The following is a 57671-nucleotide window of genomic DNA, read 5'->3' as shown; positions in this document are numbered from 1 at the left end:
TAGCGGTAGGAGCCAGTCTCGATGCGGTTGTTGCCGGCATGTAGGCATGTATCTGTTCGTTTTCCAATGTGGCGCCGATATAAGATTTTAACTTTAAACCCGGTATAGGTGTATATTCAACATAAGTATTACTTAACGTTCTAAAAGCCCTGGAGCGATTAACAACCTGCTCTAAAACATTTAAAGGGTTAAAAAAATTACTGGGAAAATACACTGCCGTTGGCGATAAAGTAAAAGGCAAGGACCGGTCATAAGGCTCTGCATAATCACCATTGGGCATCCGTACCGGCGATACCGGAGGCATAACAAGGGCCAGATTAAGAACACCCGGATTCCGAAAATCCGCTACCAGTCCGGGTACGCCTGGAAGATAATCGGCAGCGGCTGCAACATCGCTAAATTGCCCAGACGCGGGTTGCCTGAATTGTTCAGCATAAGATGGTGAAATAGAGAAACTGAATTTTACATTCTTTACAATATCTGCGTCCAGGTTCACCCTCGTTGTATAGCGGCTGTAAGCAGTACCTACCAATACTCCTTGCTGTTTAAAATAGCCGGCAGAAGCATTAAATCTTATTTTTTCACTTCCTCCGGAGGCGTTGAATTCAAAGTCGGTAACCGGTGCTGTCCGGAAAATTTGGTCCTGCCAGTCGATATCCGGTAAAGATTGAGGGTCAGTATCAAAAATGGCTGGATATGCGGTATTACGTATACGGGCAATATTTTTTGCGTTGGCAATATACTCATCCCGGTTTAAAACATGATAACGCCTGTTTACGTCCTGAATACCCCTATATGCTGACACTGAAAATACGATTTTGCCGCTTTTTCCTCTCTTCGTGGTAACCAGCACCACACCATTAGCTGCACGAGAACCATAAATAGAGGCGGATGCAGCGTCTTTTAATATCTGAATTGACTCGATATCGTTTGGGTTAAGAAGTGTAAACTGCGAGGAGGTTTCCAGGGGATATCCATCTACTACATAAAGTGGTTCATTAGATGTACTTAAAGAACTAACGCCACGTACCCGTATAGTTGGCGCCACGCCTGGTTTAGCTCCTTGGTCCGACTGTACCTGAACGCCCGCTGCCAAACCGGCTAACGCTTCGCCTGGAGTGCCGACTGGTTGGTTTCCAATGTTTTTTCCATCTACACGTACAATTGCAGCAGTGACAGTTGCTCTTGCCTGTGTTCCATAGCCTACCACCACTACATCACTTAAAACACTTCGCGATTCGTTTATAACAATTGTAAAATTGGTTTCACTGCCGATGCTCACCTCTTTCGTTTCAAAGCCAATAAATTTTACAACCAGAATCTCACCTTTGTCAGCTGTGATCGTAAAGGTTCCGTCAGCAGCGGTTACTACAGCTCTGTTTGTACCTTTAACGGAAACGGTAGCTCCAGGTAAAGGCTGACCCTTATTATCCGTAACCTTACCTTTTATGGGTTGTGCCTGTAATGCATTTGGAGGATCTAATTCTTGCTCCTTTTTTTTGAGCACAATAGTTTTGCTGAATATTTTATAAGTTAACGGCTGATTTTTCAGGCATTGATCCAATGCGTCGGTAAGACTAGCGTTTTCTAATGAAAGGCTAATTTTTGATTCTTCAGGAATATCTTTACTCTCATACACAAAATGATATCCTGTTTGCTTTTGAATTGCTTTTAAAACTTTTTCTATAGAATTGTTCCGGACATGGAGCGTTACCTGCTGGCTAAAGCTTTTGGCACTGACATGGACCAGTGCTGCAAGGAGCATAATAGCAGTTAATTTCATGATCAATAAAATTTTTGAAAGGCAAGGCCACCCTAAGGGCGTAACCTTAGTATTTAATTTCATACTTTTGAATGTTTGGGTTAAACGTTATGTGTCTATTTGCTGGTCAGATAATTGGGTAATCCAGATACTTACCGGGTTAGTGCAACGAACACTTTCCCGGTTTTTTCATTTATATACTTTGGTTAGGTATGGATTCCCGGCTTGCCCCTAATCTGTTTGTGGTATTTTTTTTCTCATGTGTTTTCTTTTTTAAATTGTTTAATTGGTTATGTGTAGTTGACTTTTTATAGGTTTAGCTTTGTATCGTTATCCGTTTTCCTTCTATTTTAAATCTGAGACCGGAATAATGAAAAATGTCCAGTACTTCAGACAGGTTTACGCTACGTGAAATACTTCCTGTAAAAACCTTATTTGGAATTTTACCCTCATAATGAACATCGATGTCATACCAACGAGAGACCTGTCGCATGATCTGTTGTACATCTGCATTTTTAAAATCAAAACTTCCGTCTTTCCAAGCAATATCCCGATCAATATCTACATCATGAAGTATAGCTAAATGAAAGTTTTTATTGTTGACTACGGCCTGATCACCTGGCTTCAATAATCCGGTTGAACTGCCGTTACTGATCTGTACGGCACCTTCTATCAGGGTAGCTTTTAACTGACTTTCGTCGTTATATGCCATTACATTGAAGTGAGTACCCAAAACCTTAATTTCCGTTTGACCTATTTTTACAACGAAGGGCACCTTCGGATTTTTGGCTACTTCGAAGTACGCTTCCCCTAAAATCTCAACCTGTCTTTTTCGGCCGGAAAACATTGTCGGATATTTAATGGAGGATGCTGCATTTAACCACACTTTAGTACCATCGGCCAAGACAACCTGGTATTGTCCACCTTTTGGGGTGCTAATAGTATTGAATTCTGAACGTTGTTCATTTCCTGCACCGTTTATTGAATATACGAGCTGTCCGTCGGCTGTTTTATTTACTTTAATGTTGCCTACTTTGACAAGGGTACCATTCTTTGCTTTGTTTAATACAATCCTTGAACCATCAGCAAGTGTAAGAACTGCATTGTTGCCTCCCGGAAGAGCATCATGATTTTGGTGTTCTATATTAACCTGATCAGGCAATATATAACTGCTTTTCGCTCTGAAAAAATAAAGACCGACGCCGAGCATAGCTATAATGCTTGCGGCAATAGCTAAATTCCTGGCAGAAAAATTTGACCAATACAGCCTTTTTACAGATATATCCTCTTTAACACGCGATCCCAGTACATTATTAAATATTTGTTTGCTGGTCGCATCGTCAAAATAAAGGTTTCTCAATTGAAACTCATCCCATGCTTTCTGCAATAGAAGTGTAAGCTGCTCATCGTCAACTATTAAGTCGGTTAAGGTACAAAGCTCATTAATCTCCTGTTCGGTTGCCTTATGGCTAAAATAAAGGCTGAACAAATAAGCCAATCTTTTATCAGACTGTGTCATGAATGCTCTAATTTATTGGTTTATATCCGGTCAATTAAGTATTGACTGGTATTAAGACAATAAATAGTCAAAAAAGGGGTAGTGGACTCTCAGAATTTATTAAAGAATTTAATTAAGATAAAAATAATTATCGCATCGTTGTGTTTATGCACATAGGTCGTAATGGTTTGGATTGCAGTTTGCAGGTGCTTTTTGACTGTTTCGCGGGATATACATAGCTCATCTGCTATTTCAAGGTACTTTAATCGCTGGTGGCGACTTAGTAAATATACCTTTTTTTGCTGCGGGGGTAAATGGTTTATGGCTTCATCCAATATCCTATAATAATCGTCAGGTGCATCAATCGCACCCCGCTGCATATTTTCCAATTGCCATTGCTCTTTAAAAGTCTGCTCTTTTACAAACTTTTTAAATTGATTAATAGCATGATTCTTAGCTATCACAAATAAGTAAGCTTTAAAGCTGATAACGCTGTTTAATTCCTGTCGATTTAGCCAAATTTTGGTAAATACTTCCTGAACAATATCTTGAGTGAGTTCTGTCGAGTTGGTTATCCTGAAAATATATGCCCCTAATATCTGGTGATAATAATTGAAAATTATTGCAAATGCTTTTTCGTCCCCTTTAGCAGTACATTGCAATAATTTTTTTTCATCAAATAAACCAGAATAGGTCATTTTTATTGGTGTGTTAAAAGAAATGATATCAATTATTCGTAGATATCAAGCTACCCATATAAATTTAGTTAAAAGGAGAAGTAGCGAATTTAGGCTGACAATTGATAATTTCAAAACTACGTAAAAAATCAATAAACTATTAATGCCTTTTAGAAAATTATAGTAGTAAGATTTAATAAATAAGTGTGCGTCTTTGCCGATCCTAAACTTTAATTCAATTTTTCCTAAAAAAAGAAGTACTATATATCAATAACATGTATTCTTTTTTATTTTCATCACATGGTGTGATAAGTTTATCAATTTTAACGATCAGTTCTTGGGTCTTCTTTTTTGTGACAGATATAAATAAGTGATCTACATTTCCCTTTTTTGCTGGTATATTTCAATTTTAATGAAATATTCATAGCGTGTATAAATAAGTAAATAAGTAAAGCTCCTGATGGGCAGGAGCTTTTACTAACCAATTATAAACCTAAATTATACGAGTTTGGCATGTTATTCCACTTTATACCTGCCGACCTAAATTGCCATTGCCACCAATACCCTCAACAATGAGTTTGTAGGTGCCTTTTGCATCTGCGTTAAAAAAGTCGAAAGAAGCGTTTCCATCCTTGTCGGTAAGGATATTGGGTTTCCATCCAAATTGTAGTACGTAAATCGGCCTTAGGTATCCGTGCCCGGATATGAAACATCATTTCATCAGTTGCTTAGTTAAAAAAGCTGCTACAGCTTTATTCACTTTCAAAACGTTTTCATGCTTCATCCAATGATGAGAATCATCGGGGATTACCAAATACTCAAAATAAGAGGACCCTTTAATTTCAAATCTTTTGATGAGCGAAACCCCCGCACTGAATGCCACATTCCGGTCATCATCGCCATGGATAACAAGCGTGGGTGACGTCCACGCATCCAGCGGTTCCGGGGTGTTGCCGTGAATGATAACCCCGGCTTTAAACAACTTTGAATCGCGCGCAAGTGCCGACGCTGTTAAAGCACCACCAGCCGATCCTCCGTAGATACCAATCCTTGCGGTATCAACCCAGGGTTGTGTGGCCAGCCATGTGCCACCGGCTTTAACATCCATGTAGTTTGCTCCCGGCTTCACAGGCTTATGAAAATCATACCCATAACCTATTCCCTGCCTGTAATTTACGGCTAATACTACAAAACCCCGGCTGGCCAGGTACTGGTTCATGGCATAATCAACAGCATAATAATCCATGTGGTGCCAACCTAACAGCATTTGCCTTTGCGGGCCCCCGTGTACATATACAATGGCTGGCTTTTTTACCTTACCGCCAACAGATTCAAAAAGTTGCGCATGTACCATAGTGCCATCCGGCGATTGATAAACCACCTGTTTAGGTATCACCATTTGGTTAAGCGGAAACTTTGCGGGCAGTAGGTGGGCGCCTATCAGCTTTATTTTTTTTGTAGCCAGCGGCATTATGGCAGGCAATAGCGGGCATTGGGTACCTGCAACAAACATGGCCATGATAGTGCCATCTCCGCTTAATGCGGGATAGGTTTCCAAATTGTTGCCGGTGGTCAAAACCTCTGCACCAGGTTTATCAACAGCTACACGGGCTATGTGGCGCCTGTCAATATCCAATTGCTGATCAGGACCGGTATTGGCGCTAAATACCAACCACTTACCATCGTCACTAAGGCGTATCTCTTCTGCCATAAAATTGCCCGGTGTAAGCAGCAGGGGCGTGCCGCCGGTTGAATTAATAGAATACAAATGCGGCCAGCCATCAAGGTATGATACAAACACAATACGATTGCCGGCCGCCCAATTTAAATTAGTTGCTCCATCGGTTGTTGGTATCGAACCCAGCATAGTTTCGGGCGATTTCCATAAGAGGCTGCCATCGTCTGTAGTTACATCGGCTATCCAGATAGCCCATGGCTGAATTCTTGCAGCACTGTTAGTGGATTGTGGTGTTGCAGCAGGCGGCGTATTAGATGCCACATTAGCTCCCTGCCTTGTAGGTGCAACAGCATCTGACCCTGGAGTACGAATAAATGCTATCCTTTTACCATCGGGCGACCAGCGCGGCGAAACATCCTTTGAAAACGAGGGAGCAACCCATTTGATTGGTGTTAAGCTGTTTTTGTAAATGCCAATAAAGGAATGATCGGTACGGTTACTCACAAAGGCCAGCTTCAACCCATCCGGCGACCATTGCAAGTCGCTGCTTTCGCCATAAGCATTCACCACAAGCCCGGCGGGTTTTAAACCGTTGATAGGCACCATCCAAATTTGACCATCCTTGATAAAGGCAACACGATCGCTCCCGGGAGATATAACCGGATAATCACCTTCTGATAAAAGCTTTGGGACACCACCTGCAAAAGGAACACACCAAACTTGAATTAACGGCAAAACAGGGGCCGAAGCCGCATTAACCACGCGACTGCGGTCCCTGTTACCGCTATGTTCTCCTCCACGCACATATACCACCCACTTACCATTGGCAGATATTGAAAGGCTGGTTATTTCCTGCCCGTCATCCTGTTGATAGTTGGTGAGTTTATGAAGTATAAAGGTAGGGCCACCTGCCACATAAATGTTGCGGCGGCCCTGTTCCTGAATGGTCATGGCAAACTTAGCCCCGGTAGAAGCGCTGGTTACATCCCTCGGAAATGGGTAATTAACAACATCTTCCATACTATAACCTTGCGCAAACAATACCGGATTTTTTAACAACGATACTATCAGTACTACCCCATAAATAATAAGCTTTTTCATAACGGTTTGCCTAATGGCTGTGGCTGTTAATTATTTATGCTATCATCAAAAAAATACATACCCGGCATACCAATAGGTGCACCCGGCGGCATTTCGGTAGCCGGTGCAGTTTCAAACTTACCCGGGTTGGCTCTAAAATCTTCAATTTGCGATAAGGCAAAATATATATTGGCCTTTTGAGTGGCATCTGCCGATGGTAGCTTAGTTGTTAACCAATCTTTCAACTCAGAAACCTTCAACATGGCTTGCCCTCTTACTAATTTTGAAGCACGGGTATTGGCAGCCAGTTCCAGTAAATATTCAAGGGTAAGGTTGTTAACCATAGTTTGCAGTTCGCCGTTATAGCCGGGCATTACAGGTGCTTTCCAGGTTTTTTCTATCAGTTTATCGGCTACTGCTAAAAAGCCCGGTTGTTTGCTATCACGACCATGGTACTCAATTAATCTTGCCGCACGTTCAGCATTTAATAGCGATGATATAGTTTCACCTGCGGCAGATTCTGCAGCTGCAATTGGATCAAAAGTAGGCCCGGTGTTGCCGCTAAACGTTTCCATTGAACCCGGATAGCCTGTTGGGCGAGGCGGGATTTTTGCGATTAGCTTTTCGGGTAAGGCTAAAGCATCGGGTGTAATTGTGGCAATCAAAGCATCAAAAGCACGCCATTGCTCAGCCGGATCAACCATTTGGGTAGGCACCTGTCCGTCGTTTTTAACAGCATGGGTAAAGTACAAGCCACCTACTGATTTGGCAACCGCTTCTATCTGGTAACGGTGGAGTAAATAAACAGGCACTAAAACCTCTTCTATTGTAGCCATTGGGGCATCCTTAGGTATCGATTTTTCTGAGAAGTTGTTCAGCACCTGGCGCCTTATCTTCATCAGCTTGTTTAACTCATCAATTGGGTTAACACCATCGTCCCACTGGTGCGAGGCCGGGTGTGTGTAACCACCAATATCAGGAATGTATTTAAAGCCTAACTTAATGGTTTCGTTCATGATCTTATCCAGGGCCGCGTTTTCGTCGGTTCCTTTAGGAAAATCAGAATAGCCCCACATTACCGCACGTTTATCCCAACTACCAATACCTTTAGCATAAGCGTCTGATATATCAACCGTTCCATCATTCTTTAAGCTTATGCGCGGGAAAGGATAATCCATTACCGAGGCGCGCTCTTTAGGGCTGGCGGCAAAGTTGTGCGTAAAACCCAGGGTGTGGCCAATTTCGTGAGCCGATAGCTGCCTGATACGCGCCAGAGCCATTTCCTCCAGCTTTTTATTTACAGGTTTGCCATCTTCATATGGTTGTAATAAACCTTCGGCAATCAGATAATCCTGGCGATGCCTGTCGGCACCCAAGGTTACCACACCTTTAATAATCTCGCCGGTACGCGGGTCGCAGTAAGATGAACCGTAAGAAAATGCCCTGGGGTTACCTGCACGGTTAACCCAGTTTACTACATTGTAACGAATATCCATCGGATCGGCACCTTCGGGCAATTCCTTTACCTGAAATGCATTTTTGAAACCCGCTGCTTCAAAAGCCTGGTTCCACCATGCGCCGCCTTCAATCAGTGCTTTCTTAATTTTCTCCGGAGCACCACGATCTACGTAATAAATAATAGGATCGGTAGCTTCACTCACGGCAGCATTAGGATCTTTTTTGTGCAGACGATGGCGACGGCTAAAGCGTTTCACCAGTGACTGATCCATAGGGGCCGAAAAATCCATATAGCTGAACAAGTTAAAGCTCGAACGCGGATCGAACTTGCGCGGCGTGTAATTGTTATCGGGCAGTTCAACAAACGACTGATGCATTTTCATGGTAACAGCTGTTGGATCAGGCGCTATGCCACCTCCACCGCCAAACCCTCTGCCGCCACCTGCCGCGCCTCCTACCAAAGTGATCATAGCCTCAAACTCGGTGTTTTTAGGGAAGTTTTTAGTATTGGGCAGATACATTGCCGAACGTGATTCATCAATACGGTAAGCACCGCCACCGGCCGCCGGGGCACTGCCACGGCCGGCAGCCGCACCACGGCCGCCACCAGCGCCCCCTGCACCAAGCCTGCTGCCAATATTTTGGCTATCGCGAATAAGGAACTGCGTTAAATCAACTAAAACCTTATTGCCTTCAACTGCAACAGGTACAAACCCCCATATTACTGATTTACCAAAAGCGCTTTCAACTGAGTTTTTCTCGTCAACGTTATTGTTGGTTGCACGATAATCAAAGTTAGGCTCTAACAGAAATACTTTTGGCCCTACTTTGATGAATTTGGCAATATTGGCTGATGCCTGGCCTCTCTCGGCACTGCGGCCGGCACCATCAGTCAATGAAGCGAAGTATAAAAAATCCTGGTCAAACCGGTCAATTTCAAGCAGTACCTTGCCTGTTTTTTCATCGTAGTAAAAGTTGAAGTAACCTTCAAACTTTTTCATGCCCTGGGTTGCCGATGATATACTGGCAGCCGGCCTTGCCTCGGCCATGCGCCCGGTACCGCCCCTGCCCTGGGTAGGACCATCCTGTGCCGTTGCGTTTCCAATTAAGGCAAGTGCTCCGGCTAATAAAGCTAAACGTAGTTTCATAATTTATCTGTTGCTTACGGGTTTTGAATTAATAATGGGTTGGTAGATATTTCGGCGGATGATATTGGCCATATATACCTTGATTCGGCTGCGGCAACTGCCGGGGCACTGTTTGTTGTGCTGGATTTTGCAGGCAAAGTTTGCAATAACCGTTGCAAATCGGGCACGCGGAAGCCCTCGCCTAAAAACTCTATCTTTTTCTCTTGTAATATAGTATTGATCAATGCGGCTTGGGTAGCTGTACCCGTGGCCGGGAAAGTATAAGTAGCATCAGAGCGTTTGCGTACAGCGTTTACCAATGCAGTGGCGGTTGTTAAGTCGCCGGTACGGGCGGCAGCTTCGGCATAATTTAACATCACTTCGGCATACCGAATAACCGGGATCCAGTCAGAAAAAGTTGCGGCAACTTTATACTTGGTTAACCATTTTTGCCCGGTTTGTGTTAAAATAAACCCTTTACGTGCATCTGCTGAAGCGGTGGCATACACCGGATCGGCCAGCGTAGCAGACTGGTTCAGAAAAAACTCCGCATTCCCCGGCGCAATATTAAAGTAATAGGCCAGTTGATTTTGCGTGCCCGGCGTTTCGGTAGCAGTAAACGGTAATGAAAATACAGATTCGCTACCGGCATAACTCCCGCCAAATACGGTGGCCACATTAGCTTCCAGTTTATTGTTTACACCGGTAGCTGCCTGAAAAGGTGCCGTTGTTGATACAATTTTTTTAGCCTCGGTAACCACATCGGCATACTTGCCCATTACCATATAAACCCTTGTTTTTAGTGATATAGCTGTATTGCGGTGCGCGCGGGTTGTATTTAGCGCAGCGGTGGTGTATGTTAAGGGCAAGCCCGCTTCGGCAGCATTTAAGTCGCTCAGTATCTGATCATAAATTTGAGCTACACTACTACGCGCAAGCGAATTATTTTCTGTTGACTTTTCGGCTAATAAACGTAATGGCAAACCCATACTTCCCCCATTATCTTTTATATAAGGCTGGGCATAAGTTTGTATTAGGGCAAAGTAAGACAAGGCACGTAAAAATTTGGCTTCGCCTGCATAGTTGTTATACTGCGCGTCTGTTATTTTGCTTTTGTTTAGCTCTAAACCCGCTAAGAATGTGTTTACCTGATTAATGGTGGAATAACCTGCACTCCATAAGCCGGTAACCTCGCTGGTGCTTGAACCTACACTTTGCAGCCATGTATTTTGCCCTGTTACTATATTAGGTTTATTCATAATAAACTCATCGGCACGCAGTTCATTGTAAATAAACAACCTGCCACCAAAAAACTGCCCGCTTTTTATGGATGAATACAAGCCGTTAATTTGGGCAACTATCCTCTCAGGGGTGTCAAACGCAACGTCCTGTGAAATAAAGGTTATAACAGTTGGGTCAAGTAAGTTTTTAGTGCAGGATACGGAAGCCAGCATCATTAAACTTAGCAATGAAGCCTTTAATGCTATGTGATTATATCGTTTTAAATTTTTCATCGTCAATATCATTTTTAAAATCCAACATTAACTCCCAGTGTGAAGGTTTTTCCAGCGGGAACTGAGTTTTTATCCCGGCCGGAAGCTGTGTTTGAGTCTCCGTTAGCAGAGATTTCAGGGTCAGACCCGGTATAATTTGTATGTATGATGATATTACTTGCCGAACCGTAGACACGGATGGATGAAATACCTATTTTTTTTAATGATTTAGATGGTATGGTATATCCTAACTGGACATTACCCAATTTAATGTAACCACCATCTTCAACATTAGCCGAGTTCATGAGTACCGAACCGCTGGCGTATTGATCGTTATAGTGCAGTGCAGGAATATCTGTAACCTGTCCTGGGGTTGTCCATCTTCTTAATATATCCACCTGGTTATTAAAAAAGCGGTTATCAAGTAAGGTTGCGCGGGTACCATTGTAGATTTGGTTGCCGCCTGAATAAACAACATTCACATATAAATCAAAATTGTTATAACTAAAGGTGTTATTAAAACCGCCATAATAGGTTGGCAATGTTGGGCCCATAATGCGCGAATCTGTATATAGATCAAGCGCTGGTGCTGTGGTACCATCTAAATAAGTCCATGCCGAACCCACCGGATTGTATTGCACAACCTTATCCTCTTTGTTTAAATAAGTTCGCAGGCCATTGGCTGGGTTAACACCCTTTGTTGGTATTACATAAATTGATGCTACTGAGTAGCCCACACGTGTAATGTTTGAAGTTTCGAGGCCGCTTGTCCATAAGTCGGCATTACCACTGGCCAAAGCCGTTACACGGTTTTTCAGCGTGCTGTAATTTAATCCGGTTGTCCATTTAAACCTGCCTTTATCAATTATATGAGCCTGAATATTAAACTCAAACCCTCTATTATACATAGATCCAATATTAGCCGTGATAGAGTTGTTAGGAATCCCCTTTGATGGTGCTTGCGGAGCCGCTAAAATCAGGCCGTCAATATTATTGTTAAAATAATCGGCATCAATAGTGATCTTATTTTGCCATAAACCTAAGTTGATACCAAAATCTGTTTTTTTACTGGTTTCCCATTTTAGATCTGTGTTGCCTGCCTGGGCTATACCAAGTGATGCTACACCGCCATATACACCTGAACTGTATAAAGATAAAGCAGGATAGTTACCTATATTAACGTTACCTACCTGCCCATAACTGGCCCTGATTTTTAAGCTTGATATATTTTTGGCTAATGACCAGCTTTGAAAGAAGCCTTCCTCGTGAACGTTCCAGCCTATTGATCCGCCACCGAAGTTGCCGAATTTAAGCCCGTTAGCCAAACCAGAATAACCATCTCTGCGAAAGCTGGCACTTAACAAGTACTTTTTCTTATAATCGTAAAACAAATTACTGAAGTAAGAACGGAAACCATTTTCGCCATATGCACTTGAAGAGCCGCCGATTGTAGTAAAGCTACCTTCAAACGATTCATAATACCTATCAGTAAGGTTGGTACGGGTAACCCCGAATGAATTGGATGTAGTGTGAATTTCCTGGTACCCAGCCAATATATTAAGGTTATGGTTTTTTGCAATGTTGGTTATATAGTTAAGCGTTGTGGTAGCATCTGTACGGTAGTTGCGGCTTTGTGTATTAGTAGCCGAACCGTTGGTTGAAAAGCCACCAGCCTGGTATGGGTTGCTAAATGATCTGTTAACTGTATTTAAATTGTTGATGCTGTAATTAATCTTAGCCTTTAAACCCTTTAAAAATTCCCACTCGCCATAAACTGATCCTAAAAACGAGTTGCTTTCTGAAGTGAATTTATCATGTTCTAACTGTGGCAATGGGTTGTAATAACCCGTTAAAACAGTATTTGCACCATAACCTATGCCGCTGCCATTAATGTTGTAGCTGCCATCGGGGTTAAAAGGCGAAAGGTTGGGCGGAAGTACCATTGATTCGCGCACCAGGTTATTTAAACCAAAAGAGTTGCCCACACCGCTGGTTAAGTTATTATTTAAGGTATTGCCGTAACTTAAGTTAGTACCAATAGTAATGTGTTTGGTTAGCTTATGATCTAAATTAGCCCTCGCAACTTTGCGGTCAAAAGTATTTTTAACCAAAAATCCTTCCTGATCCGAATAACCTAATGAAACAAAATAACTGGTAGCATCACTTGCGCCGGATACGCTAAGGTTATGGTTTTGTGATTTACCGGTTTGGTACACATAATCATACCAGTTGGTTGAAACGGTTGAACCATCGGCCAATGTCTGCGGGAAATATGCCGGTGCTGATCCAATGTTAGCCAAGGACTCATTTTTGATCGTGATGTAATCAGTTACCCCCAGCATATCGGGCAGCTTTGGCTTAGTGTTTAAGCCAAACCAGCCGCTATAATTTACCTTTGCCTTACCAGGCTTACCTTTTTTAGTGGTAATTACTACTACACCGTTGGCTGCGCGTGAACCATAAATAGCCGTAGCCGATGCATCTTTTAGCACCTCTATAGATTCGATATCTTCAGTATTAATGGTTGACAAGGGGTTGTTTTCTGCAGAGTTACCTACATCGCCGGTAAAAGTGGTGATACCATCAATAACGATAAGTGGGTACGAACTAAGCGTAATGGAATTTGTACCGCGCACCCTAAAAACAGGCGGCGTATTTAATGAGCCTCCTCCAGAGGTAATCTTTACACCTGGAGCCTGGCCGGCGAGCGCCTGATCAAAGCTTGGTATAGGCCTGTTGGCAATATCTTTGCTGCCAATATGTGCAGATGAACCGGTAAAGTCTGCCCTGTTTTGTACCGTATAACCTGATACTACCACGTCGGCAAGCTGGCCAAAACTTTCGACCAGGGTAATAGTTATGTTAGTGCGGTTACCAACAGCTACTTCCTGATTTTTATAACCAATAAATGTAAATACCAATATACTGCTTGCATCAGGCACCTGTATAGAGTATGAGCCATCCACCCCGGTTTGTGTGCCGGCTTTAGAGCCCTTTACCATAACCGATACGCCTTGTACAGGTTGTCCTTTTTCATCTACTACTGTACCACCAATCCTTAAAGGCGGTGCAGGTTTAAGCACCTTGGGAGCTACCTGTTGTTTTTTAAGATGAAGAACTATGGTTTTATCAACAATAGAGTAAGTTAAGGGTTGGTTTGCAAATACCAAATTTAAAACTTTGTCAAGCGGGGCATCTTTTACATTAACGTCTACCTCATTAGCCAACGTTATCAATTCCTGGTTATACAAGAACAGATAATTAGTTTGTTTTTTAATTTCGCCAAATACAGTGGTTAACGAGGCATGGTGTTTAGTGATGGTGATACCCGGCATCACTTCAACAGCCTGTGCCTGAAAAAAAACAGCAAATAGCAGGGTAACCATCAAATTCATCTTAGTTGTTACATTTTTACTAATTCTTAAAACCGGAACGAAGCCTTGGTTGTCAAGGTGTTTAGAATAAGTACAGCAGTTATACATTGCGCCAGGCTTGCTTAGAGCCATTTTTGGGATAATGTTTTTAACAGGCAGTAAAATTGCAGCCGTTTTAGCTACGAACTTTTTACAATAAAGTACAAGTTCATTTTTGCAAATAGCAGTTAATTGCATAGTTTTGCATGATTAGGGTTAATAATAAATAGCTTTACAAGAAGAGATTAATTGTTTTCCTCAATCAATTATAAGCCGGGAATGGTGAGACATTTCCGGTTTTTTATCTTTATGAGGTTTTCTTACATAAGTAATTTATGGGCTCATATATTATTTTTTAGGCATTAGTTTAAAACTTCAATTACATTATCTTTAATTAAAAAATTTACTCCACTTAATTCGAGCATTTTCAGCACATCAGTCAATTTTGATTTGCGTGAAATATAACCGGTAAATTGATGGTCATGAGTATTTGCGCTATATATAATTTTAACACCATACCACCTGCCTATTTGTCGCATAATCTCGTGCGTTCCTGATCCGTCAAAGCTAAACAGCTCGTTTTTCCAGGCTATAACTTGCTGTACATCAACATTGGCAACCTCAATACTGTTATTCTCAATACTGTTATTAATGGCAGCCTGCTCACCCGGAACTATCAATTTGCTTACATGGCCTTTTTGTACTTTTACTGATCCTTCAATAAGCGTCGTATTAATATTGCTTTCATCTTGATAAGCCATCACGTCAAAGTGTGTACCCAGTACCTGTACTGATATTCCTTTAGGCATATTCACAATAAAAGGCTTGTTTTTATTTTTAGCCACTTCAAAGTAGGCCTCGCCAATTAGTTCCACATGCCTGCTTTTTGCACTAAATGCGGACGGAAATTTTAAAGAACTCAATGCGTTTAACCAAACCTTAGTGCCATCAGGCAGCTTAATCTGATATTGCTCACCACTTGGTGTACTAATGCTGTTCATTTGCGAAAGGGCCTTGGTTTGCGTTGCTGGCGTCACATTATAATATATATATGCTCCGTTGGCATCTTCCTTAATTAATGTGTTGCCATACCTGGCTACGGTGCTTTTGCTCAATTTGCTTAATGCCATCTTTGAACCATCGGCAAGTGTTAATATAACTTGATGTGTATTGTTCGCCGAATAGTCGTTTTGCATTTTACCGGCTTTTTTAATCAAAAGCTGTTTTTGCTTTTGATTAAAAAAGCTATAAAAAACAGCCAAACCTATGAATAGGGTTAATACTGCTGCTAACGGCCTGTAAAAATGCACCACTTTGAAGTTGGATGACTTTTTTTGAGCATCTATAATATTGGCAAACAGCTTATCCTTTAAATCCTCATCACTTATTAATGCCGGCCAGGTTAGGCGCTCAAGAGGCTTCTCGTTGTACCAATTATTAAAAACTGCCCGTTCATCTGCCGTAATGGTGCCTTTCAACCACTTGTCAGCCAGTTCTTTGATCTTTTCGTTTGATACGGGTTGCATTTATAATTACGACTGTTTACATGTATAGCGTATAAAACATATGCTTTACCCTTACTCCGTTTTAAAATAAGTTTGTTAAAGATTTAAGTTGTGATTAAAATATCACTTATGATAAGCAACATTAGGAAATTACCTAAGGTTAGGCGGAGTATCTTTAGCGCCTTTCTGATATGCGCTTCAACTGTTTTATGTGAAATGGATAAATTTTCAGAGATCTGCTTATCCGTAAATCCACCTTCACGGCTTAATCTGAAAATTAACTGGCATTTTTCGGGCAAGGCTGTAACAGCTGTTTCAAAATGCTCCCTTAACTCTTCAAAGTCAAGCCATTGCTGGGTCGAATGATCTTCAACCACTATACCGTCTATATCTTCTGTAAAGCTGGAGTGTTTATTGCTTTTGGCTAATTGTGCCATTACCTCATAGCGTACAACGGATGCAATGTAAGTACGAAATGTGTATTTTAATTCAATTCTTTTTCGACGCTTCCAAAAATTAATGAAGCAGTCCTGTACAACCTCTTCGGCTAAAATCTGCGACTGTAATTTTGAATATGCCTGGATAAGTAGTTTTTTCCAGTAGCGGTTATATAAAAGCTTGAAGGCGTTATTGTCATTTTGGGTAACTAAAATAACAAGTTCCTCATCGGTATAAGTAAGATATCGGCTAAAATTTGACATATTTAACTGTTTGTATTCAAATTTTAGCCCAATATAGTACTAAATAGAATTTATTTCATATAATTTTCATTGAATTTTAACATTATTTTAACTTTTTAGTCTTTTTAATTTAATTATAGATGATATTTAATGAAAAACATAAAAAATATGCAATATTTTAATAAAAATGAATTCTTTACGTTGCTATAATGAATAACTTGCCTTACTTTAAAGTCTTTTATAATAAATATCTTTAACCCACACTGCTTCTTCCCGACAGGTTTCTTTCAATTTGCCTTTAATGCTTTCGTAAAAGGCTCGAATACGTCCGTCCAAACGGAAAATGTTTTTTAAATCTGTTCAATGTCTTGCGGATACGGGATCGTTTTAATGAAAGATAATTCAATTGCATTTCAGGAGCCAGGGAAATCAGGCTATTTTTAATTCGTAGTATATGCCTTTCTCCTTTTTTGTTTCCATGGCTTAGTTGAAAGAGGGTTCGCGGAAAACGGGTACAAATAAGCCCATATAATTACACAGGTGCACGACCATGTGGCGGCCGATCGCCTCGCCGATCTCCCGGAGGGCCGTTTCACTGAGGGGGCTTTGATAACCGGGGTTACCGGCCTGGAAATAATGCAGGTGAAAATCTTGCCCTGCAAGCCGGGTATCACGGTCATACCAGCGGCCCTGTTCCAGCTGCAGTGTCAATGTAATAAACTGCTGCCCGTTATGATATTCAATCACAAATTGTGGCGAATAGGGCACAGGCCATTGTTCAGGCGGAACCTCGTCCACCTGTATCCGGGTCATGCCCCGGCTTAGCTCCACATCAATATAAAACGCTTCCATAAAAACAGACCACAAATCTAATACTAAAAATATTAGTATTTTATTATCCTTGTTAAAATATTTAGTAGTTATTAATTATTTTATGTTTGCCATGTAGAAAAAAGAGAGTAATGAAAAGTCTTTAACCGTTATTTCGGATAGCCGGTGAGCATACGCAGCGCATATCCATTTATGTTGTCCGCCTGTATACCGGTATACAAGGTGAATATGGAGACCTTAAAAAAAACCTAAAAACATGTTGCCCCATACTTGGTTATTCTACAAAAGAGACGAAATGAAAGGTTGGCAGGAAATTGATAACAAATTGCACAAAGTGTTCAAGTTTAAGGACTTCTCTGAAGCTTTTTCCTTTATGACCAGGGTCGCTTTGTTGGCAGAATCCAAGCAGCATCATCCCACCTGGAAAAACGAATGGAACAAAGTGGAAATCTGGTTATCAACCCATGACCAGGGCGATATTGTTACCGATAAGGACAGGTTGCTGTCCAGGGCTATTGACAATTTGTTGCTTTGATATTCATTAATATCAAAGCTTACTGGAAACACCTGGATGGTAAGCCGGCCTCTTTTTTTCCTTCCACCTTTTCGGAAACCATTGCTTATTTCTTCGCTTCGTATTTTAAGCCATGTGCCTGTATGTTTATTGAACCTATTCCTACTAAATTAAGTATCCATGAGAGGTAGGTAGACCCGAGAATAACTTTAAGCTTTATCCCCACCATTTTAAAGGCAGTTCAATCTGATCCACCGAGCTGACAATCAAATCGGGCTTGAAGGCATAACGGCCGAGCCTGTCCTTTCTTGCAATCCCGGATAAAACTAGAATCGTTTTGTACCCCATCTGGACTCCGCCTTGTATATCTGTTTCCATGGTATCCCCGATAACAGTAGTGTCCGCTGTTTCCAGCCCAAGATATTTTCGTGCGGACCGCATCATAACTGGACTTGGTTTACCTGTCACGAACGCTTTTACGCCGGAAGCCTCCTCGATCATCGCTGTGGTCGCCGCAATACCGAGGTTATTCCAACCCGGTTTTTTGGGTGACGGGTCCCTGTTTGTGGTAATGAACTTGGCGCCTGCGAGGATCATATCTACCGCTTTCTGCACCATCTCTAATGTGAAGTTTCTGCCTTCCCCCAATACAACAAATTCAGGATCTGTATCCACCAGAGTGATCCCGTTTTCATGCAAGCTGGTCAACAGGCCACCCTCACCTAAAACGTAAGCTGTGCCGCCGGGGCTTTGGTCGCCCAGGAATTTACCTGTTGCCATTGCACTGGTATAAACATGATTTGCTTCGACCGTAATGCCAAGACGTTTTAGCTTCCTAACAATCTGCAGGCTGGTGGGCTGACTGTTATTCGTCATAAATGCGAAGGGTATATTTCCCTTTAGTAAACTAGCTATAAATTTGTCAGCTCCTTCAATCAGTGTTTCTCCACTGTAAATAACACCGTCCATATCGATTAACAATCCTTGCTTCATAATATTCATGTATAATTTAAAGATCAGCCTTCTGGCTATAAAAAATGGATATCTCACCGTAAGTAAGCGCTACTAGATTATAAATTTAACACCGCTGCCAATTCTTTTCTCATTACCTCCGGATCGACGTCAGTCCCTGTCCAGTACTTTATCCCGATCACTCCTTGATTAACGAGCATTTGGAGCCCGTCCACCGTGCTGCAGCCCCGGCTTTTCGCTTCCCGCAAAAAATGTGTTTGCGGTGGGTTATGGATACCATCTGCAACTACCATACCATCATTCAAGGTATTAAAATCGATGTCCAACTGCTGATCAACGTTTGGGTAAAGGCCGATAGAAGTAGCGTTAATAACGATGTCGGTCTCCGGCCGTATTTGAAAGTTGTGTGTCCATGGTGAATAGCTTGCTGTAGCTCCGGTTTTTTCATTAATCAGACCGGCTAATTCTTCTCCGCGTTCATGACCCCGGTTAACGATATCGATGTTCGCAGCGCCGGCAAAGGCCATTTCCACCGCTACAGCCCGTGCTGCACCACCGGCCCCAAAGATCAATACGCTCTTGCCGGCGGGGTCGGTTACTGTCCGCATCGCCTGAACGAAGCCCTTGCCATCAGTGTTTTCACCGATCCAGTCATTCCCTCTTCGTACGATAGTGTTCACTGCGCCAATTATCCTGGCAGATTCACCCAACTCATCGAGGTATTGGATCACGTTAACTTTATGAGGTATAGAACAGTTAAAACCTGTCCAGCCCATGGCCTTTGCGCCTTTCACAGCGGCTTCCAGATTTTCCGGGGTTACTTCACAATTGATATACCGATAGTGTAGCTCGTGATACTGAAAAGCAGCTTCCATCATCGCTACAGTCGGGTTCTCTGCAGCAGGCATGGCGAAAGAACCGGTCAGCCGGGGCAAAAAATTGACCTCATCTTTTTTGTTCATGACTTGATTATTATTTTAAAGGGTTGAAATTTAAGCGCTGAACGTTAATAAATCCTATAATTCGCTGATAAAAACGTCATTTTTTGCCGGAGTTTTTGACGTGAGTTTGATCATTAGGATAATGAAGCTTAGCATACCGGTCACGCCATTTGCTATCATTACCGGAGTGTCTTGCTTGGTATAGGCATAATATACCCACAGCAGGCTGCCAACTACGATCATCGTATAGGTAGGAACAGACAGGCTATGGGTCGACTTCGTTCGGATGATCCGGTAGGCCTGCGGCACATAAGCCCCGGTTGTAAAAAAGGTAGCGATTAATCCTAATATTTCTAATGCATTCATAGTGTAGTTTTGATATTAAATAATCTGGAAATTGATCTGCTGAAGGGTTTTCAGTGTCCCATTAACAAGTAAGTGTTTTCGGTAAAGCGTGTATGTTTCTACAAAGCCAGGAAGGCTGTACAAACGTGCACTTGCTAATGGTGAAATATGCAAAAAGCGATGATGGTCATTTTCCCTGATCAGTCGCCAGTCATCGGCATTCAGCGCGGGGGCATCCACCTCGTAGCGTCCCGACAGATCGTCCATACCCTGCTTCAGATAGTGCCCGTAGGAAGCGATCAGAAACGCAACACGCCGCAGGTCCATTTTTTTTTGCAGCATATCTTTAAGTGTCGGCAGGATAAATGCCGGGATCTTGGCCCCGCCATGAAAACAAAGCCTGGAAATTTTGTCACTCACTGCCGCATTGGAAAAACGGGACAACAGTCTTTTTTTATAGCCTTCCAGATCAATACCCGCAGGAATTCCGGTGACAGGGGAGACGTCCTTGTTCATAAAATCTTCCAGGTATGCCTTTAATGTCTTATTTCGCAACGCTTTATCAACCCTCCGGTAACCTGCCAGGAAAGCCGGGTAAGCCAGCATGCTGTGAGAGGCATTCAGGAAACGGAGTTTTAGATGCTCATAAGGTGTGACATCTTCGGTGAAAATTACACCCGCGAGTTCCCATCCCGGTCGTCCCGCGCAAAAATTGTCCTCGATGATCCATTGAGTAAAGTCTTCCGCAAATACGGGTATCTCGTCACGGATTCCACTTCCTATATTCAACCTTTCAAAATCTTCCTTTTCTGTAGCCGGCGTTATCCGGTCCACTACAGCGTTAGGGAACGTGACATAATCTGCTATCCATTGTGCTAATTCACCATCCCTCTTTTTTGCAAAAGAAATGACCGACTGACGGGCTACATCGCCATTGTGCAGCAAATTGTCACAGGATAATACCGTGAAAGGACCAATTCCTCCTTCTTTTCGTCGCCTTAACGCTTCCACGATGTAACCAAATGCAGTTTTTGGCTCTGTTGGATTAGCCAGGTCATGCTGGATTTGGAGATCATCATAATTGAATTCATTGTTTTCATTCAGATAATAACCTCCTTCGGTAATTGTAAGGGTCACGATCCTGATGTCCGGCGAAGCTAACTGCTCGATCGCGGCCTGCGGATGAACGGATGCTGCAATATATTTGGTGATAGCACCCACTACGGAGAATTGTGAAGATCCGTCGGCGGCGTAGGTCGTCAGCGTGTACAGGTTCTTTTGCTGCTCAAACTTTTCAGCCATCCGCTTCCCGGAGGCTGTTATACCGATACCAACGATTCCCCAGTTTTTATTACCGGTCAAATTGAGGTATTGGTGCGTATAGTAGGCCTGGTGCGCTCTGTGGAAATTTCCCACTCCAATATGAGCAATTCCGGCTTTGACCAACTTTGGATCATAATTCAAACCGGTGACAGGTGCCTTTTTTTCAAGTGCGTTAATTATTCTTCTCATAGTATTTATTTTTGACCTCTGAATTCTTACCCGCCACGCTTAGAACATTATCATTTCTGATGAATAAACGGTGCGGTAAAAATTCAGCAGTTGTCATTGTTTTGCATTGTGGCGTATCTTTGAACAGATTTTAATGTAAAGAACTCATCCGGATGCGCAGGCTTAAACAGTTCGAACCACTCGTTATTCATGATTTTGAGGAGCGTATATTTCATATGGAAAGCCATGCGCATACTTATTTTGAAATAGGATATATCTATAAGGGCAGTGGTATCCATCACCTGAATAACAATAGTATCAAATACAGGTCAGGTGATGTTTTTCTGATTTGCCCGGAGGATACCCATACCTTTGATATCAGGACAAGCACACGCTTCGTTTTTATCAAATTTACCGACTCGTATTTTGAACTTGAAGGTAAGATATGTCCTGAAAGCGGCCCGCTTTATGAACCGACAAAATTGATGCGCAACCAGTTGCTAAAAGAGAAGAAACTACAGCTTAGCTATCCCAATACACTGATCCTTAAAAATATCATTGATATTATTGTTGTTTATAAGGATCTTCCTAACATCAGCTATTCCCATATCATTTTTCACCAGGTCATTTCTCTGCTTGGGCTCATCAAAGAATCACTGAATAAGTTTGACACCAATTATTCCCTCAGGGATAGCGGCCAGGAACAACTGATTTCCTATGTTCACGATCATATTTACAAACCAGAATTGATCCAGATTAGAAATATTGCCAAACACTTCCGTATTGCACCAAGTTATTTCAGTGCCTATTTTAAAAGGAAATTTGGCATGGGTTACAGCGAATATGTGAATCAATACCGCGCCAAACTGATAGAGACGAGGATGTTATCCAAACAATATACCCTGAAACAGATCACGGAGGAATTTGGCTTTACTGACGAAAGCCACCTTTCCAGGTTTTTTAAAAAACATCATCAGGTCTCGCCGGGCTCTTATCAAAAAACAGTGACATCTTCCAAATGATGAGCTGTTCCTTAAGCCACAAATCTGCTTAACAGTTTTCTTTCCAGTAAATGATATTGCGCTGAGTTTGATTCCTGGCAGTCAAACACCTTGTCTGCCCTTCCAAATTTATAACAGATCGTAGAAACCAGGTCTTCAACCTGTCGTTCCTCCTTTAGATCAGCCTGGATAGCAACAACATGCTGCGGGTGTTCGACGTTTCCTAATATATCTACCGCCAGCGAAAGGGCACTCCAGTCAGTATCAACCAGGATAACCCGGTTGGAGGCATCAACAACCTCTCTGGCGATGGAAAGGGCCTTTACAGAGGTTCCTCCGAAAATTACTACATTATTGATCTTTGAGTTCATAGTCTTCTTTTTTAATGAAAAGGACATACAATCCTTATCCGGTTATTAAAATTGATCCCATTGGTATTGCTGATTCTCTGAAGAATCCCGCCACCAGCAAATTCAAATAGATGTGAATAACAAATTACAAAGGTCGGTGGTTGTTACTTGGTATATATTGTACATTATGGGTATATTTTTGTACAATTCAGATATATACTTAATTCTTAGAAATCTTAGAAAAAAATAAATTTTAATTATTTACAGATTTTATAATAGTTCCCGGAAGCCTGCCTTAATACTTTAAAAACATCTTTGTCGCATTTTCTTGTTCCAGGCTAAACACAAGAATGATTTCATTGGGCAGCGACTCTCCAATAAGCATAGCCGGCGTCAATATCTACCAACGTTAACCGGCGATTCTTCAGAAATATTACTTAATCGCTCCTTCCAGTTATTGATCTCTGCTGCATTTTCTTCCTTTGAATTCCTGACCGGTCCGTAAACAACATGGGGCCGTAAAACTGAAAACCCTGTAAATCCCAGGATGCCGCGATGTATAGGCTTAAGGATGCCATCCAAATCACCCTGTAACCCATCCTTAAGGTACGCATCGGCAGGCGATCCGGTCGTGATGGAAAGCAACGCTTTTTTTCCCTTGAAAACTCCGGTTTCATAAAAATACCCCGTTTTGTAAAAACGACCCATTGCGAATACACGATCAACCCAACCTTTCAGAATGGCCGGAACGGAAAACCACCATAACGGGAACTGCCAGATCATCAGGTCACACCACTCGACTTTTTCCTGTTCAATCCTGATCAGCTCAGCAAAGGTATTTGCCCCGGTTGCATAAATCTCCTCCAATTGTTGCTTAAAGTATAAGGGATTATGAACGCTGGTGAAGTTTAAGCGGTCAGATATGGGATCAAACCGCATTTTGTAGAGATCTGTTGTTTTTACAACATGGCCGTCAGCTGTCAGTTGTGCTTCCGCAGCCCGGAATAATGCGCCATTGATACTTTGCGGTTCGGGGTGTGCGTATACGATTAAAATGTTCATCTTGCCGTCTTAATTTTTAATTGTGAGGCAAAAGTATTCGCTTGTCAGTACTTTAGCATGAGCACAGCCCGTTGTAATTAACTAACAAAAAAGTGAGCGATGAGTAAACGAAAACTGACATCTACCAACTATCGGAACCAAACCGAATTAATAGAATTCTGCGGAATGAACTATGCATTAAACATACTGGCAGGACGCTGGAAATTAATTATTCTCTATAAGCTGGAACGTCAGGCCAAACGCTATTCAGATCTCAAGAAAATAATGCCGAATATTACTGACCGTATGCTGGCCCTGCACCTGAAAGAGCTGGAGAGTGATGGCCTGGTCACAAGGACCATATACCCGGAGGTTCCTGCAAGGGTCGAATACAGACTGACAGACATCGCCCGGTTGCTTGCACCTGTCTGGAAGCAATTGGAGCAATGGGGACTGGAACACCGTAAACTTCAGGGAAAATTAACTGAGGAAGGGAACGACGTATCTAATGCGATGGTAATTTAGTGCAGAGCGCGAACCTTATTGTCAAACTGATTTTAAAGTTTATCGAGCATCTCATCCTGTGCGCTGTCAGGAAATTGAATGTGTTTTGATAAGTCTTTAACCATATTCCGGGTAAAAACGGAACTCGCAGCATCGCTTTTCATCATCATCTCCTAAGTCAACATGTCTGGATATTCCGGGAGATCCTGACCAGACCATTCCATGTGCTCTTGGGGCATCGATTTTGTGTTACAAAGTGTCGCTTGCAAAAGTCCTTTAATGTAAATTCCGGGGATTGTTGATTATTTAACACTATCTGATCCGGCAATCCGATACCGTCATTCTATGGATCATACTATCGTTATCATTACTGAGTGTAACTTGTTATGTCAACCAAAGTTTCATAAAATGAACAGTGATAGCTAATGTTTGGATATTTAGGGCTAAAAACTGAGAATAAAAAAGATAAATTTACCGGCATAAGCAGCGATTTTTCCATGAGCATAGCATTGCGACATCATTTAGAAAAAACAATAGACCTTACTGACGATGAGTTTGCCTATATCCTTTCCCATTTTACTGTCAGGAAACTGAGACGACACCAGTTCTTGATACAGGAGGATGATAGGGTCATAAATGATTATTGGGTAGTAAAGGGGCTGCTTAAAGCGTACCACACGGATGAAGCCGGAAAAATACACATCCTGCAATTTGCAATGGAAGACTGGTGGATCTCTGATTACCAGGCTTATATGAACAATACACCGGCAACCATAGCAATAGATTGTATTGAAGATTGCGAGTTGCTGGTTCTGTCTTCGGCAAACAAGGAGAAACTCTGTGGCGAATTCCACAGTATCGCCAATTTTTTTCGAAAAAAATCAAATGCTGGTTATGTGGCCCTGCAACAGCGCATTCTGCTTTTACTTAATAAAAAACCCCAGGAGAGATACAATCGCCTTTTCGAGCTTACGCCCCGGTTAGTTCAGCGCCTTCCCAAAACCCTGCTTGCCGCCTACCTGGGAATATCACGGGAGGCATTAAGCAGGTTAAGCCATCCATAGTGTGATCGTGATCACATGAATTTTGTGATCAGCTTCCTTTTTCATCGGTCCGTATAAGTGCAACTTTGTGTCAACAAAATCAAAGGATATGGCACTCAGCAATACAACTTCAGTCATTCTTGCCGAATACGGTGTAGAGGAAAATTGACTGCCCGGGTTGCAGCTTTTACAGCGTATCCGGGAGCTGGAGCAAGTCCCGCCACTTTTACGATCAAGAAAAGTAACAATTTTAAAACTAGTTATATAAGTATGAGAGCAATAAAAAAAGGAATGGCGACAATTGCAGGTTGCGCTATTTTGTTCACAACAACAGCAACTGCACAAACAATTACATCAACTAATATGAAAAAGAAAATTTTATTCGTGGTAACCAGCCATGACAAAAAGGGAAGCACAGGCGAACCTACAGGTTATTACCTTTCAGAAGTTTCTCATCCTTGGGAAATATTAAAAAATGCCGGATATGAAATAGACTTCGTAAGTCCCAAAGGCGGTAAAGCGCCTATAGACGGTTTTGATCTGAATGATAAAGTGAATGCTGAATTTTGGAACGATAAAATATATCATGACAAAATAGAACACACCAAGAAGCCCAGTGAAATTTACCCTGCTGACTACGTGGCTATTCATTACGCCGGCGGTCATGGCGCTATGTGGGATTTCGCAGATAACACCGAATTAGCTGCCATTGCAGGCAAGATCTATGAAAACGGCGGCGTAGTCAGTGCGGTTTGTCACGGTCCGGCAGGTATTGTCAATATCAAACTGAGTAATGGTAAATACCTCGTGGATGGCAAGAAAGTGAATGGTTTTACAGATGAAGAAGAGACTGCTGTAAAACTGGACAAAATTGTTCCCTTTTTATTGGAAGATAAATTAAAAGAACGAGGGGGTGTTTACGAAAAATCCGGTCTTTGGCAGGAACATGTGGTAAACGATCAGCGTTTGGTTACCGGCCAGAACCCACAATCTGCCAAGGCTGTTGGTCAAGCTGTTCTTGTTTTGCTTTCGAAGTAAGCAACCCAGGTTCTGTTCACGCTGTTAATAAGAAGAAAACAGGCGACAGGCATGCATCCATCGGCGAGCAGCACCTTTTACAACAGATACGTTGATTGTCTGAACAGTAAAAGGCTGGAAAATCTTGACCGGTTTGTTAACGGGAATCTTGCTTATGATAAAAAAGGAATGGAGTTGAAAGATTATCAGCAAATGCTCACGTAAAATTTCAGCGACATCCCTGATCTGCAATTCAAAATTGACTTTATTGTAGCCAGCGAAAACCAAGTTGCAAGCCGCCTGATTTTTCACTGTACCCCTAAGGCTGAATTTAAGGGTATTCCGGTTAATGGCAGGAAGGTATTGTTTGCAGAGCACGTATTTTACAAGTTGCTTGATGATAAGATCAGCGAAGTATCGTTGCTGATTGATACGGATGCCATACGAGCACAGATCAGTCAATGATTAACTCGATGAGGATTTCTTAGGATATAAGAAGAATCAATCCTCCGAGGGGCTTTCGGTGAATAAACGTTTAAAATAAAAGCCCTAACATTCGCTGCCTGGGGCTTTCAACCTAAGTATGTTTATGTTGATTTGAAAAATACCCGGGCTCGTAAAAATGTATTTCATAGATAATCAACGGAGAACATTAAGATCGTAGGAATTTAAAGCCCTCTATACAAACCGGTGAAGAGGAGTTTTGTCTTATATAAGATCCAAAGCTAAATTTTATAAATACTTCAAAGTCAGTTATAAAAAACTTAAATTGCATGCACTATTTATCATTTAAGTAATTTAAATGAAATTAAAATATACCATCATTATATGCCTTGCATTGGTCGCAATTTTCTTTGTTGCACAATCTTTTTACCCCAGTTTTCGGAAGAAAGTCGCGTCATCAAAGCCGTTTGGGTTTAACGGTTCAAGCGGGCGCGTTGCCGTATGCGGTTCAGCCTATAACGCTGCAGATTCAAGTTTAGCTATTCCGGCATTAAAAGGCTGGGGTAACTACAAATGGAAAATTACGACAACGTCTGACAGTGCCCAGTTTTACTTTAACCAGGGAATAAGCATGTATTATGCTTTTCATTCAATAGAAGCAATTGCATCATTTACCAAAGCAACCCGTTTTGACCCTGAGTGTGCAATGACCTGGTATGGCAAATCATTGGCTATGGGCCCAACTATTAATTATCCCAATAACTATGTATCTCCCACTGGTGCATACGAAGCATCTGTGAAAGCTAATACGTTCAAGCCTAATTGTTCTACGCCGGAAAAGGAACTCATCATCGCTATGCAGGAGCGCTATAGTAAGGACAATAGCATCAGTGTAAGGCAGTTAAGAGTTAACTATGTTAAGGCCATGCAATTGGTATATGCAAAATATCCCAATAATGCAGATGTAGTAACGCTTTATGCTGATGCCTTGCTATTACTGCACCCATGGAACCTGTATACCCACGATTTTAAACCCAAACCATGGACGCGCAAAATACGCTCCTTGTTAGAACACGCACTCGCTATTAATCCAAAACATCCCGGCGCAAACCATTATTATATCCATACCATGGAGGCATCTGCTACGCCGCAAATGGCTTTAAACAGCGCCCATCTGCTGGATACACTGATGCCGCTGGTATCGCATATCACGCACATGCCCTCACACGTTTATATCCGCACGGGTGATTATCCGCGGGGAATAAAGAATAATAACGCAGCGATCAGAGGATATGATCTTTATTTGAAACAATATGCCCCCGTAGTAAACGGAGCAGTACTATACCAGATCCACAACATGCATTTAAAAATCAACTGCGCGCAAATGGGCGGTAATTATAAAACAGCTATGAATACGTCCGACTCACTTAAAGCAATCATACCCCTGGCTTATTTATCTTTACAAGGTGCCGACGGCAATTTTTTTCAATACATTTATATGCAACCCGTATTAACATCGGTTCGTTTTGGGAAATGGGACGATATCCTGAAAATCAAACCGATTGATACGGTTGCCTATGCTTCCATCCTATTGCATTTTTCAAAAGGCTTAGCCTGGTGTGGCAAAAACAACCCGGTCAGGGCTGAACAGGAGTTGCAGCTACTGAACAATAAAATGCATGATGCCTCTTTAAAAGTACCTTTTGATAATTTTAGTTCAGCCTATGAAGCCGCGGGTGTTGCCCGGCTTATCCTGCAGGGCGTTATTGCCGGGAAACAAAATCATTATAATGCCGCTGCCGATATCTTAAAAAAGGCCGTAATCGCCGAAGACAAACTCATTTATAATGAGCCTCGTGACTGGCCTATACCCGCAAGGCAATATTTGGGAGAACTGCTGTTAAAAGCTGGCAGGTACAATGAAGCGATCACTGTGTTAAATAAAGATCTCGTTGTTCATCCTCATAATGGCTGGGCATTAACCGGGCTCAAGTTGGCTTATCAAAACACAGGCGATGACTTCGCTTTGAATAAAATACAACAGCAATTAAAAACCGCGTGGAAAATAAAAGATATGACCATTGACAAGCCTGTATTTTAAATGTTAACCAAGGTAAAGTTACCACCGATTACGGGTTAGACAGGATCATTTCCGGGTGCTGGGTGCCGCATTCATCTAAAGCATGAACGATGGCCCTGAGTGAATGATTGGAGGGAGTTAAAGCGTGTTCGACAGCCAGCGATGCTCCGTCATGGACGATACAAAACAGTTAAGTTCTAATGCTTTCAGTTTATAGGAAAGGATACGGGTTGATATTCCGAGGATGCTTTTCTGCAGATCATTAAACCGCTTATTTTGATCAATAGTATAACGATGATTTCAAATTCCATTTACCCCCGATAATATAAAGTGCATCATCGATAGCTTTCGCTTAAACCAGGTCGAATAAGGGCTCATTCCCTTCGGTAAACAAGGGAATGATTTTGAGCATTTCGAGGAAGGAGCCCGGCCAGCCATGGGTGATGATCAAAGGAATAGCATAATTGCCTTTACCTTTGATGTGCAGGTAATGAACCAAATGGCCTTCAATTTCCATGAGATACTGTGGGTAAACGTTTACGGTTTCTTCAGTTTCTCGCCAGTCGAAATCATTAACCCAGTAACCGGTTAACGCTTGCAGGTAAGGAAGGCTTACGCCATATTGCCAGTCATTTTCAGATATGGCCTCCGGCCAGCGGGCTGACCGATCCGTATGTCAAATGGCTGTTCCATGGTAGCGTTGTTTTTACAATTGCCGCAAAATTACAGCCCCCCAGATTTCACACCGGATCCAAATGTATAGCTAATACAGGACTGGTCATAACTTTAATTAGTCCTTACGTTTTATATCGATAGTTGAAATGTCCTAAACAATTTAATGCTGATGCGATAGATCCAGACCTTGTTCAGGCACATATTTATCGTATTCTATTTGTTTTGCAACTGCTTCCGCTGCTTCTTTACCTCTCAATTTTGCAACTAAGTGCAAAGCACCGTCTATACCAGCTGATATCCCAGCCGTAGTAATTACTCTGCCATTATCAACATAGCGGACATTTTGAAGCACTTTAGCTTTCGGTACAGCCTTTTGAAGATTTGTTATACTTTTATGAAAAGTGGTAACTGTAAGTTGATCAAGCAATCCCGCTTTCCCAAGAATAAACGCCCCGGTACAAACAGAAAAATAGCTTTTAGTAGCACTGTCTCTGGATTTTATCCAGGAAATAACTTCGGGGTCATTTGCTGCCACTTCATCTGATCCGCCGAATACGGCAAAAATATCTGTTTGCGGAGCATCCTTAATACTGTAATCCGGTGTGATCTTTAAAATGCCCTGCGACAAAAGAGGAGCTTTAGTTTTTGCCACAGTAATAACCTTGAATCCTGCATAGGAAAAAACTTCCATCGGTCCTGCAAAGTCAAGTACCTCTACTCCGTCATATAAGTAAAAGCAAACGGTTATTTTCTTATCCCCTAATACCTGTTGATTTTTCTCGACTAACGTCATCCCGCAATGCGAACAAACACCGGGTTGCTCATAAGTATTGGTATCACATGGATGGTTACATGGCGGGCATACGTATCTGGTTGCATAAACTTGCGTAAATGCAAAGCACGGAATAAAAAACATTAAGCGTAATAACTGTTTCATAGATGTATCATTAAGATCCAAAATTAACTGAATGTATTTAACAAATCAGGACAGCCATAGTAACAATCCGGCCATTTTAACAATGACAATATGTTAATTCTGTGATCCTTTAACTAACTTCCTCAGCTGAGCAGGACTGCTAAAACCACATTCTTTCGCTACCCAGGCTACCTTGTGTTTGGTTTTAAGCAGATGCTTTGCCTTTTCCTGTCTTAACGACTGAATATATTGTCCGATAGTGATGCCTGTGGCAGATTTGAATAAACGTGTAAGATTGCGCGGACTGATAAAGACCAATTCGGCCAATTCTTCTATTGTTATTTTATAGTGCAAATGCCTGGTGATATAATCTTGTACCTGATGTATATAATGGTTAATATGCTGCCTGCTTTGTAAATAAATGCTGTTTTGTGCTTCTGCTCCGTCTCTGCGCATGTAAACAACCATGTCTTTTGCTACAATGCACGTAAAAGCCGCCCCGTGCTGCTCTTCAACAAGGTAGAGCGCAAGGTCAATACCTGTAGCAATTCCCGCACTGGTAAAGATCCGGCCGCTTTGCACAAATAGTTTATTCTCTATTACTTTAAGCAGCGGGTATTCTTGTTGTAAAGCTGTGGTCCATGCCCAATGCGTTGTGCAATTGTGCCCGTTTAAGAGTCCGGCCGCAGCAAGCGCAAAAGCTGCTGTACAAATTGAAGATATGGTAGCGCCGGTTGCGGCAGCAGCCTGTAGCCAGGGCATCCAAAGGTGATCATCTGCCCTGTTCCATTTTTTAATTTCCATCCCGGCTACAATAACAATGTCATCCCTATTAACTGTTATCGAACTGAGTGGTTCAACATTTGAAAATCCAAGACCAGATGAGGTTGCCGGATTGTGATATGGCGAAACATAACGTATATCGTAATTCTTTCCGCAGCACCCGGACTCATAAAAGACGGTTACAGCACCAGCCAGATCCAGCAGGTGAACGCTATCAAATATGAAAAATATAACACGATTGGAGCTCATTTTTCAAAGTTAACAGATAGGAAGGAAACTAATGTAGCTTATCAACTATACGAGAGTTTATGATAATTATGTTTTAAAGTAACGGTTTCCAAACAATGTTTAGAGGCCGTTTTTTTTGCGTTGTACCCTAAACGGGGTTTGCCGGGAGAGCAAGGAGAGCAATATGATCTCCGCTATCCTGCGAAAGCATTTTCATAATGTGCCCTGGAGGCTTTGATCTCTGGCATGTGCATGTTAGCCCAGTCATATAAGTGCATTAGTGGCGTTACCAGGCTTTCTCCCAACGGCGTTAACGCATACTCCACTTTAGGCGGGATCTGTGGATACATTTTGCGCGTTAATAATCCGTCGGACTCCAGCATCTTTAAGGTCACGGTAAGCATTTTCTGGGAAATGCCGTCAATCAGCTGATGCAATTCGTTAAACCGTAACGTCCCATGGTCTGACAACATGATAACTGTCAGCATTGACCATTTATCACCTATGCGGTTCAAAACGTCTTTTACCGGACAATCGTCGCGATCATTCTCACATTTTCTGGAAATTTCTTTTTTCATATCTACCTCATTTTCAATAACAGTTACTTGTTGGTAAGTGTCTGACTTTCAAGTGCCTTCTTGTTTGGCAACAATTCGTATTGTAGTTTTGACTTACCAAAAGTAAGTTAATACACAAAAGTAAGAAAAGAATTTATGGATTTACAATTGAAAGGAAAGAGAGCGCTGGTTACAGGTTCCAGCGCAGGTTTAGGGGAGGCCATCGCCTGTTTACTGGCTGCCGAAGGCGCCGAAGTGATCGTTCATGGCCGTAACCAAGAAGGTGCGGCAGCAGTCGTTAAAAGTATTGTCGATTCCGGCGGAAAGGCCATTTATGCTTTGGGGGATCTGTCAACGGATAAAGGTGCGGACAACGTAGCTGATGCTGCTTTAGCAGGCGGTCCGGTAGCGATACTGGTCAATAATGCCGGCGCGTACCAACCAAAGCCCTGGCTGCAAGTGAGTGTGGACGATTGGCAAGACAGTTATAACGTAAATGTGCTGACTTATGTACGAATGATTCACCGTTTATTGCCTGCCATGAAGACTCTTGGCTGGGGCAGAATGATCCAGATCGGATCTTCGGGCGGTATTGAGCCGTTTGCCCTGCAGCCTGATTATTTGGCGGCTACTGCCGCTCGTCATAACCTGACTGTATCGCTGGCCCGGGAACTGAAAGGTACGAACATCACTTCAAATACTGTTGCACCGGGACCTATGCTGGTCGAGAACACACGCCAAATGCTGCTGGGCATGGCCGCGCAATATGGCTGGGGTGAAGAATGGGCCGATATTGAATGCAATGCGGTTGAGCAATTTGTGCAGAATGACGTCAGCAGGTTCGGAAGACCCGAGGAAGTTGCCGCCGCCGTTGCCTACTTAACCAGCCCGATGGCCGATTATGTAACTGGTGCATTGTTGCGAGTAGATGGCGGTCATACCAAATCTGTTTAAATAAAACATTATAACAATGAACAATAAATTTAGAAATATTATTGGGTGGACAGTTAGCGGAATCGTGCTGCTCTTGCTTACAGCTTCGGCGATCGACAAGATAATCGGAAGTGCCCACGCTTTAGAGATGACCCGATCATTTGGTATAACACCTGTTGTTTACCGCACACTCGGTATGATAGAGCTAACCTCAGTCATTCTTTTCATTTTTCCGAGAACAGGCGTACTTGGCTTACTGCTATTGTCATCCTACATAGGCGGCGCTATTGCCACCCATTTGCAACATGGACAAAGTATTGTATTTCCATCCGCCATTGAGGCGTTGATCTGGGTCGCTGCTTTGATCCGTTACCCATTCTTATGGCGACAATTAACGGTGCGGGGCTAAGGTCTCACTGTTACTCCCATTTGCCGGATCACTAGGCAGATATGAGACAGCAGGTTCGGAATCAACTAACGGTTAATATATTGCAAAGGTTGGACGGCATAACCGTCCAACCTTTGCAATACCGGAAGTACGGAGCTATTTGTCTGATCTAATTTGCGGACCAATTTGAAGGGGCGCGAGAGGTTCAGGAGTCAGGCTTGCTTCCAGCCGGTCATAGTAGTAAACCCCTGCTTTGCGATATAGTCGGGAATGAGAAATTATTTTGGTATGAAAAGTCTGCAATTCTTTATGAATATCTTTGGTCCAGGCTGTTTCTGCCAAAGCAGCAATGCGCGGGAAAAGAATCTATTGTAATTTAGCTATAGACGGAATAAATTCAGTACATTCCGGCCTGCACTTGGCTATTCTGGCTTTTTACAAGCACCCAATTGACGGTCATCGTGTTTACAGTATTTTACCGTGTCAAATCTTCGCCAACTCGAAAAGATCACTAAGTATGTTCATCCAAGTTTTTAAGAAGCATAGCGATTGGAAACCCGTCCACCATCGTATCAGCAATAACGGCAATTGTTATGCACATAGAGTAATTAATAAATCACGCCCGTATAACAAAGCTGAACTCAAAAAAACACCAAGCCTAACTTATGACTGTTTACGCATGCTTTGTTTGATCCTCTCCCTATGCTGTCCGCCCCAGGCACTGAGTTCGCCCAACACGTTTTTTAAAGTTCGGCTATATGCCGTTGCTTCATAGATTATGCTGACCGGAATTGTCGAATACACTTGACGTACGACAAAATCATTCAGTTCCAGATCTTTCAGTTCTTTGGCTAATACTTTAGAGGATATGCCTGTTAGTTCCTGCTGGATCTCATTGAACCGTTTGGAAGACTGTACCAGCGAAAGGATCAAAGCCAGCCGCCATTTTCCATTCAATACATACAGTGCATCAAGCACGTTCCTAAGCGAGTCTACACATTGCTTCTTATCCGGAATAGGTTCATCAATAACCACTTTCATAGCGCAAAGGTAATAACTTACCCGGAGGTAAGCGCTTACCTTCGGGTAACTACTCACTTTTTACCAGTCGGTAACCATAGTTTTGCCGGTAATAATTTATTAAAAAATCATGAAACACATACTTCATTTAAAATCAAGCCTGCAAGGCGCAGCGTCATACAGCATTAAGCTTGGAGATGCGATAGTCGAAAAAATCCAGGACAAGTATCCGGGCAGCACTCTGGAAGAGCTAAACCTGGTAGATCATGAAATACCACATCTTAACCCAGTTGTGCTGCGTACCTTCTTTGTCCCAACAGGGCAGCTTACCGAAGCAGATAAACAAACAATTCGCCTTTCTGACGAACTGGTTAAACAATTATTCGCAGCCGACATCATCGTTATTGGCGCCCCCCTCATTAACTTCACTATCCATTCAACGCTTAAAGCCTGGATAGACCATATTACCAGGGCAGGGATAACTTTTGGCTACAGTGAAACCGGGCCGGTTGGAAAGGTGTCCGGAAAAAGGGTTTATGTAGCTATGTCTTCAGGGGGTATTTATTCTGAAGGCCCGGGTAAGACGAACGACTTTGTTGCACCTTATTTAAAGGCGTTCCTTGGGCTTTTGGGCATGACAGATATGACCGTATTTCGGGCAGAGGGATTGAAAGTGCCTGGAGTAAAAGAACACGCTTTACAGAAAGCTATTGACAGCATCACAGTAGATTGATTGGGAACATTAACCGATTGAGTTTTATCATATTCAGTATAAGATATAAAAAACTGAGAGGAAACAGCCAGGCAAACATACACTAATCTAAATTTGAGCATTTCGTTTATCCCTTTCCACCTTTCCTTGGATTCAAAGATCATTTGTGAAACGCTGAAGCTAAAACCTTCTGAATGCGCAAACGAAGAAGCATATGAATAATAAAAGGTTATGAACTGCGTTGGCAACTGGCTTTCCCTAATGACTGACCAACAGCGCTATTTTGCACTACGACACTACCTCATGGTTTGCCGAAGTTTAATTTTTTTAGTTAATTCAAGTGCTTTATATAATTAATGTTCAGGAGGAAAGGAGAGTTCAGAACTTCTTAGCTATACCTTTAATCGTCAGTATATTATTGAAAGATTAATTAAAACTCTATGGATAGTGCTATGGCTTTACAAACCTTAATTTTGCTTCGAAATAGAACATATTCCAACAACGGTAGGAGAGAAGCAGTTAACTATTTGAAAAGAGAGGCGATCCCGCTGGGATGATTTTTGATCCTTTTGCGAGTCAATTATATGTTATTAGGCGCTTTAAAAGCACTTTTTTTCATTTGAAATCAAAACAGGGTACCATTTGAGGCACCAGTTATTTGACATGATTTAATACGCTTTAAGAACGTTCGTTTATCTCGTATACAAATATACTAATGTCCATTTGTATTTAGACAATTGTAATAGTCGTGGGACATTACAGAAGTCAGAAAAAATGACTTTGAATTATCATCAAAGCAAATATCAATGCTGTAAAATCTCATTCAGTTGTTAAAATACAGAAGATAGTCGTTTGCCAGCTAAAACAAAATTGTTACTTGCGTAACTTAATTCGTGGTAAGTTTTAATAGTTTTATTTTTGTTTAAAACAATGATGACATCTTCGTTTTATCACTTCAATTACTTCTTGAACATAGGGAAGGGAGTCAGCGGATGATTAATAAAATTTTTCAAGAGCTGCTTTATCAGAAACGAATGGAAAGCCAGATTCGGAAACTCATGTCTAATTTCTGCGATCGTTTTTTTATCAGCTTCAAAAGTTAATACTCCCAATGACACATCCATCCAGTCTGCTTTGCAAAAAATCACCACAGTTTCCTTGTACGCTCCCTTATATGCCGTTATTTTATGGTGCCAATATATCATTAACTCAATTTCCTCTATCCATTCTGCTTTCCCAATTTCTACGAGATAGTTATTTGCCTGTACAATAGATGGGTTTAAATAATCGATGGTCCGATCCGTCCAAATTCCAATGTCATGGTATGCAGCCGCGATGGCATATTTTTTTTCATTACTTTTATTTTTGTCAAGTAAAATGCAATATAGGAAGACACGATAAACGTGGTTCCGATATTTCTCATAATCGATACCAATGACAGATTTAAATCGGGACATTAAATCATCAATAATTTTGAGTGGAAACCCCATAAGCGATAGTTTGTTATTTTTGAATTAATGAGACAATCGGCAAACAGCAATAAAAGGTAAAACTCTTTTATATTCTATGATGGCCTTTCTTTTTTGAAGCTGGTGAAATTCATCCCGGAATTATTCTTGAAAAACTTACTAAAATGTGCATAGTCCTTAAAACCTAAGAAATAGGCAATCTCTTTCATGGTTGAACTGGTATAAATTGCTTGCCGTTTTGCCTCGACAACAATTGCTTGATGGATATGGTATCTTGCTGCAAAACCGGAAGTCTTCTTTACTGAACGGTTGAGATAATTTGGAGACACATATAAAATGTTGGCATATTCGGATACCATCTTCTTCGTCCTGTAGTGGTTGTTAAGCAAATCAAAGAACTCTCCGGCTAATTCGCTCCCTCTATCAGACCTTTCTTTCACCTGTATCAGTTCAGACCCATTGGAAAGATAAATGATGAAAATATGAAAAAGTCCCTTTAAAATCTCTAATTTAGAGGGAGTATAAAAGCTAAATTCCTTCAACATTTTTACCATTATATCTTCAAGGTCTTTTTGTAGGTCTAAATCTGGTTGTATAGACCTTACCGTAAGTAAATTATATTTCGGTGCGAAAAATGAGGGTATCGACCACTTGTCTGAAAGATGGATAACTTCCGGTGAAAGATAAATATAGTATCCGTCAAGTTTCCCTTCGGCGTCAAACATGCATATTTGACCAGGGTAAAGGAAGTAGACCACATTTTCTTTAATAATTAGACTGTGCAGATCTATCTTAAATATGCCATCTCCCTTCTGCACCCATATTATCCTATAGCCATTATTCTGGTCAGCCTGTCGGGCCGAGAGCTCATTACAGGTACACTGGTCCAAAGTTCGAATTTCAAATTGCATATTATCGTCTTTAAGTTTTAAGGTTTATTATATGACAACAACCGGTCCATTGCGTAATTGTCTGTAAACCTTATAATTATAGTAAAAATACACTCGGGAAGGTGTCTATATATCGCTAATTATTTAATGGATTGGCGGTATTTAGACATATAATTACTATCTTGAAGGACATCCAAATTAAAGAAAATGAAAAAACCTACAGTCCCATCCGACATAAACGAGACTGAACAAAGCGGCTACAATATTGAAGCTATGGAAATGGATATTTTACTTTCTTTAAGTAAGGATATTGCTTCGGTTCGAAGTAAAGAGGATCTTTTTCAAATTATATACCCAAAACTGAAACAACTTTTTGCAACAGATGATATATTTATCTGCAAACTGGATAAAGCAAATAAAACCTTAAACCCCATCCTTAGGGTTAGTGACCAAAGGCGTAATAAACATATTGCTTATCGAAATATAGTCAACACCGACCTTCCCATCCATGATGGCTTTATTGATACAATTCTGAATGCAAAAGTACCACTGATCTTTGATATTGAGGAGGTAAATAAGTGGCTTTCCCCACCTTCATATATGCCAGTTATAAGAGCGGCAGGACTGGTAGAAAGTTTATCAATAGCTTTATGCCATGGAGGTGATCCTATTGGGATTTTGACACTTTGGTCAGAAAAAAAATATTCTTTTACACCCCATCATCTTCAGCTAATAGGAAAAATTGCGCCCCAGATTTCTTTTGTCATTACCAATATTTTGGCAGAAGAGGCTGCCCGACAAAGAGAGCACGAAAATGAAGCGCTTCTTCTAATCAGTAATGAAATTGCTTCGATAAGGAACAAGGGGGATCTCGCAAAAATTTTCAGTACTACCTTGAAAAAATATATCAATTTTAACGATGTGGTTGTTATGATCTATAACAAAGACCGAAATGTTTACCAGGTATATATTTGTGAGGTGGAAGAACGAAGAATGAAAAATCCTGATTTTCAGTCGGCAATGTCTGCGGAGTATCCGCTTCAGGATAGCAATCTCTCCAATGCCCATACGCCAACAATCATTGATGTTGAATTCCTGGTAAAGTATACAAATAGTCCTGCAACGTTTATCTATAAGGCAGGAATCAAGGAAATTTCGGCCATTAAATTGGTTGATGGAGACAGGCTGATCGGACTTTTTGTTCTTTTATCAGAACAACGCCTTTCTTTTTCCCAAAGCTCGTTGTATATTATGCAGAGGATCTCCTATCAGATATCCATAGCCGTTGCCAAACTACTCGCCAACGAAGAAATTGAGCGAAGGGAGGCTGAAAAAACCTTATTACTTTCTTTAAGTAATGAGATGTCACTCGTAAGAAGCAAGGAAGGCCTGGCAAGGATCATCAACCAGAAACTAAAAAAATTATTCTCTATTCTTGATTATACGATCGTGGTTCTTCAGGGCGCTGAGATGACTTATGGCCCATACCTGTTCGACCCTGAGGATACTCCTTTCGACAAAAAGACTGAACTTATCGATACATTGTTTAACAATTATAAGTTTGAAGAGGGATTTTACAATGTGGTGCTAGAGACTGATGAACCAGTGATCTTCGATATTGATGCGATGATGTATGCAGGTGAGGTCCCAGGCCATATCAGTTTTTTTCACTCCCTTGGAATTAAAGTTATTGTTGGTGCTGCTTTACGTATAGGAGAACAGGATATGGGAATATTATGGATTCAACCAGCGCAGGTAAACTGCTCCGAAATTATCATGACCAATGTTTTTAAAGGAGTGTGTTCCCAGATATCAATTGCCCTGGCTAATATCATTGCTAACGAGGACATCCTTAAAAGACAGCAGGAAAAAGAGATTATGCTTTCTTTGGGCAATGACATTGCCTCTATCAGGAACAGAACTGATTTACTAGGTATTATAACTCATCAGTTTAAAAAACTCTTTCGTTATAATGATGCCTCAATTATTATTTTGAACAAAGAGGACAACACTTACAGTGCCTTTGTGTTGGACATGGAAGAGAAGCGGGCCAATCATATTGATTGCCTTCCCAATTCAATTGGAATTTATCCAATTGCCGATGGGATCTGCGATGTTATTTTAGACGCTGACGGCCCGGTTATTTTGAGTTACCAGAGCATTTTAGAAATAAAAACAGCCCCTAGCTGGGCAGTTTTTTTGCATGAAAATGGTATAAATGAAATGGTGTCTGTTGCTTTGCGCGAAGGCAAAGAAAATATTGGCGCCTTTTTTCTTCATTCTGAAGAGAAAGATTATTTCAATAAACATCAGTTCAATCTCATCCAGGGAATTGCTTATCAATTGTCTGTAGCTTTAGCAAATGTTTTGGCAAACGAGAAAATAACAAAACAGCTTGATGAGATCAATACTTACAAACAACAGCTTGAAGTCGAAAACCTATACCTTCAGAAAGAAATATCGGCCGATGACAACTATAGTGAAATTATTGGTACAGGTACTGAAATGCAAAAAGTGTTTCATTTGTTGTCACAAGTCTCTTTTGCCAATAGTACGGTATTGATTTTAGGTGAAACCGGTACCGGAAAAGAACTAATTGCAAGGGCGCTTCATAACATTTCGCCACGTAAGGATAAACTGATGGTGAAGGTCAATTGTGCTTCTATACCTGCCAATTTAATAGAAAGTGAGCTTTTTGGTCATGAACGGGGTAGTTTTACCGGTGCAACAGACAGAAGGATTGGTAAGTTTGAATTGGCCAATCATGGAACACTGTTTCTGGATGAAATTGGCGAAATTCCCTTTGAACTTCAGTCAAAACTCCTGAGAGCCTTACAGGAAAGGGAAATCGAAAGGATTGGTGGCAGGAATGCCATTAAAATCGATGTAAGGATAATTGTTGCCACAAACAGAGATATCGAAAAAGAGGTTAATGAAGGACGCTTTCGCCAGGACCTTTTTTATCGGCTCAATGTTTTTCCAATAAACCTGCCTCCTTTGAGGGACCGCAAAGAAGACATCCCCGTACTGGCCGCACATTTTATATCCAAATATTCGAGAAATGCCGGCAAAGGGATAAAGAATATTTCCAGTAAGGTTTTGCAGGATCTGATGGCTTATGACTGGCCGGGAAACGTAAGGGAAATGGAACATCTCATAGAAAGGAGTATCTTGCTTAGCAATGGTGACACGATAAAAAACATTCATTTACCGGTACTGAAACGCCCGGAAACAGGATCTTCACTTGCTGAACTTTATATTAAAACTATTGATGAAAATGAGCGTGACCATATATTGTCGGTCTTGAAAAAATGTAAAGGAAAAGTATATGGCAAGGGCGGGGCTGCTGAAATATTAGGCGTTCCGGTGTCAACTTTGAATTCTAAGATTAAAAAATTTGGGATTAAAAAAGAACAGTCCTTTCAATAAACAGGACTGTTCTTATAGTAAGTGCACAATGTGATTGATTCATAGCCAGATTCCAGAAAGAGCCTTAGTCTCGATATCTTTGGCAAAGAGCGGAGTTTCCTCTTTATTATGCGCTCCGGCATTTTGTGCCATGTTATCTTTAACTGGCTCCAAATCAGTTATGTTTACTTTTTTCAATAGCGAAATAAAGTCCTCTGTCGACGATACTATGACCCGGTTGGCGAGTTCTGTACTGTTACCTGTTAGTTTTTTGATTTTTAACTCCCAGGTGATACCTAGCTTTGTTTGGCCTAAAGGCGAAAAAGAGTCTGAAATAGAATTAACCCTGCAGTGTTCTTTCTCGCTTATGTCTTCGATGTAATGTTGTATGAGCAAATTATCAGCTATTTGTTCCACATTTATCGACATGCGTTTCCCCTCGTTTGAAACTGTGCTCCCGGCAGCAATATGTGCTGGTGAACACGCCTGGTACTCAATATCTTTTAATGTAAACAACCATTGTGAGAGATTAATTTTTTCAATTGGGGCAGCAATAATTGCGGTCGAAGTGCTGTCTGCAAGTATATCCATGATCTAGGTTTTTATTATTCTGGTAAATTCCTCTGTTGATAAAATCGCATGACCGTAATTTGGGAAATTGGTTTCCGTTGTTGCACGGATCTCCTCCCATGTAAAGGCTGCTATCCCATCTTTGATAAGGGTCACATGATAACCCAGTTCCACAGCATACCTTGCGGTCGAATCAATACAGGTATTTGCCCTCATCCCAGCGAGGATTACATATTCAATGCCATGCATCCGTAATAAAAAGTCAAGATCTGTATTGGCGAACCCACTGCCTGTCCAGTGGTTCTGAGCAATCAGATCACCTTCCTGAGCCACAAGTTCGGGATGAAACTGCGCGCCCCAGCTGCCTTTTTCAAACAATGTGGTATTCTTACTTCCTGCATGTGATGGCGACAAGAACTTCCAGTTCATATAATCTCCTTTTGTTGTATGGTGATGCGGTGCATAAATGATCTGTACCTTGTTTTCTCTGGCGCTGCCAATCAGTGCCTTCATGTTTTTTACCAATGCAATACCTTCTACGGTTTCCCGGGTATATGCCCATAATTTTCCTCCTTCTGATAGGAAATCATTAAACGGATCAACCAGTATCAATGCCGTTTTCTGTGGTGGATATGCTTCCATCAGTTTATTTTTTAGTTAGATTAATAAAATCAGTAATGTATTTTGCAGAGAGTTCCGGATATTGATGCTGAGGCCCATGTCCTGACTGCATGAAAGTAATCATCTGCGCGTTTGTAAGCTGTCTTGTAAACGGATACCAATTTTCAACAGCAAAGCTTATATCATGATCCCCACATATTATTAAAATGGGAGTTTTGGTGGTTTTCAGTTGCTCCCTGAAATTTGATTTGTCTTCACGAAACCCGGCGCCGCCTTTAAAATAAAGATTAAAAACTTCCATTGTCGAAGGTATTTTTGAGACGTCAATCCTTTTTGCGATGCGGTCATGTGAGGCCTTCGCTGCTGCAACGCTAGCCTCGGATTTTGGTTCAAAAAAGAGTACAACCTCATCGTCAAAATTGTTAATTGGTTTTAAAGCGGCATCAAGAAAAGCTTTCTCTACCGGGACTTCATTTTTTCCTGGAGGCCCGGTCCCAATAAAAATAGAATGGGTAATCAAATCCGGATACATCAGGGTGGCAGCCTGTGCCACCAATCCCCCGTATGACCATCCCAAAACAATGAATTTTTTAAGTTTTAATGCCTGGGACAGATCTTTGATATCTTTGGCTACAATTGCGATATCTGTTGGTAAGGTACCTGTAGAGGAACCAATCCCTGTATATTCAAAAGTGATCACATTGAAATTTTCTGCCATTTTATCCAGAAATAGAGGATCCCAGGTATCCAGCGTTCCTCTAAACCGGTTGACAAAAATAATGGGAGTACCTTTTCCTATAGATCGGTAAGCTAGTTTTCTGCCTTCAACTTCTGCAAACCTGGTTTCGGATTCTATTGCTTTCTGTCCGTAACTTCCCAGGTTTGCAAGTAGGAGTATTGCTAAAAGTGATGACTGTCTGATAAATAAATTTTTCATTTTCTACATTTAAACTTTTCCGTAAGTATTTATTTCAATGCGCGTTTAAGTTCTGCCCCGGCATACAACAGTGCCGATTGTACCTCAGGTATATGGGCCAGTGGGTTCAATAGTCCATAATCATGTATCATACCCTGATATCTTACAGAGGATACGGCTACGCCGGCCTCATTCATCTTTTTAGCATAGGCTTCGCCTTCATCCCTCAATACGTCATTCTCGGCAGTTTGGACCAGTGCGGGAGCTAATCCTTTTAATTGTTCAACTGAGGCGTGTATTGGGGACGCATAGATATCCTTCCGTTGACCCAAATCGGGTAGGTAATTGTTCCAGAACCATTTCATCATGTTCTTTGTAAGAAAACGATCTCTGGCAAATTGATTGTAAGAAACCGTTTCAAAGGACGCATCGATAACTGGCCAGAAAAGTACCTGAAGTTTCAGTTCAGGGCCTTTTTTTTTGTTGGACATCAGTGCAACTGCAGCAGCCAAGTTGCCACCTGCACTGTTCCCGGCAACAGCCAGGCGCTTGCCGTCTACATTAATGTCCGAGCCATAAGCAGATACCCATTTGGTAGCAGCATAACACTCGTTTAAGGCCATAGGGTATTTGACTTCTGGAGAGCGGCTATATTCTACATGTATGGCCACGCTTCCAGAATTGACAACCAGGTCTCTGATAAACCGTTTGTGGGTAAAGAAATCTCCGATTACCCAGCCACCACCATGAAAGAACATAAACGCAGGGAGATTGCCTTCTACCCCGGAAGGACGTACGATGAATAGTTTCACCGTTATTCCATCTTGTGTGATCGTTTTTTCGGATACATCAATTCCTGATACATCAACCTTAACGGAAGATTGCGCACCTTCAAGTACTTTTCGAGCCTCAACTGCTTGCAGTGTTTCCATAGGTTTGCCTCCGCTAATGTTCAGTGCTTTTAAAAAGCTTTTGGTCTGGACCTCAATAGCAGGATCCGTAGCATAATCTGCTACTGTTATTTCCGTTTTCATACTTATTCCATTTTGCTGTTTAGAATTTGAATTTTCATTGTTTACATGTTTACAGCTTGTAGCGAATAATATTACAAGCATCAGATAACTTGCGCGTTTCTTTAACTTTCAAGGGAACTTTCAACTGTAATCTGTGCGTTTAGTACTCTGTTGACAGGACAATTAAGCTCCGCATCCCTGACACTTCTATCAAAAAGGGCCTGGTCAATTCCCCTTATCTTTGCTTTTACTTTAAGATGTGAGGCCGTTATAGAACCATTTTCAAAATTTATATAAGCGGTAGTTTCCAGGCTGTCTGGCACAAAGCCGGCGTCAACCAGTACAAAACTCAGTTTCATGGTAAAACAACCGGCATGTGCTGCTGCAAGCAACTCTTCGGGATTAGTTCCCTTTCCTTCTGCAAACCGACTATTGAATGAGTATTGTGATTTGTCCAATATAATGCTCTCAGTAGTCAAATGGCCGTTGCCATCTTTTCCAGAACCATGCCAGACTGCTGTTGCTGTACGTTTCATCTTTTAAGTATTATGTTTGAACTAAAAATCCCAGGATACCCTGAGGTTATTTCTTGCTTCCTTTTGCGGCATTTTCAATAGCCCAGGGGGATAAACAAACCTGCAAATACCATGGCAAGAAACATGGGCAAGCAATTTGTTTTCCCTGACGACGTTTTTCCTTTCCATTTTTGTTTTTTTAAAATTTTTAAAATTATTGTGATTTTTTTGTCAGACTTCCTTAAGCGAAGAATTCATCTAAATACTTCCACTCCTGATTTGCAATCAAAATTATCCAATGGTTGAAAAATGTAATGGAATTGATGTCATGATGAAGCCCTTTTAATTGCCGGTCTAGATGTTAATTCGCCAGTTTATTTCACCTGCATTAGAGAAGAACCCGCCCCAAAAATGCTCTCCTTTGTTGCAGCTATGATTTCATGGGGAAAGCCCAGTGCAATTGAACTCATTTCATTCAGGCGATCCATCTGTTCTGGTGTCAGGCTCGCCTCAAGTGAACTGAGGTTATCGGTCAACTGTTGTTCAGTTCTCGGGCCTACAATTATAATGGGAGACAAAGACGTTTGAGCGTGTTTTTGACGTAACCAGGCCAATGCCACATCGAGGGTTTTTACCCCGTTTTCTTGTGCAATTGCTTCTAATGTATCTATAATTGCAGTTTCTCTGGCACTACTCTCTGCCTTCATTAGTGTTCCTCCCCAAGCTTTTTGTCTTGAAACACTGTCCTGCACCGAAGCGCGGTATTTTCCGGTGAGCGTACCACCAGCCAGGGGCGACCAAAATGCGACGCCAAGTCCCAATGCTTCAGCCATAGGCAGCAACTCTCTGTCGGCGGATCGCTCAATCAGGTTATATTCGATCTGAATGCCGGTTAACGGAGCCCAATTGTTCAGATCAGCTAGTGTTGCGGCGCTGGCAATTTGCCATGCTGGGAAATTCGAGAAACCCGCATAAAGAATTTTTCCCTCACGTGTCAGGTCTTCCAGGGTCTTCATTACTTCTATGATCGGGGTTTGACCATCTGAAATATGTGCCCAGTAAATATCTAAATAATCGGTTTTAAGTCGCTTCAGACTCGCTTCAATCGAGGTTCTGATGTTTTTTCTGCTATTTCCTGTTGTCAAAAGGGTATTTCCACCCGTCGAAAATTTAGAGGATAATACCAGATCCTGTCTTTTCCCCTTGATTAAGCCGGACAATATTTTTTCAGACTCGCCGCCCTGATATCCGTCAGCAGTATCTATGAAGTTCCCGCCAGCGTCTATATATCTGTTGAATATTTTTTCTGAGGTTGCTTCATCAGCACCGTGACCCCATTGTGTGCCGAAATTTCCTGTGCCAAGTGCTATTTCAGAAACCCTTAACCCTGTTTTTTCCCCAAAAATTTTGTAGTTCATAACGTTTTTAATTAAATATGTTAAAGCACGCCTCGAGTTCATAAAGAAGCTTAATCCTAATGTCTTTCAAACTTTGTCTCTGCCTGGCATTTCTGCAAGGGTGTTAGCGATCAAACAACTTTGCAGTTTTCCTCAGCTCCCGCATCAGCTAGTTCAAAAAAGAATTTCCTTTAGGTTCCTATTGGATCAATGCTCAGGGTGAACTTCTTACTCAGATCAATGAAAAGCTTTGAATCACGACCGGCCAGCGTTTTTTCAAATAGTTTTTCATTTTTTTTTAAATTTTAAGGATTATTGCGACATTTTTCATTAGACTTCCTTAAGCGAGGAAATCATCTAAATACTTCCACTCGTGATTTTCAATTCAAAATTATCCAATGGCGAAGCGGTCAACAATTGACAAACAACGCCAATCCTTGTACGTTTTATCCCAATGCACTTATGGCTGCACCTATTAATGCCAGAAATTCTTAAGATTGCATCACATTGGTTACTATACCTCACGATGATGAAGTAAGTACACGAGGTTTTCCACTTCAGACACCCCTAATGGCGTGCTGTACAGAATACAACTGATATGATAAAACCGGGGTATTAATTTTCAAATATAGAACATCATGGAAAGATCAAAAACTATCGTACTCATTCACGGAAATTTTGTGAATAACATCTGTTGGGCAGATTGGAAGCACCACTTTGAACAAAAAGGCTATAAAGTTTATACTCCCGCGAATTCTGGACACGAAGGAAATCCTGCGGACCTTAGAGCGCAAGTCCATCCTGCCCTTGTTAAAACAGGGTTTATAGATATTGTAAGCAATATTGCTCAATTAATAGATACTTTGCCTGAGAAGCCATTAATTATTGGCCACTCGATGGCAGGAATGGCAGTCTTGAAATTGATAGAAATGGGAAAAGCAGTCGCCGGGGTAAGTATTGACGGGGCACCGCCGAAAAATGTTTTCCCACCGTTCCAAACGCTTAAGACCGTATTACCGGCTTTTGGTTTTTTTTCTTTCGGTAAATATTTTATGGGTAGCCGTAAGTGGTACAATAATGCGTTTTTCAATACCATACCGGATACGGAGAAAGAAAAAGCCTTTGAAAAATTCGCGGTTCCGGAAAGTTATAAGGTTAGTCGTGAGTTAGTTTTAAATTCCTTTTCAAATATAGACTTTAAGAAACCTCACTCGCCAATTTTATTTGTTGGCGGCGGTAGTGATCATATCTTTCCGCCCAATCTTACACAAACGATCGCCGGAAGATACAAGGATACAAATAGTCGGATTGATGTGAAAATATTTGAAGGCAAAAGTCATTTCATTTGTGGCGAGCAAGGCTGGGAAAAAGTAGCCGATTATATTTTAAATTGGTATGAATCTCCAAAAACGGCATCCATGCTTTAAGTCTAAGGGAAGGGAATTGTTATTATTACCCAATCTCCGTTTCATTAAAGTGCTTTAATTCGCTCAAAACGCGCATTTGGTCAATAAATTGGTTCGAAACAGACCCAGTTAGGGGACCTTTGAGAACAGGCTCAATGTATTATGCATAATCACAAATTGGTGGACGTTACGAAAATTGACGATAAGACAGAGATTAACTATAGCCATATGTATTTTGTTTTACTTTGGAATTGAGTTAAAATTTCCTTTAATTAGCGTTGAGTTATCCACATTCATTCCTGTAAAAAAGGAGCAAAAAGGCCCCGTAAATTTTGCTACTGATTTGTTACTAAAAACTTGTAACTATCTGATAATCATACTATAAGTACTTTCTGTATCGGCAAGTAGGCAGTCAAAATAACCCAATTTTAACGCAAACAAAATCTACATAAATTACTTATAATCAACTATTTATGTTGATAACTCTTTGCGTCTGAATTTTGATTTTTCTTCATTTTTTGTCGATATTTGTTCCCTATTTGTTCCCTATTTGTTCCCTATTTGTTCCCTATTTGTTCCCTATTTGTTCCCTATTTGTTCCCTAATTGTTCCTCAAATCAGTTTTTGTTCCTCGTGTCAAATACAGAGGGGAAATTATTGGACAAAATTAAACACTTTTTAACATAATTATACAAATTAGGGCGAAATGATGAAAGTTGACGATTTTAAAATTTTATCCAAAAAAAATATATTTTTTTTTCGTTAGCAGTAGTGATTTTACCTGTCATTTCTCTTTGTGAGTGTAATTTATTATAAATGAGCTAAATAGGCAATGAGTTCCAACATAAAAATAACACGGATATGCCAGCATTGCGGCAACGCGTTTGAAGCCAAAACAACGGTCACCAAATTCTGCTCGGTGCAATGTGCAAGACGCGCTTACAAGACGGCGTTAAAGGATAAAAAGATAGAAGCCAGCAACAAGCAAGTGAAATCTGTCAGGCAGGCTCCGATTGAATTGCTCAAAGCAAAGGAGTTTTTAACCGTAAGGGATGTAGCCATCTTACTCAATAGCTCCCGGCAAACGGTGTATAACCTGGTCAATTCCGGCCAGATCAGGGCGGTTAATATCAAGTTGAAAAAGACCTTGATCCCCCGGTCAGAGATTGATAAACTATTTGCATTGCCTGAAGTCAAACCGGCAGCGCCCGATATAAGGAATAGCTGGATAAATTTTATCAACCCTTTTCGTGGATTATTAGTAGCCGGTACGCCGGGTGCCGGTAAATCCTATTTCGTTATAAGGCATATCATCGACCAACATATCAAAAAAGGCTTTTCGATGTTTATTTACGACTTTAAATATGACGACCTATCGAAAATCGCCTACAACAAGCTGTTGCAGTATAAGGCCAATTACAAGATCAAACCAGCTTTTTATGTGATAAATTTCGATGACCTTAACCACACCCACCGCTGCAACCCGCTCGACCCGCAAAGCATGAACGATATAACCGATGCAACCGAGGCATCAAGAACGATCATGTTAGGTTTAAATCGCGAATGGATAAAGAAGCAAGGTGGTTTCTTTGTCGAAAGCCCCATTAATTTTTTGACAGCCATTATTTGGTACTTGCGCAAATACGAGGGCGGCAAATATTGCACCTTACCGCATGTTATTGAACTGATGCAAGCTGATTATGACCGTCTGTTTGTTGTATTATTGAAGCAGCCGGAAATAACAGCTTTGATTAACCCCTTTATATCTGCTTATAATAATAATGCTAAAGCCCAATTAGAAGGACAGGTAGCCAGTGCTAAAATCGGTTTGGCAAGACTTGCTTCACCACAATTATATTATGTGCTGTCAGGCAACGATTTTTCCTTAGATGTAAACAATCCGAAAGAGCCGAAAATCATCTGTTTAGGCAATAACCCACAGAAGTTGCAAATTTGCGGCGCGGTATTATCTTTATATATATCCCGCATGATCAAGCTGGTTAATCGCAAAGGCCAGTTAAAAAGTAGCCTGATCTTTGACGAATTTCCAACCATATTTTTTAATAACATGGATAGCCTGATCGCGACGGCACGTAGTAATAAGGTGGCGACCACGTTGGCGGTTCAGGATTTTAGCCAGTTGAAGAAAGATTATGGCGCGGAAACTACACGGCGAGGTTTCCTGCCATAGTGATCCAATCTCCAGACACGGAATCATCTTGTTTAATTGCAACTATAGCACCCGTACTTAGATAGGGAAAACTGATTAATCGCCCGCTTCTTGCCGTAGGATAGGAAGAATTTAGATTTGATTTTGATATGGTAAACGAACTTGAGCTATCAACTGATACAAAGTCCTCGAATGGCAATAATAGAATATCGCCATTACTATCTCTAACTAGAAACCCAAGATTTTCAGTTGCTGTTGGCGGTGTATCTATGTTAAGATTCTTTATATTAACAAACCCCGACTGTCTATTGATAGTCATTGGCTGATCAATTAAAGAACCATTGTCTGCATATCTGTTAATTTGGTAATCGCTCCCTGCATTTGAGCCCGTTTCTGCTGAATTATTTACTGATGCAAGCCATCGGTTAACATTATTTGTTTTATACCAAACACCGGCTTCTACTCCAGCCAGCCTGTCAACATTATAATTATTTGCAGTGCCTGAGAGGACTTTGTAGTTGGCACTCTGAAAAATCGCTGTTTGATTATTAATATATTCGGTATTATAGGTGCTTCTACTCATTTCCGCCCAAATAGTTCCGTTCCAAACAAATGAAATGATTGAATTAGTTGCGCTTACATAAGTCGGTGTAATGATGCCAATATTGCCTACAAGCCTGTTTATTATACAATTTGGTATCGTAAATAGTAAATGAATTACTCTACCATAATAAACACCTGTAACGGTATTTATGCTATTGATAGTCACCGCGCTGCCAGATATTTTAAAAAAATCTCCATTTAAAGGTAGTTTAGCGTCATTAGTTGGACTTACAACTACTGAATCTGTTGATACGGGAAGTCTATTAACATAAATATTATTAGTGCCGGCGTCTACAATTGTACCATTTCCGCCATCAATTATATTTCCTGTAGAACTATTTGAAATTAAAATGGTTTCTTGCGTTGGTTGAACGCCTTTCATAAAGTTATTTGAAATAAAGTTTCTTGTTGTCAAGGCGTTAAGCAAAACGATGCCCGCGGCTACTGAATTTGTATCGTGGTTAATGATATTATCGGTTACACTACAGTCTTTTACATTTTCAAAACGAATATTTGAAGTAACACTACTTCCGGGCGCTGTTATATATGATGAATTGGAAATGGTGTTACCAGAAATTACATTGTTTTTTGCAGGCACGGACGGCGTGCTTCTTGATCCAATTATAAAAATCGCTGGAATATCTATTTCAATCAGTGTGTTAGAGACAATTGTACAATTCTGCATAAATCCATAAACACCATAGTGGCATTTTGATATCGTATTTCCTGTAAAAACAGAGTTTATAGCTGTTGGAGTAGGTTGCCCGGCAATATGTTCGGAACCAACACCAAATCCCATGTTTGTTATTGTGTTGCCTACAATTGAGCATTCAGAGCCATATCTGAGAAATACTCCCCACCCGGTTTTTGCATTTATCGTATTATTAACAATTGAAACATTTCTCGAATAAACACCCGCTCCACTGCTTATTGCACCCCAAACCACAATTCCATCAGAGGTGCCGTTCTCCACAACATTTGATGAAACAACGGAATAGTCGCAATCTGTCCATATAATTACACCGCAATCTGTATTATTGATGTAATTATTAGATATAATTATACCAGGGGAGCTATGAACATTTATTGCCAAATAACCATTGTTTTGTAACGTTGTGGCCGAAACTTTACAATTAGTTGAAGTGAAAAAGTTTAATAATGCCACACCTGCAGTTGGTGAACCTGGTACAATACCTTTGTTACCATCTAAAATAATATCTTCAATTATTACGTTTGTACAATTAGTAAATGTCAAAAGCGTGTCGTTTATCACTGCACTGGAGTGGGTTTTTAAAGTGCCAACACCTGATATGATAATATTTGAAACTCCTATTAAATTTTTTGCATAAAATACACCTTTATTAATATATAGGTTTTTTCCTTCAGCTGCATTAATAGCAGCTTGAATTAGCGCGCTTTCATTTCCAACACCCACAACACCAAACCAGCTCAATTCGATAACGCCATCATTTACTCTTTTAAAAACATCACCAGCAGTATCTCTTAAAATAGTCCCGGTATTATCTGTTGAGATTGTATCGGAAGCGTCAAAGTACCAAAATCCCTGCTGCCCAATATCTGTTGTATAATATTGATCTGTGGTTAATGGAGCAGACATACCTCTTATGCCTGCAATAGTGGTTTGAATAATTGCCATACTTTTGGATTTGAAATTTGGTTAATAATAACAGAGAGATTTTTCAAACAAAATATGGGTGAACTGATGTGCAATCACCCAGCGCGTTAACTCTATTTTTTATGAATTAGTTGCTTGAGTTATTCGTCCCGTTTACCAAACATCTTTTGAAAATCTTAATGTCATGTTTAAGATGATTAGTTGCTTTTAGTGATTTATTTGTTGAATTAATTTAAAATTCGGTGATTTTCATTCACCCCTTTCCAATCAAAAATTCATCTAATGATATAATGAAACTGTAATGGATAGGCAACCAAAAGGCAACGCATTAAATCATTATTACAAAGAAAATATTCAAAATTATTGATCATTAAATATTCAAGTTAATTCATTCATTCTAATATGAAACGATTTCTACTTCTAATTTCCTTATTAACGTCCTTTTCTGTATCAGCTCAATTAAGAATACCTAAATTTTTTTCTAACAACATGATCCTTCAAAGAGATCAGAACATCAAAATATGGGGTTGGGCCAAAATTGGAGATACCATCAACCTGACCTTTAATAATAAACGCTATAAAACGGTTACCACTTTGGCAGACAGTACATGGAGTATAAAATTACCCGCTACAAAAGCTGGCGGCCCTTATGTGATTTTAATTTCATCTGCAAAAAAAAACCTGCAGCTAAATAATGTTTTGTTTGGGGACGTATGGTTTTGCAGCGGTCAGAGCAATATGAATTTTCGTATGAATGCTGTTCGTGATTTTTCTAAAGAAAAGGAAGATGCAGATTATTCCATGATCAGGCAATTTGATGGATTCAGAATAGGTGCCGAGACCCCGCAACAAGATGTTGTTAAAGGTAATTGGGCGCCTTGCAACAGCAGTTCAATCCAGGAATTCTCTGCCGTTGCCTTTTTCTTTGCAAAGAATCTTTATTTAAAAAACAAGGTTCCCATAGGTATTATAAATGCTTCCTGGGGCGGTTCACCAATACAAACCTTTATGAGCAGGGCCGGGCTACAGGATTTTTCAGGATATGATGATAAAATAAAAGCCATTACACCAACATTTATAGCTGATTCAAAAAAGACTTATAATTTGATTAATCAAAAATGGACAAAAGACTTTTATGCAATAACAGATTATATCTCTCAAGATCTAAAACTAACCCGAAACACCAATTTTTTCGATAGTAATGATTGGCTTACTATTCATGTACCCGGATATATAGAAGCTCAAGGGTTTAAAGTGAAAAACGGAGTTAGCTGGTATAAAAAAGAAGTAGAGCTTGATGTAACGCCTACCGATGATATAAACATTGATTTAGGCAGAATAAAACTCTCTTGTGTAGTGTTTATTAATGGTCAGCTTGTTGGTAAACAATCTTCTATTTGGTACAATTCAAATTATAAAATTCCAAAAGGGGTTTTAAGAAAGGGCACAAATGAAATACTTGTGTGTTCTTATAATGAAAATGGGGATACCGGATTTCAGCCAATTTACACGCCCCGGCTTATCATTAATACACTTCCTCAAAAAATAATTTCAATAAATGGGAACTGGCTTTTTAAACAAGGCAAAACGTTTGACAAACCTGGTGTGCTGGGTAATTTGGCACCTATCGAATCTTTTGAACATCAATACCCTACCCTTGTTTATAATTCTATGATCGCTCCTTTTTTCAAATATTCCTTTAAGGGTATTGTTTGGTATCAGGGCGAGGATAATAGCAGATATTCTGTTTGTTATGATTACGAGAAAATGCTCACTAATTTGATAAAGACCTGGAGGTCATCGTGGGACTCCCCGAAACTTCCTTTTTTAATTGTACAATTAGCAAATTATCATCCTGTATATCCTGAACCAACTCCGGGGGCCTGGAGTATTGTTCAGGAAGCACAATCAAAAGTTGGCCAAAACATGCCCAATACCGGCTTTGCAGTTATAAATGACATAGGCGACGCTGTCAATATACATCCAACAAACAAACAGGAAGTAGGCAGAAGATTAGCTCTTGTTGCAAGGGATTTGGTTTACAATGAGAGCAACATAACCTCAATGGGGCCAACGTATAAATCAATGAAAAGCAAATCGGATACCATAATCTTAAGCTTTAAAAATATGGGTACCGGTTTGATCAGTAAAAATGGAAACGGAAATTTAAATGCTTTTTGTTTAGCTGGAAAAGACAGTGTGTTTTACAGAGCGAAGGCAAAAATAGCAGGTGATAAGGTGTCGGTGTTTTCAGATAAGGTGCCAGATCCGGTTTATGTAAGATATGCATTTGAGGACAATCCTGGTGAAATTAATTTCTACAATAAAGAAGGACTACCGGCTGTTCCGTTTAGAACCGATAACTTCCCCGTAAAAGAATTAAGTAAAAAGCCATAAGGGATACTTGTTTAAAAATACATTCACCCTTTTTATGAATGAAAATCATCTAAGTAAAAAAAGCATCAAGGGTTAATTTGCGAAAGATGTTTTGATATTGAAAAGAAAATGATGAAATACGTTATACCTATATTTTTACTGGCTTCTATTTTCTCTAATACAAAAACTTTAGCTCAAAAAAAACAATATGTCGATTATGTAAACCCTTTGATTGGCACACCAGCTAAAGGCAAAGGAGGTACAATGCCAAGTGTAGGGCCACCTTATGCCATGACTAACTTTACTGCCCAAACCCACGTAAACAAAATGAAGGCTATGCCTTATGTTTATGAGGATTCTACCATTCATGGTTTTATAGCTACGCACCAGCCAACCGTTTGGATGGGTGATTATGGTTATGTATCGGTGATGCCACAAGTGGGTAAACTTGCCGTATTGCCCGAACAACGCAAAATGAAATTTTCTCATAGCGATGAAGTTTCAACAGCTTATTATTATTCCGTAAAAATGAATAATGATCGGGGTGCATCCATAAAAGCAGAGATAGCAGCTACCGAGAGGTGTGGTATTATGAAATTCACTTATCCGGCTTCTGCCGAAAGCCATCTGATCATACATGGCATTAATGTAAATCCGGCGGATGACGATGGACAAAACAGATCCAATAAAAGGGGTAAACTGAAAGGTTACATTTATATAGATAGAGTAAATAACGAAATTAAAGGATACAATCCGGATAGGACGGCTTACAACCTTGGTCCCGAACTCCCCAATTTTAAGGGGTATTTTATTATAAAGTTTAATAAAAAAATCAACGGGTTTGGAACCTGGAATGAAGATACTATATCTAAAAGATCGGTAGAGCAGTATGGTAAAAGAATAGGGGCATACATTAGCTTCGCAACAAAGCAAAACGAAGTTATCAAAGTTAAAATAGCTACATCTTTTATGAGCCTAAACCAGGCTAAAGAAAATTTAAAAAGGGAAATACCGGATTGGGACTTTAACAAAGTTACACAAGCCACCCGTGCCATCTGGCAGAAGAATTTAGAACGGATTAAAGTTGATGGGGTTACCGAAGATCAAAAGGCCATCTTTTATACCGCAATGTACCATACCATGTTGTTTCCCCGCGAATTTTCAGAATATGGTAAGTATTACAGTGCATTTGATGACAAAATACATAATGGGGTTTCTTATAATGACTATTCACTGTGGGACACTTTTAGAGCTTTACATCCATTACTCATATTTACACAGCCCGAACGGGTGAATGATATGATCACATCTATGCTGCAAATGTATAAGGAAGGTGGCTGGTTACCCATGTGGCCCAATCCGGCAGAAACTAATATCATGATAGGCACACATGCCGATGCGGTAATAGCCGATGCTTATGTAAAAGGGTTTAGAGGGTATGATGTCAATCTTGCTTATAAGGCTATGCGGAAAGACGCGATGATCCCGCCTGATAACGATACAGCCAGATGGGGAGGCGACAGAGACGAATGGCAGGGGTTTGAAGGGAGGATAGGTTTAAGTTATTATCATTCTTTGGGATATGTACCTTCGGACAAGGCTGCTGAATCTGTTTCCAGAACCCTGGAATATGCTTTGGATGATTATTGTGTAGCTCAAGTAGCTAAGGGCCTCGGCAAGCACAATGACTATGATAAACTGATTAAATGGTCTGAAAACTATAAAAATCTATACAATCACCAGACGGGCTTTATGGCTCCCCGAAAACGAAATGGGGAATGGGGGGGCGATGAAAGGAAAAGCTTTACCGAGGGTAGCCCCTGGACCTATTTGTTTTGCGTAATGCAGGATATTCCCGGTATGATAAAAATGATGGGAGGAAATGAAAAAGTTGCGGACAAATTAGATCAGAATTTTTCAGGAGGACATTATGCCCATAATAATGAACCCGGACATCATTATGTTTATTTATATGACTATTGTGGGCAGCCCTGGAAAACACAGGAATTGGTGAGGAAACAAACCCAGGAGAACTATTATAACAGGCCACAGGGTATTAATGGCAATGATGATTGTGGGCAAATGTCGGCCTGGTATATTTTTAGTGTAATGGGGTTTTATCCAGTGACCCCAGGATCGGGGATGTATGCTATTGGCGCGCCGCAATTTCCTAAGACCAGTATGACATTTAACACAGGTAACCAATCAAAAACACTGGAAATAATTGCTGATCATATTTCTGAAAAAAATAAATACGTAAAATCAGTTACATTTAATGGAAGGATATTAAAAGACTTCTTTATCAGCCATAGTGAAATAATTAAAGGAGGAAAGCTTGTTTTTTTAATGACAGATAAACCAGCGGGTAGCAGTACTAATTGATAAGGATCACGCAGAAATACAATGGCATTTAAAAAGCATGAAAAATAGAGTTCACTGGATAATTTTAATATTAGTTTTTGTTGCTACCGGGTTAAATTTTCTGGATAGGCAGGTGCTGTCTATCACAATCATAAAAATTCAAAAGGAATTTAACCTGAATGATGTACAATACGGGATGATCAATACCAGCTTTCTCATTAGCTATGCCTTAATGTTTACTATAGGTGGCAGGCTAACTGAATTATATGGCGGTAAAATTGGTTTAGGTTTTTCCGTATTGATATGGTCTGTTGCCAGTGGCTTACATGGCGTAATTGGTAGTTTTTACCAACTATTGTTTTTTAGATTTTTGCTTGGAATTGGTGAAGGGGGATGTTTCCCCGGGGCGGCAAAAACGGTGAGTGAACTATTTGATCAGAAAGACAGAGCGCTGGCTAATGGAATTGCCATCGGGGGATCGGCAATGGGCGCTGTGTTGGCCCCTCCGTTAACCATATTAATCTCAAATCAATTTGGCTGGCGATGGAGTTTTATCATACCGGGCATAATTGGAATTGTTTGGGTGATCACCTGGGTAATGATTCCCTGGAAAAGTAGGAAAGGAGAAATTGAAAGGGTTACTCCTGTTAAAAAAGAAAAAGTATTTTCCTTTATTGAAATATTAAGTAACAAAGCTGCTTTGATTTTTATACTGATTAGATTTTTGCTCGACCCGGTTTTTTATTTCATCATGTTTTGGATTCCCAAATATCTTAATGAAAAAAGAGGTGTTTCCTTTGATGAGATTGGGCACTTGCTATGGATCCCTTTCCTGGCGCTTGGTTTATCTAATATGCTTGGCGGCTGGATATCTGACCGTTTGACCAAAAATGGTGTTTCTGTGAATAAGGCCCGTAAAATAGTTATGGGCATTGCGGCCCTATTAACAGTTTCCGCTATAATGGTACAAAGTGTATCGTCTGTTGCACTCGCTATTACTTTAATGAGTTTGTTGTTGTTTGCTCATGGATTTTGGATCACCAATTATATTACAGCTATATCAGATATGTTTGGTGCACGTGGTACATCCACAGTGATTGGCTTATCAGGAACCGCGGGAGCAATTTCCGGCTTAGTGATCAATCCTTTTATAGGGTGGATCG

The 57671-nt window shown here is 40.8% G+C and carries 46 protein-coding genes and 2 pseudogenes (2 of these 48 cut by a window edge); 17 read left to right on the top strand and 31 right to left on the bottom strand.

The annotated features are described in order from the left end of the window. The 10 genes from WC743_RS05900 to WC743_RS05855 all read right to left on the bottom strand — a co-directional run. A protein-coding gene (locus tag WC743_RS05900) for a TonB-dependent receptor (protein ID WP_373010922.1) crosses the window boundary here: on the bottom strand, window positions 1–1846 show its 5' portion. The gene continues 1652 nt to the left of window position 1, outside the view; 1846 of the gene's 3498 nt are visible here — the first part of the coding sequence; its start codon is at window positions 1844–1846; the stop codon falls past the left edge of the window. A 232-nt stretch (window positions 1847–2078) separates the two neighbouring features. Then, on the bottom strand, window positions 2079–3281 hold the full coding sequence (locus WC743_RS05895; RefSeq protein ID WP_373010921.1) for a FecR family protein: 1203 nt from the start codon (window positions 3279–3281) through the stop codon (window positions 2079–2081). Window positions 3282–3370: 89 nt separating this feature from the next. Continuing rightward, on the bottom strand, window positions 3371–3958 hold the full coding sequence (locus WC743_RS05890) for an RNA polymerase sigma factor (protein ID WP_373010920.1): 588 nt from the start codon (window positions 3956–3958) through the stop codon (window positions 3371–3373). A gap of 691 nt (window positions 3959–4649) precedes the next feature. Beyond that, window positions 4650–6716, bottom strand: coding sequence for a prolyl oligopeptidase family serine peptidase (locus WC743_RS05885; protein ID WP_373010919.1), 2067 nt, complete (start codon window positions 6714–6716; stop codon window positions 4650–4652). Window positions 6717–6742: 26 nt separating this feature from the next. Then, complete coding sequence (locus WC743_RS05880; protein ID WP_373010918.1) at window positions 6743–9301, bottom strand: zinc-dependent metalloprotease; 2559 nt, start codon at window positions 9299–9301, stop codon at window positions 6743–6745. A gap of 14 nt (window positions 9302–9315) precedes the next feature. Next, entirely contained in the window at window positions 9316–10794 is a 1479-nt protein-coding gene (locus tag WC743_RS05875) for a RagB/SusD family nutrient uptake outer membrane protein (protein ID WP_373010917.1), read from the bottom strand. 14 nt (window positions 10795–10808) lie between these two features. Next, a complete protein-coding gene (locus tag WC743_RS05870) occupies window positions 10809–14168 on the bottom strand; it encodes a TonB-dependent receptor (protein ID WP_373010916.1) in 3360 nt (1119 codons plus the stop codon). A gap of 380 nt (window positions 14169–14548) precedes the next feature. Beyond that, window positions 14549–15712, bottom strand: a complete 1164-nt coding sequence (locus tag WC743_RS05865) for a FecR family protein (protein WP_373010915.1) — start codon at window positions 15710–15712, stop codon at window positions 14549–14551. 83 nt (window positions 15713–15795) lie between these two features. Next, a complete protein-coding gene (locus WC743_RS05860; protein WP_373010914.1) occupies window positions 15796–16392 on the bottom strand; it encodes an RNA polymerase sigma factor in 597 nt (198 codons plus the stop codon). 462 nt (window positions 16393–16854) lie between these two features. Continuing rightward, window positions 16855–17223, bottom strand: a complete 369-nt coding sequence (locus tag WC743_RS05855; protein WP_373010913.1) for a hypothetical protein — start codon at window positions 17221–17223, stop codon at window positions 16855–16857. 235 nt (window positions 17224–17458) lie between these two features. Here WC743_RS05855 and WC743_RS05850 point away from each other — a divergent pair, with 235 nt between their 5' ends. Then, the gene (locus WC743_RS05850; RefSeq protein ID WP_373010912.1) at window positions 17459–17737 is read left to right on the top strand and encodes a 4a-hydroxytetrahydrobiopterin dehydratase; all 279 of its coding nucleotides are present in this window, start codon (window positions 17459–17461) and stop codon (window positions 17735–17737) included. Window positions 17738–17932: 195 nt separating this feature from the next. Here the strand turns inward: WC743_RS05850 and WC743_RS05845 are convergent, their stop codons facing one another. From WC743_RS05845 to WC743_RS05830, 4 genes are all read right to left on the bottom strand, one after another. Beyond that, on the bottom strand, window positions 17933–18709 hold the full coding sequence (locus WC743_RS05845) for an HAD-IIA family hydrolase (protein WP_373010911.1): 777 nt from the start codon (window positions 18707–18709) through the stop codon (window positions 17933–17935). A gap of 77 nt (window positions 18710–18786) precedes the next feature. Then, window positions 18787–19650, bottom strand: a complete 864-nt coding sequence (aroE, locus tag WC743_RS05840) for a shikimate dehydrogenase (RefSeq protein ID WP_373010910.1) — start codon at window positions 19648–19650, stop codon at window positions 18787–18789. 54 nt (window positions 19651–19704) lie between these two features. After that, window positions 19705–19995: a SemiSWEET family sugar transporter gene (locus tag WC743_RS05835; protein ID WP_373010909.1), complete on the bottom strand. Its 291-nt coding sequence runs from the start codon at window positions 19993–19995 to the stop codon at window positions 19705–19707. A gap of 15 nt (window positions 19996–20010) precedes the next feature. Continuing rightward, window positions 20011–21486, bottom strand: a complete 1476-nt coding sequence (locus tag WC743_RS05830) for a mannitol dehydrogenase family protein (protein ID WP_373010908.1) — start codon at window positions 21484–21486, stop codon at window positions 20011–20013. A 152-nt stretch (window positions 21487–21638) separates the two neighbouring features. Between WC743_RS05830 and WC743_RS05825 the strand changes: the two genes are divergently transcribed. Continuing rightward, window positions 21639–22487, top strand: coding sequence for a helix-turn-helix domain-containing protein (locus WC743_RS05825; RefSeq protein ID WP_373010907.1), 849 nt, complete (start codon window positions 21639–21641; stop codon window positions 22485–22487). Window positions 22488–22498: 11 nt separating this feature from the next. Here the strand turns inward: WC743_RS05825 and WC743_RS05820 are convergent, their stop codons facing one another. After that, a complete protein-coding gene (locus tag WC743_RS05820) occupies window positions 22499–22837 on the bottom strand; it encodes a hypothetical protein (protein ID WP_373010906.1) in 339 nt (112 codons plus the stop codon). Between the two features lie 372 nt (window positions 22838–23209). After that, window positions 23210–23878, bottom strand: a complete 669-nt coding sequence (locus WC743_RS05815) for an NAD(P)H-dependent oxidoreductase (protein WP_373010905.1) — start codon at window positions 23876–23878, stop codon at window positions 23210–23212. Between the two features lie 99 nt (window positions 23879–23977). On the opposite strand from WC743_RS05815, the gene WC743_RS05810 reads away from it, so the two are divergent. From WC743_RS05810 to WC743_RS05785, 6 genes are all read left to right on the top strand, one after another. Next, entirely contained in the window at window positions 23978–24382 is a 405-nt protein-coding gene (locus tag WC743_RS05810; protein ID WP_373010904.1) for a winged helix-turn-helix transcriptional regulator, read from the top strand. Between the two features lie 404 nt (window positions 24383–24786). Further along, window positions 24787–25425 carry a Crp/Fnr family transcriptional regulator gene (locus WC743_RS05805; RefSeq protein WP_373010903.1) on the top strand — a complete coding sequence of 213 codons (639 nt, stop codon included), beginning with the start codon at window positions 24787–24789 and terminating at the stop codon, window positions 25423–25425. Window positions 25426–25674: 249 nt separating this feature from the next. Continuing rightward, on the top strand, window positions 25675–26442 hold the full coding sequence (locus WC743_RS05800; RefSeq protein ID WP_373010902.1) for a type 1 glutamine amidotransferase domain-containing protein: 768 nt from the start codon (window positions 25675–25677) through the stop codon (window positions 26440–26442). A 51-nt stretch (window positions 26443–26493) separates the two neighbouring features. Beyond that, window positions 26494–26646: a hypothetical protein gene (locus WC743_RS05795; RefSeq protein ID WP_373010900.1), complete on the top strand. Its 153-nt coding sequence runs from the start codon at window positions 26494–26496 to the stop codon at window positions 26644–26646. A 12-nt stretch (window positions 26647–26658) separates the two neighbouring features. Continuing rightward, complete coding sequence (locus WC743_RS05790; protein WP_373011205.1) at window positions 26659–26886, top strand: ester cyclase; 228 nt, start codon at window positions 26659–26661, stop codon at window positions 26884–26886. A 337-nt stretch (window positions 26887–27223) separates the two neighbouring features. Next, complete coding sequence (locus WC743_RS05785) at window positions 27224–28966, top strand: hypothetical protein (protein WP_373010899.1); 1743 nt, start codon at window positions 27224–27226, stop codon at window positions 28964–28966. A 117-nt stretch (window positions 28967–29083) separates the two neighbouring features. Here WC743_RS05785 and WC743_RS05780 read toward each other — a convergent pair whose 3' ends face one another. The 5 genes and pseudogenes from WC743_RS05780 to WC743_RS05760 all read right to left on the bottom strand — a co-directional run bounded on the left by WC743_RS05780 (window position 29084) and on the right by WC743_RS05760 (window position 32125). Beyond that, on the bottom strand, window positions 29084–29230 hold the full coding sequence (locus WC743_RS05780) for a winged helix-turn-helix transcriptional regulator (protein WP_373011204.1): 147 nt from the start codon (window positions 29228–29230) through the stop codon (window positions 29084–29086). A 67-nt stretch (window positions 29231–29297) separates the two neighbouring features. Next, a pseudogene (locus WC743_RS05775) lies at window positions 29298–29597 on the bottom strand (epoxide hydrolase N-terminal domain-containing protein); the annotation flags it as partial. A gap of 183 nt (window positions 29598–29780) precedes the next feature. Next, window positions 29781–30557: a DJ-1/PfpI family protein gene (locus tag WC743_RS05770; RefSeq protein WP_373010898.1), complete on the bottom strand. Its 777-nt coding sequence runs from the start codon at window positions 30555–30557 to the stop codon at window positions 29781–29783. A 93-nt stretch (window positions 30558–30650) separates the two neighbouring features. After that, window positions 30651–31568: a GlxA family transcriptional regulator gene (locus WC743_RS05765; protein ID WP_373010897.1), complete on the bottom strand. Its 918-nt coding sequence runs from the start codon at window positions 31566–31568 to the stop codon at window positions 30651–30653. 173 nt (window positions 31569–31741) lie between these two features. Next, a complete protein-coding gene (locus WC743_RS05760) occupies window positions 31742–32125 on the bottom strand; it encodes a winged helix-turn-helix transcriptional regulator (protein ID WP_373010896.1) in 384 nt (127 codons plus the stop codon). A gap of 147 nt (window positions 32126–32272) precedes the next feature. On the opposite strand from WC743_RS05760, the gene WC743_RS05755 reads away from it, so the two are divergent. Further along, window positions 32273–33058, top strand: coding sequence for an SDR family NAD(P)-dependent oxidoreductase (locus WC743_RS05755; RefSeq protein WP_373010895.1), 786 nt, complete (start codon window positions 32273–32275; stop codon window positions 33056–33058). A 16-nt stretch (window positions 33059–33074) separates the two neighbouring features. Beyond that, window positions 33075–33446, top strand: a complete 372-nt coding sequence (locus WC743_RS05750) for a DoxX family protein (protein WP_373010894.1) — start codon at window positions 33075–33077, stop codon at window positions 33444–33446. Window positions 33447–34088: 642 nt separating this feature from the next. On the opposite strand, the gene WC743_RS05745 is transcribed toward WC743_RS05750, so the two are convergent. Continuing rightward, window positions 34089–34523 carry a winged helix-turn-helix transcriptional regulator gene (locus tag WC743_RS05745; RefSeq protein WP_373010893.1) on the bottom strand — a complete coding sequence of 145 codons (435 nt, stop codon included), beginning with the start codon at window positions 34521–34523 and terminating at the stop codon, window positions 34089–34091. A gap of 52 nt (window positions 34524–34575) precedes the next feature. On the opposite strand from WC743_RS05745, the gene WC743_RS05740 reads away from it, so the two are divergent. Next, on the top strand, window positions 34576–35178 hold the full coding sequence (locus WC743_RS05740) for an FMN-dependent NADH-azoreductase (protein ID WP_373010892.1): 603 nt from the start codon (window positions 34576–34578) through the stop codon (window positions 35176–35178). 938 nt (window positions 35179–36116) lie between these two features. Here the strand turns inward: WC743_RS05740 and WC743_RS05735 are convergent. Continuing rightward, on the bottom strand, window positions 36117–36647 hold the full coding sequence (locus WC743_RS05735) for a hypothetical protein (RefSeq protein WP_373010891.1): 531 nt from the start codon (window positions 36645–36647) through the stop codon (window positions 36117–36119). A gap of 74 nt (window positions 36648–36721) precedes the next feature. Next, a complete protein-coding gene (locus WC743_RS05730) occupies window positions 36722–37537 on the bottom strand; it encodes a helix-turn-helix domain-containing protein (RefSeq protein WP_373010890.1) in 816 nt (271 codons plus the stop codon). Window positions 37538–37723: 186 nt separating this feature from the next. Here WC743_RS05730 and WC743_RS05725 point away from each other — a divergent pair, with 186 nt between their 5' ends. Then, window positions 37724–40945 carry a sigma 54-interacting transcriptional regulator gene (locus WC743_RS05725; protein ID WP_373010889.1) on the top strand — a complete coding sequence of 1074 codons (3222 nt, stop codon included), beginning with the start codon at window positions 37724–37726 and terminating at the stop codon, window positions 40943–40945. 39 nt (window positions 40946–40984) lie between these two features. Here the strand turns inward: WC743_RS05725 and WC743_RS05720 are convergent, their stop codons facing one another. The 6 genes from WC743_RS05720 to WC743_RS05695 form a co-directional block, all read right to left on the bottom strand. Next, on the bottom strand, window positions 40985–41515 hold the full coding sequence (locus WC743_RS05720) for a hypothetical protein (protein WP_373010888.1): 531 nt from the start codon (window positions 41513–41515) through the stop codon (window positions 40985–40987). A gap of 3 nt (window positions 41516–41518) precedes the next feature. Then, complete coding sequence (locus tag WC743_RS05715; RefSeq protein WP_373010887.1) at window positions 41519–42136, bottom strand: cysteine hydrolase family protein; 618 nt, start codon at window positions 42134–42136, stop codon at window positions 41519–41521. A gap of 4 nt (window positions 42137–42140) precedes the next feature. Then, window positions 42141–43052: an alpha/beta fold hydrolase gene (locus tag WC743_RS05710; protein WP_373010886.1), complete on the bottom strand. Its 912-nt coding sequence runs from the start codon at window positions 43050–43052 to the stop codon at window positions 42141–42143. A 29-nt stretch (window positions 43053–43081) separates the two neighbouring features. Then, window positions 43082–44146 carry an alpha/beta hydrolase gene (locus tag WC743_RS05705; RefSeq protein ID WP_373010885.1) on the bottom strand — a complete coding sequence of 355 codons (1065 nt, stop codon included), beginning with the start codon at window positions 44144–44146 and terminating at the stop codon, window positions 43082–43084. A 20-nt stretch (window positions 44147–44166) separates the two neighbouring features. Next, window positions 44167–44580 carry an OsmC family protein gene (locus WC743_RS05700; protein ID WP_373010884.1) on the bottom strand — a complete coding sequence of 138 codons (414 nt, stop codon included), beginning with the start codon at window positions 44578–44580 and terminating at the stop codon, window positions 44167–44169. A gap of 353 nt (window positions 44581–44933) precedes the next feature. Beyond that, window positions 44934–45977, bottom strand: coding sequence for an aldo/keto reductase (locus WC743_RS05695; RefSeq protein WP_373010883.1), 1044 nt, complete (start codon window positions 45975–45977; stop codon window positions 44934–44936). Window positions 45978–46594: 617 nt separating this feature from the next. On the opposite strand from WC743_RS05695, the gene WC743_RS05690 reads away from it, so the two are divergent. Together WC743_RS05690 and WC743_RS05685 are read left to right on the top strand one after the other, a co-directional pair. Then, window positions 46595–47383, top strand: a complete 789-nt coding sequence (locus WC743_RS05690; protein WP_373010882.1) for an alpha/beta hydrolase — start codon at window positions 46595–46597, stop codon at window positions 47381–47383. 811 nt (window positions 47384–48194) lie between these two features. Continuing rightward, window positions 48195–49526, top strand: a pseudogene (locus WC743_RS05685) (type IV secretory system conjugative DNA transfer family protein); the annotation flags it as partial. Between the two features lies 1 nt (window position 49527). Here the strand turns inward: WC743_RS05685 and WC743_RS05680 are convergent. Beyond that, the gene (locus tag WC743_RS05680) at window positions 49528–51792 is read right to left on the bottom strand and encodes a NosD domain-containing protein (protein WP_373010881.1); all 2265 of its coding nucleotides are present in this window, start codon (window positions 51790–51792) and stop codon (window positions 49528–49530) included. Between the two features lie 468 nt (window positions 51793–52260). Between WC743_RS05680 and WC743_RS05675 the strand changes: the two genes are divergently transcribed. From WC743_RS05675 to WC743_RS05665, 3 genes are all read left to right on the top strand, one after another. After that, window positions 52261–54168 carry a sialate O-acetylesterase gene (locus WC743_RS05675; RefSeq protein WP_373010880.1) on the top strand — a complete coding sequence of 636 codons (1908 nt, stop codon included), beginning with the start codon at window positions 52261–52263 and terminating at the stop codon, window positions 54166–54168. Between the two features lie 108 nt (window positions 54169–54276). Next, complete coding sequence (locus WC743_RS05670) at window positions 54277–56529, top strand: GH92 family glycosyl hydrolase (RefSeq protein ID WP_373010879.1); 2253 nt, start codon at window positions 54277–54279, stop codon at window positions 56527–56529. 37 nt (window positions 56530–56566) lie between these two features. Further along, window positions 56567–57671, top strand: the 5' portion of a protein-coding gene (locus WC743_RS05665; protein ID WP_373010878.1) for an MFS transporter. It continues 131 nt past the right edge of the window; 1105 of the gene's 1236 nt are visible here — the first part of the coding sequence; its start codon is at window positions 56567–56569; the stop codon falls past the right edge of the window.

The organism is Mucilaginibacter sp. (assembly GCF_041660805.1).
Lineage (GTDB): Bacteria > Bacteroidota > Bacteroidia > Sphingobacteriales > Sphingobacteriaceae > Mucilaginibacter.
This window is presented reverse-complemented; position numbering and strand designations above follow the sequence as displayed.

Coding starts and splice junctions, on each gene's coding strand:
- WC743_RS05805 (WP_373010903.1), top strand. CDS start 24,787: ATGTTTGGATATTTAGGGCTAAAAACTGAGAATAAAAAAGATAAATTT.
- WC743_RS05720 (WP_373010888.1), bottom strand. CDS start 41,515: ATGGATATACTTGCAGACAGCACTTCGACCGCAATTATTGCTGCCCCA.
- WC743_RS05835 (WP_373010909.1), bottom strand. CDS start 19,995: ATGAATGCATTAGAAATATTAGGATTAATCGCTACCTTTTTTACAACC.
- WC743_RS05895 (WP_373010921.1), bottom strand. CDS start 3,281: ATGACACAGTCTGATAAAAGATTGGCTTATTTGTTCAGCCTTTATTTT.
- WC743_RS05740 (WP_373010892.1), top strand. CDS start 34,576: ATGAAACACATACTTCATTTAAAATCAAGCCTGCAAGGCGCAGCGTCA.
- WC743_RS05865 (WP_373010915.1), bottom strand. CDS start 15,712: ATGCAACCCGTATCAAACGAAAAGATCAAAGAACTGGCTGACAAGTGG.
- WC743_RS05695 (WP_373010883.1), bottom strand. CDS start 45,977: ATGAACTACAAAATTTTTGGGGAAAAAACAGGGTTAAGGGTTTCTGAA.
- WC743_RS05675 (WP_373010880.1), top strand. CDS start 52,261: ATGATCCTTCAAAGAGATCAGAACATCAAAATATGGGGTTGGGCCAAA.
- WC743_RS05795 (WP_373010900.1), top strand. CDS start 26,494: ATGCATCCATCGGCGAGCAGCACCTTTTACAACAGATACGTTGATTGT.
- WC743_RS05880 (WP_373010918.1), bottom strand. CDS start 9,301: ATGAAACTACGTTTAGCTTTATTAGCCGGAGCACTTGCCTTAATTGGA.
- WC743_RS05705 (WP_373010885.1), bottom strand. CDS start 44,146: ATGCTTGTAATATTATTCGCTACAAGCTGTAAACATGTAAACAATGAA.
- WC743_RS05680 (WP_373010881.1), bottom strand. CDS start 51,792: ATGGCAATTATTCAAACCACTATTGCAGGCATAAGAGGTATGTCTGCT.
- WC743_RS05855 (WP_373010913.1), bottom strand. CDS start 17,223: ATGGAAGCGTTTTATATTGATGTGGAGCTAAGCCGGGGCATGACCCGG.
- WC743_RS05825 (WP_373010907.1), top strand. CDS start 21,639: ATGCGCAGGCTTAAACAGTTCGAACCACTCGTTATTCATGATTTTGAG.
- WC743_RS05785 (WP_373010899.1), top strand. CDS start 27,224: ATGAAATTAAAATATACCATCATTATATGCCTTGCATTGGTCGCAATT.
- WC743_RS05885 (WP_373010919.1), bottom strand. CDS start 6,716: ATGAAAAAGCTTATTATTTATGGGGTAGTACTGATAGTATCGTTGTTA.
- WC743_RS05770 (WP_373010898.1), bottom strand. CDS start 30,557: ATGAAACAGTTATTACGCTTAATGTTTTTTATTCCGTGCTTTGCATTT.
- WC743_RS05875 (WP_373010917.1), bottom strand. CDS start 10,794: ATGAAAAATTTAAAACGATATAATCACATAGCATTAAAGGCTTCATTG.
- WC743_RS05820 (WP_373010906.1), bottom strand. CDS start 22,837: ATGAACTCAAAGATCAATAATGTAGTAATTTTCGGAGGAACCTCTGTA.
- WC743_RS05870 (WP_373010916.1), bottom strand. CDS start 14,168: ATGAATTTGATGGTTACCCTGCTATTTGCTGTTTTTTTTCAGGCACAG.
- WC743_RS05810 (WP_373010904.1), top strand. CDS start 23,978: ATGAGTAAACGAAAACTGACATCTACCAACTATCGGAACCAAACCGAA.
- WC743_RS05800 (WP_373010902.1), top strand. CDS start 25,675: ATGAGAGCAATAAAAAAAGGAATGGCGACAATTGCAGGTTGCGCTATT.
- WC743_RS05860 (WP_373010914.1), bottom strand. CDS start 16,392: ATGTCAAATTTTAGCCGATATCTTACTTATACCGATGAGGAACTTGTT.
- WC743_RS05700 (WP_373010884.1), bottom strand. CDS start 44,580: ATGAAACGTACAGCAACAGCAGTCTGGCATGGTTCTGGAAAAGATGGC.
- WC743_RS05750 (WP_373010894.1), top strand. CDS start 33,075: ATGAACAATAAATTTAGAAATATTATTGGGTGGACAGTTAGCGGAATC.
- WC743_RS05715 (WP_373010887.1), bottom strand. CDS start 42,136: ATGGAAGCATATCCACCACAGAAAACGGCATTGATACTGGTTGATCCG.
- WC743_RS05890 (WP_373010920.1), bottom strand. CDS start 3,958: ATGACCTATTCTGGTTTATTTGATGAAAAAAAATTATTGCAATGTACT.
- WC743_RS05710 (WP_373010886.1), bottom strand. CDS start 43,052: ATGAAAAATTTATTTATCAGACAGTCATCACTTTTAGCAATACTCCTA.
- WC743_RS05845 (WP_373010911.1), bottom strand. CDS start 18,709: ATGAAGCAAGGATTGTTAATCGATATGGACGGTGTTATTTACAGTGGA.
- WC743_RS05850 (WP_373010912.1), top strand. CDS start 17,459: ATGTTGCCCCATACTTGGTTATTCTACAAAAGAGACGAAATGAAAGGT.
- WC743_RS05830 (WP_373010908.1), bottom strand. CDS start 21,486: ATGAGAAGAATAATTAACGCACTTGAAAAAAAGGCACCTGTCACCGGT.
- aroE (WP_373010910.1), bottom strand. CDS start 19,650: ATGAACAAAAAAGATGAGGTCAATTTTTTGCCCCGGCTGACCGGTTCT.
- WC743_RS05730 (WP_373010890.1), bottom strand. CDS start 37,537: ATGCAATTTGAAATTCGAACTTTGGACCAGTGTACCTGTAATGAGCTC.
- WC743_RS05670 (WP_373010879.1), top strand. CDS start 54,277: ATGATGAAATACGTTATACCTATATTTTTACTGGCTTCTATTTTCTCT.
- WC743_RS05725 (WP_373010889.1), top strand. CDS start 37,724: ATGAAAAAACCTACAGTCCCATCCGACATAAACGAGACTGAACAAAGC.
- WC743_RS05815 (WP_373010905.1), bottom strand. CDS start 23,878: ATGAACATTTTAATCGTATACGCACACCCCGAACCGCAAAGTATCAAT.
- WC743_RS05690 (WP_373010882.1), top strand. CDS start 46,595: ATGGAAAGATCAAAAACTATCGTACTCATTCACGGAAATTTTGTGAAT.
- WC743_RS05735 (WP_373010891.1), bottom strand. CDS start 36,647: ATGGGGTTTCCACTCAAAATTATTGATGATTTAATGTCCCGATTTAAA.
- WC743_RS05760 (WP_373010896.1), bottom strand. CDS start 32,125: ATGAAAAAAGAAATTTCCAGAAAATGTGAGAATGATCGCGACGATTGT.
- WC743_RS05765 (WP_373010897.1), bottom strand. CDS start 31,568: ATGAGCTCCAATCGTGTTATATTTTTCATATTTGATAGCGTTCACCTG.